Consider the following 56917-nt stretch of genomic DNA (forward strand, 5'->3'; position numbering starts at 1 on the left):
GAACACCGCCAGGAGGGCAGCAAATCGAAAGAGCGCAACCTCTCTCCCGAAGACCAACTGCTGGAAAAAACTGCACAGGAATTCGTTACCGCCCAATCCAAAGGCAAGGAAAAGAAGAGCGCCGCATCGGGGAGCGAGAAAACCGGTTCCGAGCCATACAGTCATGACGAGCATCGCTATCCAACCTACTCTTAGGAGGCAATGTCTATGCTAAGCGGACCCCCGCTGTATGAATGGCTGTCCCACAATGCGTTCGTCATCGCCGCCATCGTCGGCGTCATTGCGGTGACGGGTTATTTCGCCTACAACTCGTCGCGCAGAAAAGGCAGATACCGCCAGTAACATGTGGCGGTATTTTTTCCTTTGCAAAATTACTTGCTTGGCATATAATTGTCAAGTCAACTATTTTGCAAAGAAAGTGGGAAGTCTCTTTGATCGAGCATTGGCACGATGAATCAATCGGTTTTTTGCTGGGGAAAACGTATCGGAAAATCCTTCTGCACGTCACTGCCCATCTGCGCGAGTTTGATTTGACCCCGGAGCAGTTTTCCGTTCTGTTCTGCCTGAGCAAAAAAGAGGGCATCAATCAGAAAGAACTCGCCTTGCGCACGGCGAAAGACCAGCCGACCATTACGCGGATTCTCGATGCCTTGGCAAAAAAAGGTTTTATCGAGAAGAAGGTCAGCGAAACGGACCGGCGCGCCTTTTTGCTCATGCTGTCTCCCAAAGGGCGCGAGTGGGTCGAGCTGGCTACGCCTGTAGAGGCCAGAGCCATCGCAGAGGCTGTAGAGGGGCTTAGCGAGGCGGAGCTGCAGGACTTGCGGCGGATCTTGCTGAAAATCGCCGACAACGTAAACAGACAGACAAAAGAATAGGAGTGACACCATTGGGAGAGTCGAGAGAGAAACTATGGTCAAAAGATTTTGTCCTCATCACGTTGAGCAATTTTATGTTGTTTTTGACGATCCAGATGCAACTGCCGACGTTTCCTGCCTACGCGAAAGAAACTTACTTAGCTAATGATTTTGTGGCAGGATTGACTGCCAGCTTTTTTGCGCTCGGCGCTGTCGTCGCCCGGATCATTACCGGCGAGCTGCTGAAGACGAAAAACAGCAAGCGCATCCTGAGCGCCGGACTGTGCATCGCCGGGATCACGACGGCGGGCTACTACCTGACCGGCTCCGTCGTCCTCCTGCTGCTGATGCGCGCCCTGTTCGGCTTCGGTTTCGGGATCAGCAGCACGACCTTTCCCACCATCGTAACGAACGCCATCCCGTCGAAGCGCATCGGGGAAGGCATGGGCTACTACGGGCTGTCGCAAAGCCTGGCCCAGGCTCTCGGCCCGATGATCGGCCTGTCCGTCCTGGCGACGTTCGGCTTCGGTTCGATGCTCTCCATCGGGGTAGCCTGCATCGTCCTGATCTTCCCGCTCATCTCGATCATCCGCGCGTACAGGCAGCCTGCAGCGGGCGCACATGCCCACGAGAAAGGGCTGAAGCGCTTCTACGACAAAAAAATTCTGCTCCCTGCCTTTCTCAATTTTTGCATGTCCATCACCTACGGGGGGCTGGTGAGCTTTTTGGCTATTTACGGACAAGAAGCCAATCTCGCTCATATCAGCTGGTTTTTCCTCTGCAATGCCGTAGCGATCGTGCTGGCTCGCCCAATCGCGGGCAAGCTGTTTGACAAAAAAGGGCACATCGCCGTCTTTCCGCCCGGCGCAGTACTGATCGGCCTCGGTCTGCTCGGCCTGTCCTACGTGCACAATGACCTCATGGTGATCTCGTCCGCCCTGCTGTACGGACTCGGCTACGGCTGCATCCAGCCCTCCGCCCAGGCGTGGATGGTGAAAGTGGTGGAGCCGGAGCAGCGCGGCATGGCGAACGGCTTTTTCCTGAACTCGATCGACTGCGGGATCGCGGTCGGCTCCATCCTGCTGGGCGTCATCGCGTCCCATTCCAGCTTCGCCGTGATGTACCGCATGTCCGCTTTGCTGATGGTGCTGTTTCTGGTCGTGTACTTCCTCTCGCGGCTGTTTTCCGTCAGGCAGCGCAAAGCGGCAGACGTATCCGTGCCGCTTGGCCAAAACATCGAGGCGTGACGGCTCCTTTTGCCGCATGTGCGCATCGCGGCTGGCTCGATTTTCTCTGCATACTCAAGCGGCCCAGGCATTTGAACGCCTGGGCTGCTTGTTGTTTTGCCTTTATTTTTGCCGGTGCATCGCTTTCGCGGCAATGTCGGTGCGGTATTGGGCACCGTCGAAGGAAATTGCCTGCACGGCCTCGTACGCGGCGTCACGCGCCTGCGACAGATCGGCGCCCGTCGCCGTCACGCCCAGCACGCGTCCTCCGCTCGTTACGATGCCTTCCTCGGTTGCCTTCGTTCCCGCATGGAAAACCGTCACGTTCGCGCCTGCTTGCTCCAAGCCGCGAATCAGTGCTCCCTTCGGATACTCTCCCGGGTATCCCGGCGCTGCCATGACGACGCAGACGGCGCTTTCCTTTTTCCACCTCACGTCGACCGTATCCAGCTCTCCCTTGATGGTCGCCACTACGATGTCGAGCAGGTCAGTCTCCAGCAGCGGCAGGATGACCTGTGTCTCCGGATCGCCGAAGCGCGCGTTGAACTCGACTACCTTTGGCCCTTGCTCGGTGATCATCAGGCCGGTGTAGAGCACGCCTTTGAACGGGATGCCGTCAGCCGCCATTCCTGCTGCCATCGGCTTGACGATCGTCTCGACGATTTGCTGCACCAGCTCCTCCGACATGTGCGGAACCGGTGCGTAGGTGCCCATGCCGCCGGTGTTCGGCCCGCGGTCATCGTTGAAAATGCGCTTGTGGTCCTGCGACGTAATCATCGGCTTGACTGTCGCCCCGTCGACGAACGACAGCAGGGACAGCTCTTCTCCGCGCATACATTCTTCGACGACGACGCGCGCGCCTGCTTCGCCAAAGACGTTTTCCTCCATGATCTGGCGCAGCGCTTCTTCGGCTTCTTCGAGCGTTTCCGCCACGACGACGCCTTTGCCTGCCGCCAGTCCGTCCGCCTTGATGACGATCGGCGCGCCCTGTTCACGCACGTAGGCCAATGCAGATTCGTAATCGATGAACGACTCGTACGCCGAGGTCGGGATGTTGTAGCGCATCATCAGCTTTTTCGCAAACGATTTGCTGCCCTCGATCATCGCAGCCTTGCTGTTCGGACCGAAGATCGGCAGGTTGCGTTCCTCGAAAAAGTCGACAATACCGCCGAGCAGCGGGTCTTCCGGACCGACGACGGTCAGGTCGATGCCTTCATCCTTGACGAACTGGGCCAGCGCGGCGAAGTCGTTTACGCCGATCGGCACGTTTTGCGCGATTTGTGCCGTTCCGCCGTTGCCGGGCGCGCAGTACACTTTCTTTACTTTCGGGCTTTGCAAAAGCTTCCAGGCAATGGTGTGCTCACGGCCGCCACCGCCGATTACCAAAACTTTCATCGTATTTCCTCCTGTGCCTTGAGGTCATCCGCTCGATTAGTGTTTGAAATGACGGGTGCCGGTGAAAATCATGGCGATGCCAAAGCGATTGCAGGCGTCAATCGAATCCTGGTCGCGGACAGAACCGCCCGGTTGAATGATCGCGGTAATGCCCGCTGCTGCCGCCGCTTCTACCGTGTCTGGCATCGGGAAGAAGGCGTCAGAGGCCATCACGGCACCTTTTGCCAGCTCACCTGCTTGCTCGATGGCGATTTTCGCGGAGCCGACGCGGTTCATTTGGCCTGCTCCCACGCCGACAGTCATGTTGTCTTTTGCCAGCAGGATCGCATTGGACTTCACATGCTTGACCACTTTCCAGGCGAACTTCAGTTGCACGAGCTCCTCTGCTGTCGGCGCCCGATCAGTGACGACTTGAATTTCCCCGTCTTCCAGCTGCTTCAGATCGTAATCTTGCACGAGCGCACCGCCCACAACCGGCGCTACGCGGAAGTGGTTTGCTTTTGCAGATGCCTCATTCAAGTTCGGAATGCGCAGCAGACGCAGGTTCTTTTTCTCTGTCAATACAGCCAGTGCTTCTTCCGTAAAGTCGGGAGCAATGATGATTTCCAGGAAGATTTCCTTCATCGCCAGGGCCGTGTCACGATCAATCGGACGGTTTGCCGCAACGATGCCGCCGAAAATGGACACCGGGTCAGCTTCATACGCTTTTTGGTACGCTTCGCGGATCGTCTCGCCGATTCCTACTCCGCACGGATTGGAGTGTTTGATCGCCACGACGGCAGGCTCGGCAAACTCGCGGACGATAGCGAGGGCCGCATCGGCATCGTTAATGTTGTTGTAGGAAAGCTCCTTGCCGTGCAGCTGCTCGGCGGAAGCGATATTGGCGCCGCCTGCCAGCGGCTCGCGGTAGAAAGCTGCGCGTTGGTGCGGGTTTTCCCCGTAGCGCAGGTCCTGTGCTTTTTCATAGGTGACGGTGAAGCTCTCCGGCAACAGCTCGCCCACCTGCTCGCTCAAGTAACGGGAGATGAGGGCATCGTAGGCCGCAGTGTGGCGGAAAACTTTCGCTGCCAGGCGACGGCGGGTTTCCAGCGTCGTGTCCTGGTTGGCCTCAATCTCGGCTGCGACAGCCTCGTAGTCGGCCGAATCGACCACAACGGTCACAAAGGAGTGGTTTTTCGCGGCGGAGCGAAGCATCGTCGGGCCGCCGATATCGATATTTTCAATTGCTTCCTCGAACGTCACGTCCGGCTTGGCAATCGTTTCCTTGAATGGGTACAGGTTTGCGACAACGAGGTCGATCGTTTCGATCTGCAGCTCTTCCAGCTGTTTACGATGCGCTTCGTTGTCGCGCACAGCCAAGAGACCGCTGTGGATGTTCGGATGCAGCGTTTTGACGCGTCCGTCGAGAATTTCCGGAAAACCGGTTACTTCGGAAATGCCAATGACGGGAATTCCTGCTTCCTTCAAGAGAGACGCCGTGCCTCCGGTCGAAATGATCTCTACCCCGGCAGCTGCCAGACGACGGGCAAACGGAATCAAACCTGTCTTGTCAGAAACGCTGATCAACGCTTTTTTCACACTCACGGATAGAACCTCCTGGGCTTTTGATAAGTAATTTTCCATCAAATGCTGGATCAAAGATGACTGACTGCGTGTATCAGAAACAAAACACGAACATTTACTTATTATTAAAACATAAATGTACGTTTTCATCAAGGTCTTCGTCAGGCAAAACAAACGCAGTCGCCCGTGCATGTTCAGCACTCGCGACTGCCTGCCGTCTTCCGGATCGGTTCCCTTACCGCTTTTTCTTTTTTGTGCCCGCCAATGTCTTCACGCGCTCCGCAAGCGTCTTCGGTCTGCCTTTACCGACAGCCGGCTTCGTCTTTTTGCTCTTGCTTCGCTTGCCTTTCACATCCTTGCGCATAAGGCTGCCAATCTCATCCATCGTAATGGATGTGCCGCTGCTCATGCGCTCCTTGACTTTTTCCCTCGTCTCCCGGGGAACGTCCAGCCCCATCTCGGCCAGTTCGTCCATGACGGAGTCGATGTCTTTCGCGCCGTCTTTGGGGAATTTCTCGGCCAGCTTGACGATGTCGGCGAGCGTCCACTGTCGGCCAGTCTTTTTGCTTAGCTTGCCCAGCAAATCGGTGACAAAATCTCCGCTCACATGGGCACCTCCTTGGGTTGCGGCTTTGCTGCTTCTTTTACCATATGTCAAGGGACGCAAAAATGCCTTTCCCGGTTTGTGCGGGAATGCGAAAGCAAAAGAAAAAGCGCCTGTTCGCGGAACAGATGCGCTTTTATGAACTTGCTTATGTCAGCAAAACGCGGCGGCCCTGCAACCGGACCCGGCCATCTGCCAGCCAGCCGATGACTTGCACCAGCAGACCGTGCTCGACCTCGTGGATGCGTGCAGCCAGGCTGCCCGCCGTATCGTCCTCGTGCACCTCTACGGGAATTTGAGCGATGATCGGCCCGGTATCGAGGCCTGCATCGACGAAGTGTACGGTCACTCCCGTGAGCTTCACCCCGTAGGCGAGCGCCTGGCCGATGGCATCCTTGCCGGTAAAGGCAGGAAGGAGCGACGGATGGAGGTTGATAATGCTGCCCTCGTAGGCGGACAGCAAGGTGTCTCCCACGAGGCGCATGTAGCCTGCCAGCACTACCAGCGATACGCCGCGCCGCTGCAGCTCGGCGACAATTTCCGTTTCAAACGCGGCCTTGTCGGGGTACGCCTTTGGCTCAAAGACGAACGCTTCGATGCCCAGACGCGCAGCGCGCTCCAGCACCTTCGCCCCCGGCTTGTCGCAGACGAGAAGGGCCGCTTCCACTCCGCCCAGTCGTCCGCTCTGCACCGCCTGCACGATCGCTTCAAAGTTGGAGCCGCTGCCCGAGGCGAAAATGGCTAGCTTCTTCACCATTCCACCCCGTTGTACACGACTTTGCGCTCGCCTGACTGGATGTTGCCGATCACGTACGGCTGCTCGCCCAGCTGTTGCAGCTGTTCGACCACGGACACGACATCCTCCGGCGACACGACCAGAATCATCCCGATCCCCATGTTGAACGTCTTGTACATGTCAGGATAGGAGATGCCGCCTGCCTCCTGCACGAGAGAAAAGATCGGCAAAACTGGCCAGGAGCCGACGTCAATCACCGCTTGCGTGCCTTCCGGGAGCACACGCGGAATGTTTTCCGTAAACCCGCCGCCCGTGATGTGCGCCAGGGCCTTCACTTCATGCTTCTCCAAAACGGAGAGCACTTGCTTGACGTAAATGCGCGTCGGCGTCAGCAGTTCTTCGCCCAGCTTTTTGCCCAGCACGTCGACGTGATCGTGGAGCGACATGCCCTTGTCGGCCAGCAATACTTTGCGCACGAGCGAAAAGCCGTTGCTGTGCACGCCGCTGGAAGCCAGCCCGATCAGGACGTCGCCTGCTGCGACCTTCGCGCCGGTGATCATTTTGCTTTCATCTACGACACCCACCGTAAAGCCGGCGATGTCGTACTCGCCTTCCGCGTACATGCCCGGCATTTCCGCTGTTTCCCCGCCGATCAAAGAGCAGCCTGCCTGTGAGCAGCCGTCCGCGATGCCTTTGACGATCGCCTCGATCTTCTCCGGAATGACTTTGTCGACCGCCAGATAGTCGAGGAAAAAGAGCGGCTCTGCGCCCTGCACGACTACGTCATTGACGCACATCGCCACTGCATCGATCCCGATTGTGTCGTGCTTGTCCATGGCAAATGCCAGCTTCAGCTTCGTGCCAACGCCGTCCGTACCGGAGACGAGCACCGGTTTCTCATACTTGGTCGTATCCATGCGGAACAGTGCGCCGAAGCCGCCCAAATCGGTCAGGACCTCGGGACGGAATGTCCGCTTGACATGCTTTTTCATGCGTTCGACGGCTTCGTTCCCCGCATCGATGTCGACGCCTGCTTGTTTATATGCTTCACTCATTGTTTCTCCCCCTTGGACGAGGTGCTAGCCTGCCTTAGCATTTGAGCGCCGGCAACGCTTCTTCAAAATCGACTTCAGTCGGGTATTGACCGGTAAAGCAGGCGACGCAATGTCCCCTGTTCGGAGCCGAATCTTCGCGGCCGATCGCCTCGACCATGCCTTCCACGGACATGAACGCGAGCGTGTCGGCGCCGATCGCCTGGCGAATCTCCTCTACGGATTTGGTCGCGGCGATCAGTTCGTCGCGCGTCGACGTGTCGATGCCGTAGAAGCACGGGTTCATGACAGGCGGAGAGCTGATGCGCACATGCACTTCCTTCGCCCCTGCTTCGCGCAGCATGCGGACGATGCGATTGCTCGTCGTTCCGCGTACGATGGAGTCGTCGATCATGACCACGCGTTTGCCCTCGACTACCTTGCGTACGGCAGACAGCTTCATGTAGACGGCCCGCTCGCGCAGCTCCTGGCTCGGCTGAATGAAGGTGCGGCCGACGTAGCGGTTTTTGATCAGGCCGATCTCGTACGGAATCCCCGTCGCTTCAGCAAAGCCGATGGCGGCGGAAATGCTGGAGTCCGGTACGCCGATGATGACGTCCGCGTCGATGGCCGATTCCTTGGCCAGCTGTTTGCCCAGGCGTTTGCGCGCCATGTGCACGTTGATCCCGTCGATGTCGCTGTCCGGGCGTGCGAAGTAAATGTATTCAAAGATGCACATCGAGCGCTGTGTATTCTCGGTGTGGTGCGTTTCCACGATGCCGTTTTCGTCGACGATAATCAGCTCGCCCGGCTGTACGTCGCGCCAGTATTCCGCGCCAATGATGTCAAAGGCACAGGTCTCGGACGCGACACAGATGGCGTCGCCCAATCGTCCCAGCGACAGCGGACGCAGCCCGTTCGGGTCGAGGGCAATCACCAGCTGACGCTCGTTCATGACACAGAGGGCATATGCCCCTTTGATGTGCTGCAACGCATCCTTTACCGCTCCCGGCAGGTCACGGCGCTCGGAGCGTGCGATCAAGTGCGCAATCACTTCAGTGTCACTGGTCGTCTGGAAAATGGAGCCTTTGGCCTCCAGCTCTTTACGCAGGTTCGCCGCGTTGACCAGATTACCGTTGTGAGCGACGGCCATGCTGCCTTGCGCATAGCGGAAGAACAGCGGCTGTGCGTTTTCGATCTTGCTGGAGCCAGCAGTCGTATAACGGGTGTGGCCGATGGCGATGTGGCCTTTGAACTTCTCCAGATCGCCTTTGCCAAACGCCTCCGAGACCAGACCCATGCCGCGGTGCTTATACCATTTCTCGCCGTCGGAGGCGCAGATACCTGCGCTCTCCTGACCGCGATGCTGCAGTGCATGCAGCCCCAAGTATGTCAGCTGGGGAGCTTCCCTATGGTTGTAGATGCCAAAGACGCCGCATTCTTCGTTCAGTTCGTCCCAGATTACCCGATCAAACATGGAATCGCATCCTTCCAGGCTGCTTTCACCTCTTGAATAGAAGCGTTGATTGCTTCTGTACCGTTCACGCTGATGACCAGTTTGTCTCCGCCTGTCGTTCCGATCTGCGCAGCCGCAACACCGTGTTCAGCCGCCAGGGCAAGCAGTGCTTCCGCTTGGTCCTGGGATGTGCTGAGCAAAATCCGGGATTGCGATTCGCTAAACAGGAGCACGTCCGGACGCAGGTCAGATTCCAACGACACCTGAGCGCCGAAGCCTTCGCCGAAGCAGGATTCAGCCAGCGCTACGCCCAGACCGCCTTCGGACAGGTCGTGCGCAGACTTGACGAGACCATTGCGGATGGCCGCCAGCGTCAGCTTTTGCACAGCCGCTTCTTTCGTCAGGTCGATTTGCGGCGGACGACCGGAGATCGTGCCTGTCGCCAGCTTTTGATATTCGGAGCCGCCCAGCTCTGCGAACGTCTCCCCGAGGAGGATGATCGCGTCGCCTTCGGACTTGAAGTTTTGCGTAGTAATATGGTCTACATCGGTGACAAGACCCACCATGCCGACGGTCGGGGTCGGGTAGATGGCGTCGCCGCTGCGTTCATTGTAGAAAGACACGTTTCCGCCGATGACCGGCGATTCAAGCGCGACGCATGCTTCGCTCATGCCTTCGCACGCTTTCTCGAACTGCCAGAACACCTCCGGCTTTTCCGGGCTGCCGAAGTTGAGGCAGTCGGTGATCGCCAGCGGCTCGGCGCCGGAGCAGACGACGTTGCGCGCCGATTCAGCCACAGCGATCGCACCGCCGACTTTCGGATCGAGGTACACGTAACGGCCGTTGCAGTCCGTGCTCATCGCCAAGGCTTTGCGCGTGCCGCGCACCATGACGACAGCCGCGTCGGAGCCAGGCTTCACAGCCGTATTGGCGCGGACGATGTGGTCGTATTGCTCGTAGACCCACGCTTTGCTCGCAACAGTCGGCTGGGACAGCAGGCCCTTCAGCGTCTCGTTCAGGTCGTCTGGCTGCGGGATCGCCGCCAGCACATCCACATTGGCGTTCGCTTCGTAGTAGGCAGGAACAGCGGACGGGCGGTGGTACACAGGCGCTTCGTCAGCCAGGCTGTTTACCGGCACTTCCGCCACAACTTCCCCTTTGTGCAACAGACGCAGCATGTTGTCATCCGTCACTTTGCCCACGACGGCAGATGCCAAGCCCCACTTGTCGAAAATGGCGATCGCTTCGGCTTCTTTGCCTTTTTCTACGACGACGAGCATGCGCTCCTGCGATTCGGACAGCATCATTTCATAGGCAGACATGCCTGCTTCGCGCTGCGGCACCAGATCGAGGTTCATCTCAATCCCGTTGCCCGCTTTGGAAGCCATCTCCGAGCTGGAGCTGGTGAGACCCGCCGCGCCCATGTCCTGAATCCCGACGACGATGCCGGTGTCGATCAGCTCCAGGCACGCTTCAAGCAGCAGCTTTTCCATGAACGGGTCGCCGACCTGCACAGCCGGGCGTTTTTTCTCGGATTCTTCGGTGAGTTCTTCGGACGCGAAGGTCGCGCCGTGGATACCGTCGCGGCCCGTGCTTGCGCCTACGTAAATGACAGGGTTGCCGATACCGGAGGCAACACCTTTTTGGATTTTTTCATGGTCGATGAGACCGACGCACATCGCGTTGACGAGCGGGTTGCCTTCGTAGGTCGGGTCGAAGTTGACTTCGCCGCCCACAGTGGGAATCCCGATGCAGTTGCCGTAGCCTGCAATCCCGGCGACGACGTGTTCAAACAAATATTTGACGCGGGGCGTTTTCAACTCTCCGAAACGAAGCGAGTTGAGAAGCGCAATCGGGCGCGCGCCCATGGAAAACACGTCGCGGATGATCCCGCCGACCCCTGTCGCTGCGCCTTGGTACGGCTCGATCGCGGACGGGTGGTTGTGGCTCTCGATCTTGAAGACAACGGCCTGGTTGTCGCCGATGTCCACGATGCCGGCGCCTTCCCCCGGACCTTGCAGCACGCGCGGGCCTTTCGTCGGGAAGCGGCGCAGCACCGGCTTGGAGTTTTTGTACGAGCAGTGCTCCGACCACATGACGCTGTACAGACCTGTCTCGGTCCAGTTCGGTTTGCGGCCGATGATCTCTACAACGCGCTGGTATTCTTCATCCGTCAGACCGATCTCGCGGTAGAGCTTCTGATCGGCAATTTGCTCGGCTGTCGGTTCTTTATGCGTGAGTTGTGACACTGCTTTTTTCCCTCCACGTCTTCAGGATCGAGGTAAACATGCGGCGTCCGTCATCGGATGTCATCCACTTATGGACGGCACGCTCCGGGTGCGGCATCATGCCGAGCACATTGCCGCGCTCGTTGCAAATGCCTGCGATATCTTCAATGGAACCATTCGGATTTTCCCCGTGATAGCGGAAGACGATCTGGCCGTTGGCTTTGAGCTTCGCCAGCGTCTCGTCATCACAGTAGTAGTTTCCTTCGCCATGGGCGATCGGAATCTGAATGACTTCCCCTGCCGCGTAGTCGCGGGTAAACGGGGTGTCGTTGTTTTCCACGCGCAGCGCAGACAGCTTGCAGCGGAATTTGAGCGAACGGTTGCGCAGCAATGCGCCCGGGAGCAGCCCGACTTCCGTAAGAATCTGGAAGCCGTTGCAAATGCCCATGACCAGCTTGCCTTCTTCTGCTGCTTTCACCACTTGCTCCATGACCGGCGAGAAACGGGCGACAGCGCCGCAGCGCAGGTAGTCGCCGTAGGAGAAGCCGCCCGGGAGAAGAATGGCGTCGTATTGGGAGAGGTCTTGGTCAGAGTGCCAGACGTAATCGACCGGCACACCCATGACATCTTCGACCGCATTGTACAAATCGATGTCGGCATTGGAGCCGGGAAAGACGATAACCGCTACTCGCATCACGTCAGCCCTCCACGATCTCAAAGCGATAGTCTTCAACCACTGTATTGGCCAGCAGCTTTTCGGACATTTCACGGACGCGCTCTTCTGCCTGGGCACGATCGTTCGTCCCCAGCTCAAGCTCCATGTATTTGCCGATGCGTACGTTATTGACTTCATCGAATCCAAGGGAATGCAGGGCGCCTTTTACTGCCTGGCCTTGCGGGTCCAGCACGCTCTCGCGCAAAGTTACATATACGACTGCTTTAAACATGTACGTCTCCTCCCAATCTTTTCAGCATTTCCTGATACGCTTCTTCTACGTTGCCCAAATCGCGGCGGAAGCGGTCTTTGTCCAGTTTTTCGTTTGTTTCCGAGTCCCAGAACCGGCACGTGTCCGGCGATATTTCATCGGCGAGGAGGATCTCCCCGTCGGCAGTTTTGCCAAATTCCAGTTTGAAGTCGACCAGCGTGATGTTGCGCTCGCGAAGGTAGGGACGCAGCACTTCATTGACTTCCAGGCCCATGCTCTCCAGCGTCGCCAGGTCGCTTTCGCTCGCGATCCCGAGCACCTTGATGTGGGAGGTATTCACCAGCGGATCTCCCAGCGCATCGTCTTTGTAGTAAAACTCGACAACAGGCTGCGGAAGCACGGTTCCTTCTTCCATCCCCAGCCGTTTGGCCAGCGAGCCTGCCGCGATGTTGCGGACGACGACTTCGAGCGGGATAATGTCCACTTTGCGAACGACCTGCTCCGTAGCAGACAACAGGCGAATGAAATGGTTGTCGATTCCACGTTCTTTTAACATGGTGAAAAAGATGGCGGTAATCCGGTTGTTCAGCTCGCCTTTACCGGTGATTTGCGCTCTTTTTTCTCCGTTAAATGCCGTCGCGTCGTCTTTATACTCCACCCAGTACAGATCAGGCGTCGATGTCCGATAAATCCGTTTCGCCTTACCTTCGTAGAGTTGTTCCTGTTTTTCCACTGTAGGAGCCACCTTCCCAGCTAAAAAGGTTGAGTTTCTATTAATTCACGAACGATTCATCTACATTAAAACATAAACATACGCATTTTTCAATGGAAAAAGCGTGAATGGAGTTTGACAATAGTTCGGGAATTGACTACTGATTTTTATACATGAAAATTTTATCATTCGTTTTCATCGGTTCCTTCTGCTCTTTTCAGTTCTTTTCCTCATCGCTTTATTACCCTTTCCTTTTTCATGCTGTTCAATAAAGGTTCTTGCGATTCATTCATTGATTCCTCTTGAAAAAGCAAAAAAGCCCGCAGGATCGAGAAAGGACAGTGAACAACATTGATCTCTTTCTCACCTTCGAGCAAATCTGCCGGCATGGCATACTGCCGCGCTTCACACTGAACGTATTCCGCCCCGTGACTGTGATCTATTCATTTTCTGCAATTGTTCCTCAACCTCTTTGATTTGAAACTCTGTATCCCGGAGCCGCCTCCACTGACGCTGTGCACCGGCAAATAACATTTCTGGCGTTGACGTATCCTTTACCAATTCCCCACGTTCTTCCATCAATCTAGCTGGACTGACCAATTTCTTACCGACTAAAGCCAAGGGTATGTTTTGGATGGAAACCAGGATTCGTTTCAACCGGCTTTTTCTCATACTCAACATGTTCACACCCCTTCGTTGCTTACAGAATCTTTAGCAGATGCAACTTGTGATAACTGACCAGTGAAATAGACGGGATCAAAGAGAATGTTTCGGAAGATCTGGGCAATGAGCCCTTTGTTATCTAGTCTTAGAATCTGCTGATTTACGATCAGTAAGCCAACATAATGCTGGACGCCTTCAGGACCTCCATCGAGCGAGATACGCAGCGTATAATACGCCCGATTTTTGTGTTTTTCCTTGTTACCATTGTATACCATGCCATAAACGGTGTCAGTATGTTCTGACGTTCGTTCGCGAAGAATCTGATATTCCGTTATATCTTCACAAGACACAATTCTCGTCATATCGAACAGAATTGCGTAATGAAGGCCAATGATCCGGACGTCCTGTTCAATATATACATCCCAATTACGAAGCACGTTTTTCATTCTAGGATTCTTGGACGAGCGGGAAAGTAAATATTGATATAGCAGGGCATTTAAGTATCTTCCGTAATCTCCCGGAACTTTTCGTGGATTTTTGTGCTTCGTAAAGTGAAGCATGTCAATCGGGACATTGATTTTTCGGTTGCGAAGTTTGGATACATCCAATCCTTTTCCTTTCAGTTCCATGACTTTCCGGAAGTGATATTGAATGTACTCATCTTTCGTTTGTTTGTGAACCTGAAACAATTGAAAGGCCATTATGCCATCTACTGAATTTATGTACGTTTTTGCCCGCTTATGGATTCCCACCAATTTTTGAGCGAGCAGTTCATGCTCATCTTCTAGAAATGAATACTTCCAGCGAAATTTCCAAAATGGCCAAAATAAAAAGAACCCAGTGATGATAATGGCAATGCCACCCATTCCAACCGCAACATATATCTGAGTAAGTATTTGCGATTCAGATATCGCATTAACAATGGCACTTGTAATCATCCCTACTAAAAGCAAAATCAATGCTGCTGCAAAGCTTGATCCGATGCTTTTAGAAAATATGCTTGTGATTCTTTCCCACAGGGACTCCTTCCCCTTGCTCAACAAGCCTTCTCCCTCCTCTATCCGCCAAAACATTACAATAATTCGAGTTCTACCAGTTATTATAATAAATGATAAAAACTATCATAAAAACAAATCCCCCTGAGAAGTCGCTGCAGAAGCTGCTCCTCTCACAAGATCGCACTGCCCACATGTGATACACTGTTTTTTGTGCAACCTATATGGAAAGAAAGAAGGAAGGTATTCAGATGTTTCCCTTTGAGGTATCTTTTCCGACCCGCATTTACTTTGGCGTCGGGGAGTTGAAGCGTTTGGGTCAGGCTGCCCGGACAGTGGGAAAAAAAGCACTGCTCGTCACCGGCGGCCGTGCAGCCAAACGCACCGGACTGTTGGACCGGGTGCAGGAGCTGCTGCGGGAAGCGGAGGTCGACAGCATCCTGTTCGACAAAGTCGAGCCGAACCCGCGGACAGCGACTGTCGACGCAGGGGCGGCACTCGCCCGGCAGCATGGCTGCGACTTCGTGCTCGCCGTAGGCGGCGGTTCGGTCATGGACGCTTCCAAAGCGATTGCAGCAGCCGCGAAGTCCGGACGTCCGATCTACGACTACATGCGCGGCAATCCGAGCGGCACCGGCAAATGGCTCGTGCCCGTGCAGGAGGCCCTGCCGCTCGTGACCGTGCCGACCGTGGCCGCGACCGGCTCCGAGGCGAACAACATCAGTGTACTGACTCATTGGGACACCCACGAAAAATCATCCATCAACGGGCCCGCCCTCTTTCCGCAGATCGCGATCCTCGACCCGTCCGTCACGTACACCGTCCCGGCTCGCGTCACGGCAGAGGCGTGCGCGGACATCTTTTCCCACCTGTTTGAAGGCTACCTGATCAGCGCGGAAGGCACCCATGTGCAGGACGGCATCACCGAGACGCTCATCCGCCTCGTCGTCGAGCATTCCATCACCGCCCTCGAGCAGCCGGACAACGAGGAGGCACGTTCCACCCTGCTGTGGGCGAGCACCCTGGGCATCAGCCCTTTCGCCAATGCGGGACGGGGCGCAGGCATGCCGCTGCACGGCATCGAGCATCCCTTGAGCGGCATTTACGACATGGCACACGGACGCGGTCTCGCCATCCTGTCGCTTCCTTATTTTCGCCAGGTGATTCTCGCCGACCGGCCCGAGCGACTGGCGCGTATGGGACGCGCGTGTTTCGGTGTCACGGAGGAAAACGAGCAAGCCGCAGCGGAGGCTGCGATTGAGGCGGTGCGGAAGTGGTATGAGCGCATGGGCATTACGGAGCGCCTCTCGGATTTCGGAGTGACGCGCGACGCTCTGCGCGGCATGGCTGAAGAAGCGGTGACCATCGGAGGGCGCGGCATCGGCTACTTGCCCAGTTCCCGCAACCTGAACACGGAGGACATCGTAAAAATTTACGAAGCATGCCTATAAAGATTTACATATACACTGGCATGCTTCCCTGATGTTGTGAGATAATAGAGCTAATAAAAATTTTTTTATTATGGAGGTTGCGATACATGGCAGATCCACGGATTAATGAACTTGCCAGCCGTCTCGTCCGCTACTCGCTCAATCTGCAAAAAGGGGAAAAAGTGCTGATCGAAAACACCGGCCTGCAGCCTGAACTGGTGCGCGCTCTCGTCCGCGAGTCGTTCGCGGTGGGTGCCCTGCCGCTGGTCACGCTGAAGGACCAGGAAATCAACCGCGCCCTCTACCAAGGCACCAGCGAAGAGCACATGGCATTGATGGCCAAGTACGAATATGAACGGATGAAGGACATGGATGCCTACATCGCCGTCCGCGCCTACGACAATATCAACGAATACGCCGACGTGCCGGAAGACAAGATGAGCATCTATTCCCGCGTGCTGTACCAGCCTGTACATACAAATGAGCGCGTACCGAACAAACGCTGGGTCGTCCTGCGCTACCCGAACAAGTCGATGGCGCAGCTGTCCAACATGAGCCTCGAAGGCTTTGAGGACTTCTATTTCTCTGTCTGCAATCTGGACTACCAAAAAATGTCCAATGCCATGACCCCGCTGAAAGAGCTGATGGAACGCACCGACCGCGTCCGCATCGTCGGCCCGAAAACCGACCTGCGCTTCTCCATCAAGGGCATCAACGCGATCAAATGCGACGGCAAACGCAACATTCCTGACGGCGAAGTGTACACCGCGCCTGTTCGCGACTCCGTAGAAGGCACGATCTACTACAACGCGGCGACCAACTACCACGGCATTTCCTTCACCGACGTGCAGTTCACTTTCAAGGAAGGAAAAATCGTCGAGGCGACCAGCTCCAATACCAAGGCCCTAAACGACATCCTCGACACGGACGAAGGCGCTCGCTACATCGGCGAATTCGCCATCGGGTTCAACCCGCACATCCTGCATCCGATGCTCGACATCCTGTTCGACGAAAAGATCGCCGGCAGCTTCCACTTCACGCCGGGCAACGCCTATACCGTAGCTGACAACGGCAACCGTTCCTCCATCCACTGGGATCTGGTGCAAATCCAGCGTCCGGAATACGGCGGCGGCGAAATCTGGTTCGACGACGTGCTGATCCGCAAAGACGGCCGTTTCGTCCTGCCGGAGCTGGAAGGCTTGAATCCGGAAAATCTGGTATAACCTCCAACTTCCAAAAAAGAAAAGGGCATTCCCGACCGTCTCACGCAGGCGAAGGGAATGCCTTTTTTCATCATAGCTCCTTGCTCTTTGCCTCTCCGAACATGCCTGCCAGCTTTTGATAGCTCGGCGGAAACTGTGCCTCGTAGCGCAGGAACGACGGGATCGGGTAGCGGACGCCGCCCTTCTGTGTCCCGGCCAGTCCTTCCACCAGCTCGGCCGCGTCGCGGAAATGAAAGCTGAACGCCATCTCGTGATCCTGCGTCTGGGCAAACAGCCTGTCGCCGTAGCAGGGCACGATGACCTGCGGCTGACCGGTCTGCAGCGGCTTGATCGCGATGTCAGCGCAGTCTGCCCGGCTGGAAAACGTGGACGGGATCGAGCCTCCCCGCTTGAACAGCATGCCTGCGACCAGCCGCATCACTTGCGCCGAATTTCCGTAGATGACGACGACATCCGGCTCCACCTCCGCCCGCTCCAACGGAAACGAGACGTAATACCCACTCTCCTCCGCCGTCAGCTTGGGCACATCCTGCTCGGACTTGGCTCCGGCCTCCAGTGAGTCCGTGTACATGCCGCAGGCCAGATTGCCCTCCGTATAGAACGGCAGCTGCTCCTCGTAGCCAAACGCCACCTGTGCGATGGGACAGGAAAGGTCTGCCCCGTTCATGGCGATGCTCCAGCCGTAGCGGCGGGAAAAGCCGACCGCCTGGCAGATGGTGATCGGATAGCCGAGATCGCGCACAGGCCGCTTCGCTTTTTTGGGCAGGTCGTCCTCTGCCTTCACCAGCTTCACGCCGACAGGAAACGTCTCCGTCCTCACGTAGGTCGCAATCGCCTGGTTCAGTTCTTTTGCATTCATGCCCTCTCCCCCTTTGCTTTCCTGCCTGATGCCGTACTCCGAATGTTTCGTCTCTTTCGCCGGAAATTCCTCTCTTTGCTGCAAATCGCTCGTGCACGCCGCCCAAGCTTACCATTTCGTAAGGTACTGGAAAGGAAAATCGATTTCGAGTCGTCGCCATCCTTGCTACGATGGGATGCTTGACCAGACAGGAAGCGGCTCAAATCGCGTCAGCCGCTGTCCGCCAATACTTTCATGTCGATGTGGACACGATCGATCGGGACATTACCCTGGAAGACCCCGCCAAGCTCGTGGAGACTGCCACGGGCGAGCCGATCTTTCGCGGCGTTCCCGTCCAGCGGTAGCGGTTGGCGTCGATACCCAATTGAAGCAGGTGGTCACGTTTACTTATATTTAGCGGCGAATGTAATCGCGCATGATACGGGATCGAAAAAATACTGGCAGGAGGACACTAGTTCCCGCTGTATGTTTGTTCGATTTCCGTCAGCATTTCCCGATACGTCTTGTTGGTCAGGTGAACGAGGTAATCGGTCAGCTCCTCTTTGGCCTGCGTAGCCAGCGCCTCTCTGGCCGTCCGCTGCTGCGTCAGGTAGCGCCTCGCCTCCTCGCCGATTTTCCCCGTCGCGGACAAATAGTCGATGGCAGCCCCGATGTTCAGGCTTTCTCGCCAGTTTTTTTTCGTACCAGTCGCGCTCGTAGGCATCGATCCACTTGCGCCGGTCGATGAGCACGGCGGCTGCTTCGGTCATCGCGTCCCGCTTCCACTGCTCCCATTTCTCGGCGATTTCCCTGGCCCGCTCCAGCTCTTGCCGAAACTGGTCGCGGTTGGTCACGTTGGCGTACAGCCCTTCCGAGGCCCGGGCGATTTCCTTCAATTGCTGCTGCCCTTCGGCGTTGACGTCGAAGCCGATGACATTGAGCAGCGGCATGATGTCCGACTGGTACAGCTTTTCTGCTACCGCCACCGGATCGCCGCCGCACGTCTCGATGCCGTCGCTGACCAGATAGATGACATTGGTGTTGCTCTTGGCCGGAAAGGCTGCGAGATCCTGCTGTGCCTGCTGCAGCGAATAGGCAATCGACGTCCATCCGCTCGGCTCGATCTGTCCCAGTGCGTCGTCCAGCTTCGCGGCATCGTACGTCTGCAGCGGATAGACGATGTCGCTTCTGCTGCAGGAGAGCGCTTTGTCTGCATCCGAGCCGCTCCCGACGTGGCCGTATACGCGAAGCGACACGCTGGCTTCCTTGGGCAGGGACTCGGCAAACTCGCGGATTGCTTCCTTCGCCTGCTCCATTTTGCTCTTCTCGCCCATTTTCTCCCGCATGCTCCCGCTCGCATCCAAAATAATTTCCACGTTGAAATGCTCCCGGAACCGGAATCTCGCATCCTCGATGTCCGGTCCCCCGAACGAAGCCATCCGCCAGCGGTCGACCACCATCCGGGGGCTGAGGTAGTCCTCCGCGAACAGCTGCAGCAGCTTCGCCCAGTAGACCTGCAGCAGCGATTCATCCATCCCGTCCGGCAAAAGAGGAAGGCCGTCCAAAATGTGCGTGATCTTGTCGCGCTGCTCAGCCTGCTTCAGGTAAAAGGGGATGCCGGCGAGCGGTCCGGGGGCAGCTGCGATCAGCTCTTGCGCGGTTTGCGGCGTCTGCGTTTGCAGAGCTGATACCGAAGTGCCAGCCGCCCCTGCCGCGCAGCCTGCGAGCAGCGAAGACAGCAGCATGCCGCCGAGTGCCTGTCGCCATCTGTTTGTTTTTCCCATCTGTATCGCCTCCTTACAGCCGCGCTCGCATTCAGTTGCTCCCCAACGTCACAGAAGGCTGCTGCCCCCAGCTTGTCGCCTTGACGAAGCCGATCGGCCTGCTCTTGCCTGTCTGATAGATCGGCTCGGCATGCTCCGGCATAAACGCCAGGCCGAACCGCTGGCTTTCGTAGCGAACCGACGTCTTCACCTCGATTCGGTCCTCCCCGTCGAACATTTTGATCGACGAGCCTTGCAGGGTGCTCTTGTTGCTTGCCAAAATGCCGGAGACGACGCCCGGGACCTTTTGGGAAGCCCGGTCCAAACCCGCCCAGATGTACACTTCCAGTTGCGGGGTAACCGGCAGGGCGGCGAGCAGGACCTGGTCGATCGCCGCGAACCTCACCTCGCTGGCCGCCCAGTCCGGATGGGCTGCCTGGAGCGACGACATGGCTTCTTCGACGAGCGGCCAAATAAAAACGGGATCGATCAGCCTCTCGATGGAGAGGTCATAGGCATGAATCGCATTCTCCACCTCGTCGTACAGGATGCCTGTCGCGGCCAGGCTGGCTTGCTCGGCGCTGTTCGCCGCCGCCTCCTTGCAGGCGAAAATCGCAGAGATGTTAAACAAGACCGTAAACACAACCAGCACCATGAAGAAAAATATCGTCAGCACGAAAATGGTCAGATTGCCTCGCTCATCGCGCAATAGTGCGACCGCCTGCTTCATCAATGGATCACCCGTCCCCGCAGCTCCCGCGAAAAGGAAATGACGCGATCCTCTTCACTCATGTTTTGCCTGATGAAGTCGGGCAGAAAAATCAGCTCCATCTGCACGCCGACCTTCGCCGTAAAGTAGCTGCCGTCAGAGGAGATGCCCGACTCTCCGCCGTTGTAGGCGATTCCTCCGCCCGCGCTGCCCACGATGTGCCGGGCTGCCTCCAGCGCTTCTCCCGCTTCCCCTGTGACGGCGTACACCTTGGCCGCTTCGTTCGCCGCAGCCTGGGCGATGATGACCGCATAAACACCCGTCAAAAACTGCCACAGGATCAACAGGATCAAAAAGACAAACGGCAAGATGCCGATGAATTCGACTGTCGCGGAGCCGCGCTCGCCGCTTTGCCGGGCACGCATGCGCATTGAATCACCCTTCCAGTCCCAATGAGTCCTCCACTCGGTCCCGCTCCGCACTCCATTTGTGCGTGTACAGCGTAAACAGGATCGCAATGAAGGGAAACAAAATCACTTGCAGCAGCAACTGCGTAAAAAATACCGCCCCGAAGCTGGTCGTAATAAACGTGACGGAATAAAGCCCCACCACGCTGATCGCCCACTCGATGCCGCTCGCCAGCAAAAGCAGCCCCGTGATCTGGACAAAATGCTTTTTCCCCATTTCCATGGCTGTCCGCAGACACTTCCAGGGCGACCTTCCTTTCATCACAGCCAAATACGGGGTGAGATAAAACAGCAGCAGCAGGAGCAGCCCGGGAATCACGAAAAGCAGCATCCCCGTGCACACGGCCAGCACGTAGACGATGCCAAACATAAAAACGGAGAAGCTGCGCTCGGCAAAGGCGCGAAATGCTTTGCGCAGCGGCCTTTCCTCTCCCTCCAGGTCGCTGATTACATACTGGGCAAACGGGATTTGCACTACCAATAGAAACAGCAGCAGCAGAAACAGATTGAAAAAGCCGGACACGACCTTGGCCCCGGTGATGGCCGTCAGGAAGTTTACGTAGTTGAGCGTCATGTTGTGCACGAACAGGAAAGGCAGCACGATGACAGCAGACAACAGCAGCAGTGATTCGATATTGCGCGCGTAAAATTGGACGCTCTCTTTCAGCGGTTTCATGCCATCTCCCTCCCCTGGCCCCTCCCCCGCCTACGGGTTGCGAAACAGGGGCATGATCTTTGTCTGGAAATAATACTCCTTTTTCTTCATAAACGAGTCCAGCAGCTCTTCCCGCGAGCGAAACGGAGCAGGCTGCCCTACCGTGACGGACTCGAAGCTTCTGATCGATTCGTCGTTCGTATTTCGCAGTTTCCGGTCTCGGTAGGAGGCGAGCAGCTCATTCAATTTTTTGCGCTTGGCCGCCAACTCGCCCGGCAGCGGCACCTCTGTTTTTCGCAAAAACGCTGCCAGCCGATCCACGGCTTCCCGAATCGCCGCCTGTTTGCGCAAGCCGACGTAGAGCTTGTAATTCACATCGTGGAACAAGGCGTCCAGATTGTCCTTGTCTTCCGGCTCGACATAGCCTGCCCGCAGCACCCGGTTCAGCTGCTCCACCCCTGATTCGTAGAGCGAGCGCAGCACGGCTTGCGTCTCCGTCATGTAGTTGCACACATCGATGAGGCTGTTTACGTCTTCGCGGATCGCCTCGTCCATGCGCTCCTCGTAATACGGTTGCAGCGCTTGCAAACAGTCCCGCTTGTCTGCGTACATCCAGACCGGCTTGTCTTTGACCTGGGCCAGTTCCTTGTTCAGTTCGTGTGCAGCGACATTGTGCAGCATGAACAGCCGCAGTGCCTGCTCTGCCTCTTTCCGCGGCACGACCTCGCCGTCCGGTCTGAGGATGAGGTACCCGGATGCCTCCTGCTTTCCCCATTTCCAGTACTGCACGTTGTAGTAAAACTGATCGCCGATTTTGGCGGCATGGTGAAACAGCTGCGGCTTTTCCAGGAACCGCTTGTACGCTGCGATTTGCGCCCGAACTGACGCTGTCTCTGTCACTTTCATCATGAAAAACCCCCGTTATGCGTGAAAACTGGTCTGCCTGATGACTCCTGGGAGCATCTGGGTTACGAAAAGATCGACTTCATCCAGCCGACGGCCTTGCCGATTCCGTCGCGGATTCCGTGGCTGATCGCTCCCTTTGAGAGCTTGTCGCCCCACTTGACCAAGCGGCTCGCTCCCCAGAGAATTCCGCCCATCACCACGAGCACACCGGCTACGGCCTGCCCTCCCGGAATGACGGAAGCGATCACTCCCGCATCCATGAGGGTGCTGCCCAAAGCGCCTACACCGTCGACGAACTTTTCGTTTTGCTTATCCTCGCCAAGGCCGCTGTCAAACGCCTGACCGAATTTGCTGATCGTCTCGTACGTATCGAAAGGCAGGCTGATCGCGGCGACTCCGACGTTCAAGCCTGCCACAATGCCGGGAACTCTCGCCTGGCTGGCGGCATTGGCGGCATTGGAAAACGAGCCGAGCGTGTTGATATTCGCGCCCGTATTGAGCGGATTTTGCTGCAGGACGAAGCGATAGCTGTCGTAGGCACCCTTTCCGTCCAGACCGTCAATCGTCAGACTCGTCAGATTGCCCAACGGCGTATCTTTTGCCGCGATGTCCACACCTTTGAGTCCCACCTGCATCAGAAAGAGTCCGTATTTGCCCCCGCCTGTGCGCAGGTCCACCTCTCCCTGGGAAATCAGGTCGGCGGAGTACGCCAACGTCCCTCCCATCACGTCCTTGATGGACAGCTTCATGATGTCGTACTCTTTCGTTTCGCTAAAGGGCTCCGGCGGTTGGGAGTTCGGCGTCAGGTCCCTGGGCTGATGCGGCTCTACGCTCCTGCCGGGTGTTTGCAAGTTTGGTGCCTGCCCGTTCGGAGCTTCCAGTTGCGGTGCCTGCAGCTCGGGGATGTTCCGGTTCGGCCCCTTCAGCTCCGGCACTCCCTGATTCGGCGCTTGCAGGTCAGGGACGCCTTGACTGGGCGCTTGCAGATTCGGCACTCCCTGATCGGGCGGTTGCAATTGGGGGGTCTCCCACTGCGGCGACTCCAACTGCGGTGTATCCCACTCCGGCGGCTGGTAGCTCGGGGCCTGCAAATCCGGTACCGGCAGCGTATTTCCTGCTGCCAGCACGACGACAGGGAAACTATTCAACAACACGATGAGAGTGGCAAAAATCCCGGCCAACACGGGACGGATCAACCTGCTCCTCACAGTACGTACCTCCCCGTCAAGTTTTCAAGGTTTGTTCGTTCTCCCCACGTTTGCCTGAAACTGTTTGTCGATCGCCTCTCTGGCTTCCTTGTATGATTTGTCGTTCAATGAATCGAGGAACTGCTCCAATTCTTCCGCCCGTTGCAAGGCCGTATGCAGCTGCCGGTCTTTGCGCTTTTTCAGTTCATCGGTGACAGAATCAGGAAGGATGTGGAAATAATCCAGCGCGATGATCGCGGAATTGATGTTGTAGCTCTCGTCTCTGGCGATCGCCTTCCAGTCCAGGGCGAATTCCAGAATGTCGAGCGACTGGGAGATATGGGTGGAGTTGGCCTGATAGGACGCGTCGCTCTTCCACGCCTTCCACCTGTTCGCCGCTTCCTTCGCCCGGTTGAATTCTTTCTCCAGCTCGCTCTGGTCCTGAATGTGCACATAGCGGCCCCCTGCGGCATGGGCCACTTCCTTCAGCTGCTTCTGCCCTTCTCCGTCCACGCCAAAGCCCACCACGTTGACGATCGGGGTAATGTCGGAGCTGGCCAATTGCTTCGCCACCTCGACGGGATTCCCCCCGCACGTCTCGATTCCGTCGCTGACCAGATAGATGATGTTCGTGCTGTTCTCGCCTTTGAAGCGGCCAAGGTCGTTTTGCGCCTGCTGCAAGGCCAGGGCGATGGGAGTCCAGCCCGCGGGCTTGAACTTCTCCAGCGCATCCGAAAGCCCCTGCGCCTGGTAATGCTGAAGCTGATAGACCAGCTCGCTGCTTGCGCAAGACAGTGCTTTATCCGAATCCTTGCCGCTGCCTTTATGTCCGTATACCCGCAGGGCGACGTTCGCCTTTTCCGGCAAGGATTCGGCAAATGCGCGAATCGCCTCTTTGGCAGCCTCCATTTTCGTCTTGCCGTTCACTTCTGCCGCCATGCTGCCGCTCGCATCGAGAAGAATCTCGACGTTGTACTGCTCCTTGAAGCGGAAACGCGGGTCATCCATTTCCGGACTGCCGAATGAAGCCAGCTTGATCTGATCAATCAGCTCCTGGGGATCGGGATAATCCTCGGCAAACAACGCCAGCAGCGCCCGATAATACAGGTCGATCGCCTCCTGATCCGGCTGGTCGATAAGCGGAAATTGCCGCAGAACTTGCTCGATTTCTTCCTTGTTGTCCGCGTAGAGCATTCCGGAAAAGCGCCCAGGCGCAAGCGTGTAGAACTCCTCGGTCGACTCCGGAATTTTCGGGACACTGTCCGGCACCAGCGCCTTCAGGGCGGCCAACTGCTCTTCCTTGTCTGGCTCTGCGGCTGCTTGCTCGGGCTGCGCCGGCTCGTTTCCTTTGTCTGTATCCGTCGTTCCCGCAGGCTCTCCTGTCGCAGCAGGCGGAGCCGGCGCTTCGGTCTCCGAAGAACACGCATGCAGAGCAAACAAACTGGTAATCAGGAACGCCAGCCAAACTTGCTTGATACGCTTCAAGCGAATACCCCTCCCTGCTGTTCATTGCCACTTACTGCTGTTATGTACGAGAAATGCCGGCAATCAAGGTCGTGCCCCGACCGCCGGCATCGCCACCCGCATCAGTCCAGCTTGCCGATGATGCTGGACAGCGTGTCGGACACCGCTTTTCCTACTGCGGTATCGCCTTTGAAAACGGTCTGGATGGCGGCAAAGACGGCCAGGATCACTCCTGCCAGCGCGATCCACTCGATGGCTTGGGCACCTCGCTGGTTATTCAACGTCGCGGTTACTTTTGCGTACAGGCTTTGCATGATCGTTGTCATCTAATCCTACTCCCCTCACATCTTTTTTCCATAAAAATCCAACCTGACTTTACCCTTCTTTCCGAGAGGCACCACCTCCTCCACAGCCATCCGATTTATTTGGGAAACAGGTTGGAAAACAGGCTGACGTTCTCCATGATGTCGAGCACCATCAGTCCGCCGATGAGCATGATGGCGGTCGGGGCGACGACGAATGTGGTAATCAGCGTCACTTTTGGCGAAGCCTTCGCCGCCTTCTCCTTGATCAACTCCTTGCGTATGCGCCGCATGTTTTCCGACTGGATTTTGAAAGTAACCGCGATCGGCACCCCCAGCCGCATGCCTTGGATCAGCGCCTTGATCAGCATCTGAAACTCCGGATTGTCGTTGCGCCGCAGCAGCTGCTCGTATGCCTTTTCCCGCGGGACCCCCAGATCCAGCTCCTGGTTGAAACGGGCGAACTCCTCCCGCAGCGGCCCGTGAAAAAAGCGGATGACCTCGCGCAACGCCTGATCGAGGCTGACGCCTGCCTGCAGGGTGACGCTCACCGTGTCCAAAAATTCCGGCAGGTCGTAGCGAAGCTGGTTTTGCCGCTCTCTCGCCTTGCTCCGCAACAGCACGATCGGCAGGAAGTAGCCTGACAGCGGCCACAGGATCAACCCGAATGGAGCAAAGGGAAGCCCGAGGACGAAAAACGCCGTACCTGCGATGAAGCCGAGCAAAGCAAGCACGATTTTGGCTCCCTGGAACCGGGCGACCGTCAAGTCGAGCGGACGTCCCGCCTTGAGTAGCCACTCCTCTACCTCGTGCGACTCGCTGAAAAAATTGATCCGCTGTCCCAATGCGGCGTAGTCGTCACTGTACGCCAGCAGCCGCTTGAGCCACTTTTGCGAGCGCGTCTGTCGCTTTCGCACCTCATAGGTTCGGTTGCCTGTCACCTCGTGCACGTGGGCCATCAGCTTTTCCTTTTCCATCGAGTACCGGTACGCTTCTTTCAGGAAGATGGCGAAAAACAGCAAAAACAGAAACAAGCTGGTGACGATCAGGGCATCCATGTTCTCACACCTTTATGTTGGTCACTTTTTTGACCAGGAAGTAGGACAGCGCTGTCCCGGCCGCGAACAGCCCGAGCAGGATGAGGCCGACTCCCGAAAACAGCGGATCGATGAAGCCTTCGTTCATCGTGTTCATCATCAGCACCAGGGCAATCGGCATGATGGGAACGAGTATGGAAACGTACCGCTGCTCGGCTGTCATCGTCTTGATCTCCTGATTGACGATACGGCGATCCTCCAGCGTCTCCGCCATCTCCTGCAGCACCTCGCTCAGGTTGCCTCCTGCCCGCCGCTGAATGAACAGCGTGGCGGCAAAAATCCGGAAGTCCCGCGTCGGTATGCGCTTTTCCATGTCTGTGAGCGCCCTGTCAAAGCTGACGCCAAGCTGCAGCTCGCGCGCCATGCGGCTGAATTCGTGCCCGGCCGGCTGCGGAATTTCTTTGGCTACCAGCTCAATCCCCTGTGTGAGGGTGAGTCCTGCCCGCAACGAATTGGCCAACAGGCGGCATACATCCGACAGCTGGTCATTCAGACGCTCCTGGTATTTGTTTCGCCGCACGATGAACAGCAGACGTTGCGCGACGTACATGCAGAAAAAGCCTCCCAGCAGATTGTAGGGCGCGTGCAGGCCTACGACATTGCTCAAAAAGAACGCCAGCCCCATCGCGCCGATCAGCATGATGCCGTAATATTCCGATGGTGCGAGCGCAATATTGGCCCGGACCAGCTTCTGCTGTACTTCCTTGGCATGCGGAGTGCGGTCGAAGCGGTCCCCCCAGACGATGATGAAGCTTTTTCGCTTGGACTTGATGTCGTACCATTCCTCCGCGCGCTTTTTCCACTCGTTCTTTTTCGCCCGATAGCCCAGGTATTCATAGATTCCCCAGATGGCAAACAGCACCGAGAGACTAAACAGGATGGAGATGCTCATGGGCTTCTGCCGCTCCTCTCGAAAACATGGATTCATCCATTTCGATGCCGAACATCTTCAACCGCTCCAGGCAGCGGGGGATTTTGCCCGTCGGAGTGAAGTAGCCCAGCACTTCCCCGTTCTTTCCCATGCCGATGCGCTGGAAGCGGAAGATTTCAGCCACCTCTACCTCTTTGCCCGGACCGGCGAACACCTCCGAGATGGAGACCATCTTGCGCGTCCCGTCGGAGAGCCGCGTGACCTGCACGATCACGTCGAGGGCACTGACGATGTATTCGCGGATCACCGCCGAGGGCAGATCCAGCCCGGCCATGACTACCATTCCTTCCAGCCTGGTAAATGCGTCCTGCGGCGAATTGGCGTGGACGGTCGTCAGCGAACCTTCGTGCCCCGTATTCATCGCCTGCAGCATGTCGAAGGCTTCTGCGCCGCGCACCTCTCCCACGATGATCCGGTCGGGGCGCATCCGCAGCGAGTTTTTGACCAGATGGCGGATCGTGATCTCGCCTTTTCCCTCCATGTTGGGCGGCCGCGCCTCCAGCCCGATGCAGTTGGGGCGATCCAGCCGCAGCTCCGCCGAATCCTCGATGGTGATAACCCTCTCGAACGGGGGGATGGAGTGGGAAACCGCATTGAGCAAGGTCGTCTTGCCGCTTCCGGTTCCCCCCGAGATGAGCACGTTCATTTTCGCTTCGACCACAGCCTGCAAAAAACGGCACATCGCCTCATCGAACGAGCCGAACCTCATCAAGTCGTCCATGCTGTACGGCTCCTTGCGAAACTTGCGGATGGAGACGAGGGTCCCGTTCAGGCTGATGGGCGGAATGACCGCATTCACGCGGCTTCCGTCCTTCAGCCGGGCGTCGACCATGGGCGAGCTTTCATCGATCCGTCGCCCGAGCGGAGCCACGATCCGATCCACGATGTGCCGCAAATGCTCCTCGTCGCGAAACTTCAGGTCCGTCAGCTCCAGTCTTCCGCCTTTCTCGACGTACACCTCCGCGTGGCCGTTGATCGAGATTTCTGTAATCTCCGGGTCGGCGAGCAGCGGCTCCAGCGGTCCCAGGCCTACCGACTCGTTGATCAGCCGGGTCAGGAGCAGTTCCTTTTCACTGCGGGGAATGACGACCTTTTCTTCGGACATGTACTGCGAGACCATTCGCTCGATGGCGAGGCGCATCTCTCCCGGTGCCAGAGAGGTCAGCCGCTCCAGATTTGTCTCGCGCAAGAGCCGCGATTTGTAATGTTCCGCCAGCTCGTCGATGTACGGATTGTGGCAGGCGGGGGCTGCCGCCGGGCGCGGTGCTTCCACGGCCGCTCCATGCTTCTCTTCTTTTCGCCTGAACAACGCCATGGCTATCTCCCTCCTACGACAGCTTGGTCAGCACCCACTTGCGAATTTCTTTGGCTGCGGGCGTCAGCTTCTTTTCATTCGCCTCACGCTGCAAGGGCTGACCCTGATTGACCGCAGCCTGGACGCCTTTGTGATCCCGGCTGATTTCCGCTGCGATCGGGACCTGGAGCAAGCCCTTCAAATCGGCTACCGTCAGCTCGTTATCCCGCCCGACCTGATTGACCACCACTTCCAGACGTCCGTCCGTATCAATGCGCAGCCGCCGGAACAGCTCCTCCGCCAGCCGGTAGATCTGGACGGACGGGGTATCCAGGTTCATCACGTAGTAAATGAAGTCCGATTCTTCGAGAGCCGTGTACGTCAACTCGTCCATATGGCTCGGCAAATCGAGGATGACAAAGTCGTAGCTGCGGCGGCTGGCGCGGATCAGCCGGGTGACGAACTCTTCGGAGATGTTCTCCGCCGTCTCGGCGTCGCGCGGGCTCGCCAGCACTTCCAGCTTGGAGTGCGCCTCGCGCAAGGTAACGTTGCGGATATGGTTTTCATTCATCTCGTGCATGACGGGGACCAGGTCAGCCAGCGTGCGGCCCGCGTCCAGCGCAAAAAACGTCTCTACGCCGCCGTACTGCAGATTCAGGTCGATCAGGAGAACGCGTGCCGTCGACTCCAGCTTGAGCGCCTGCGCAAAGCCGGTAGCCAGCTGCGTACGCCCGCTCCCGCCTTTGCCGCTGTAAAAGGAGTACACCTTTCCCCTCCCGCGCACGAAGGCTTTCCCCGACGAAGCCGTGCCTTTTTTGCGTTGCTGCTGTTTCAGCTCGGCGATCTTGTCGAGCCGATCCGTGAGCAGCGCCAGCTCGTCGGGCATCAGGATGTATTCGATCGCTCCCGCCCGGACGATGTCGCGCAGCAGGACGAAATCCTGCTTTTCCGTCAGGAAGATGACCAAACCCTCTGGCAGCTCTCCCTGTATGTACTGCACCAGCTCCACCCCGGACCCGTCCTCCGGCTGGACGACCAGGATGACATCGGGAGCGATCCGGTCGATTTCCTTTTTGACTTCGCGCGAGCTCGTAAACCGCACGTTCCTGTAGTGGCCGAGCGCTTCCTGCAGCATGCTCCGGACAGAATGGGAATCGGCGACGACGAGTATTTTCAATTCGGTGTTCATGGTTTCCCCTCCGGTTTGACGACGGGTGTCGGTTGTGCGGGCGGCGGGTCCTGGAACGGCTGCGGAATGCCCAGCTCTCCCTTCCCTACGTTGGCCTTCAGGATGCGCATGACTTCTGCATAATGCTGCTGGTGGATGAAGGCCGGTACCTGCGCAAACGGAATCTCCAGTGCGACGCCTTTAAACTGGTCACCTGTCCTGGCGACCATGGCGACCGGCAGATCCTTCATGAACACTTCCGTCACGGGCTTTCCGTTCACGTCGTGCGAGACGATCACGTCCACCCGATCGAGCGCCTCCAACTGCTGGTCAAAGACGACATTGGCGGAAGCGTACACCGTCACCAGCCGATTGTTTTGATCCCGGACCGTCGCCGCAGGCTTGATGATGTTTTTCGTGATGATGTCCCCCGCAGACAAGGGAACGACCGTCACCTGATTTTTCAGACTGAGCTTATCCGTCACGAACGAATGGTCCGCATACTTTTTCGGGATCTGCATCGTCTTGATCTGGTCCGGCTGGATGAGCGACCGCGAAGCGATGTCTGTGCTCGCCACGTAGATGTCTACCATCTCGCCCAACTGCGCATTCAAGTCTTTGATCTTTTTCAAAAACAGAAATCCTGCCGTCGCTGCGAGTACCAATGACAGCGCCAAAAAGATGATTGCCCGTCGTTTTGATTCCAGCATCGAGTGATTCCCTCTCCCTGTCCATCATCGAATGTAAGCTGCGGCTATGAGCAAGAGGCTCGTTCCCCCTGCAATAAAAGGAGCCAACGGAATTTCTCGTCCAGACGCCTGTTTTCCCGACCATTTGGCAGCCGCCCAGTGCAAAATGACCACCAGCCCTGCCAGCAAATAGGTGAGACACATTATGTACAAGCCTGCTTCCCAGCCGACCGCTGCACCGACCAGCGCAAACAGCTTGATATCCCCTCCACCCAACTGACCTTTGCTGACAAGGGCCATGAGCAGGGAGATTCCTCCGGTCGCAAGGACTCCGAGCGCATAGGCAGTCCATCGGTCCGGATGGGCTGCCGCGTGATAGAGGAGAAAATAGGCGATTCCCGGCAGGGTGAGCCAATCGTAAATGAGGCGGCGGCGCAGGTCAGTGTAGACCGCGATGATCATGGCGAGAAGCACCGGGACAACGACGAAATGGGACAACACCCCTAGCACTCCTTCCATCTTTTAGGGATTACGCATCATCAACACAGACGGGGTTTTGGGAATTTTTGTTGCATTTGGCACAATTTTTTTGGGAAATTATTCAAGGTGGCACCTTCCTGTTTCGTCTGCTTCTGTCGGACTGGAGAGGAAAAAAGGCGGGGACTGTACGAGCTGCGGTCAGGTGTAGCCGCTTGACTTGTGTGCAAGAATAAATAGACATGGAAGGAGGTGAGAATATGTCGGAGATCAAAGTATTGGACAATGGACCATTGCTGGTGACGGGTGAGTTCACCCTGCTGGACGGGGAAGGAAAACCGATAGAAACGAAAGCGCAAGTCCATCTCTGTCGCTGCGGTCTGTCCTCGAACAAACCTTACTGTAACGGGGCCCATAAAGGGCAGTTCGAGAGTGTGGTAAGAGCATAGCCATGCCCAGCCCAAAAGCCCTCTGACCATGGGAGAGCTTTTGGGCAACGCGTTGAAAAAGACTCCCCGACCAAGAAGCGGTGGCGCGTGGAGTTCCACTTCGCTCCGGCCTCGAATTCATAAGCCTTTTCTGCCCGCACAAAAAACCGTACGGAAGCAAGTTCCGTACGGTTTTTCATGTTGTTGCTGTGCTCTTGTCGTTGTGCTGCTCTTGCTTACCAGGCCGCGATGCAGCTGTCGGTGCGCATGTCGGTGCCGCCAGAGAGCACGCCGTTGTCGTCGCGCCAGATGATCTGACCGCGGCCGAAGTAGTTGCCCAGCTGCGCCCATTTGATCTGGTGGCCTTTGCGTTCGAGGGCCATCGCCAAATGCTCGGGGAAGTGGCGCTCCAGCTCGACCGTCTTGCCCTCCATCCACTGCCAGCGCGGCGCGTCCAGGGCTGCTTGCGGATTGAGGTGGAAGTCGATGGTATTCATGACGACCTGTACATGTCCCTGCGGCTGCATGAAGCCGCCCATGACGCCGAACGGTCCTACTGCCTTGCCGTCCTTGGTCAGGAAGCCCGGGATGATTGTGTGGTACGTTCTTTTGCCTGGCTCCAGACGGTTTTCGTGGGCCGGGTCCAGCGAGAAGTTGTGCCCGCGGTTTTGCATGGCGATGCCGGTGCCCGGAATGACGACGCCGGAGCCGAAGCCCATGTAGTTGCTCTGGATGAACGATACCATGTTGCCTTCGCCGTCTGCCGTCGCCAGATAGACCGTACCGCTGGAGCGAGGGTTGCCCGGCTCCGGCGTCAGCGCCTCGTCTCCGATCAGCGCGCGGCGGGTGCTTGCGTATTCATCGGCCAGCAGTTCTTCCGCTGTGACGCTCATTTGGCCCGATTCGGTGATGTATTTCAATCCGTCTGCAAATGCCAGCTTCATCGCTTCGATCTGCTTGTGGTACGTCTCGGTCGTGTCTTTGGCATCGAACTCAAAGCCTTTGAGGATGTTCAAGGCCATCAGGGCGATCATGCCCTGGCCGTTCGGCGGAATTTCCCAGACGTCGTAGCCGCGGTAGTTGACGCTAAGCGGCTTGACCCACTCCGGCTCGTATGCCGCCAGGTCTTCCTTGCGCAAGAAGCCTCCACATTCGCGGGAGAAAGCGTCGATTTTTTCCGCCAGCTCCCCCCGATAGAAGCTCTCGGCGTTAGTCTCTGCGATTTGGCGCAGGGTAGCAGCATGCCCTGGAGACTTCCAAATATCTCCCGCTTTTGGCAATTTTCCGTCCGGAATGAACGTGGAGAACCAGTGTGCAAATTCAGGACCCGTGCACAGTTTGGAGAACTTGTTGTACGCCAGTCTCCAGTAGTGAGCCAACGTCGGGGAAAGCGGATAGCCGTTTTCCGCGTACTCGATAGCCGGCTTCAGCACCTCGGTCAGCGGGAGGCGGCCAAAGCGCTTGGACAGCGCCGCCCAGGCAGCCGGTGCGCCCGGTACCGTCACTGGCGTCCAGCCGTATGTCGGCATTTCTTCATGCCCGTTTGCCTTTACCGCTTCGATGGAGATGCCTTGTGGGGCCGGGCCGCTGGAATTTAAGCCGTACAACTCATCCTTTACCCATACCAATGCGAACGCGTCACCGCCGATGCCGTTGGACGTCGGTTCTACGACGGTCAGGCAGGCTGCCGTTGCAATAGCAGCGTCGATGGCGTTTCCGCCTTTTTTCAAGATGTCCAGACCCGCCTGCGCTGCCAGCGGCTGCGATGTTGCTACCATCCCGTTGCGGGCAAAGGTGGTCATACGCCGGGAAGCGTACGGGTATTCCATAGCGTCATAATTTACCATGATGATTGCCTCCTTGTGAATAGCCGTTGCTAGCCAATGAAGATGAACCCGTACACCATCGCCGCGACGATGACGAAGGCAGGGTGGACTTTCCACGTCTCCAGAAGCAGGTACGAAGCGACCGACAGGATGATCGTTTGCATCCATCCGATCCCTTCAACAGCTCCCATGATGAATTGGTAGGTCATCGTGCCCAAGAGTACGGTAACGATCGGGCGCACTGATTGGGTCATCGCTTTTACTTGCGGTGCATTGCGGAAAATATTGATGAACTGCAAAAGCAGGATCATGGCGATCGCGGTCGGGGCTACTGTCGCAAACAATGCCACGGTCGCGCCGGGGATACCCGCCACCTGATAGCCGACATAGCCGGCCAGCTTGGTGGCGATCGGGCTTGGCAGCGCATTGCCTACCGCCAACATTTCCCCGAACTCTTTCACCGACATCCATTTGTAATGATTGACGACTTCGTTCTGAATGAGCGGAATGCTGGGAGGGCCGCCGCCATAGCCCAAGATGTTGGAGATGAAAAACGCCCAGAATAATTGAAGGTAGATCATGCTGCGCCCTCCTTGCCGTCCTGCTTTTTACGTTTGCGGACCGACCAGGTGGAGTACGCAAAGGAAATCACCAAAGCGATTCCGACGACAATGCCTGGATGCCAGTCAAGAAAAAGCAGCGCGACCAGCGACAGAGCGAGCGAGATGCTGACTCCCGACTTGCTCCTTGCCCCCTGCCACGACTTCTGCAAAAACTCCCAGGTGAGCACGCCCGTCATCACGGCGATTACGGGGCCGATCGCCTGAATCATGCCGTAGACCCCCGGCGCGTCCTTCCATCTGTAGATGACCTCCAATAGGCAGATCATCAGGACGACGACGGGCAGTACCACGCCGATGTTGGCCACGAGCGCTCCCTTCCACCCTTTCACCCGATAGCCGATAAACGCTGCCAGCTTGGTGCCGATCGGGCCGGGCAGCGCGTTGCCCAGTGCCAGGTTGTCGGCAAAGTCTTCATCCGTTACCCACTTGTACTTTTTCACACATTCAGTGTGGAATAGAGGAACCATCGTAGGACCTCCCCCAAACCCGAATATGCCGATGCGAAAAAACGCGATAAACAGCTGCCAGTAAATCATGTTGTTCCTCCATCCTGCCTCTAGTGGCGAAGTTCACCCGATTGCACCAGATGGCAGGATACCAGCTGCCCGGACCCGATATCGGCCAGGCTCGGCACTGTCGTTTTACATACATCCGCAGCGTAAGGACAGCGCGGATGGAAGGTGCAACCGCTTGGCGGATTTGCCGGACTCGGCAGATCGCCCGTAAGCAAGATCCGCTCCCGTTTTTGGCGGGGTTTCGCCACCGGAACGGCGGACAGCAAGGCCCGTGTGTACGGATGGCTCGGATTGTCGAATAACGTGCGCTTGTCGGCAATTTCCACGACCCGTCCGAGATACATGACCGCGATCCGGTCGCACAAGTGTTTGACTACCGACAAGTCATGGGAAATGAACATCAATGTCAGGTTGAATTCTTTTTTCAAATCCTTCAGCAGATTGAGCACCTGCGACTGGATTGATACGTCCAGCGCCGATACAGGCTCGTCGGCGATGATCAGCTTCGGCTTCACGACCAGAGCGCGGGCGATCCCGATCCGCTGACGCTGACCGCCGGAGAAATCGTGCGGATGGCGGTTCAGATGCTCCTTGCGAAGGCCGACGATCTCGATGATCTCCTCGATCGTCTTCTCGCGCTCGGCAGTTGTACCGATATGATGCACCATGAGCGATTCCATCAAAATTTGCTTGATCGTCATGCGCGGGTTGAGGGAAGCGTACGGGTCCTGGAAGATCATTTGCAGATCCTTGCGCATTTTGCGCATTTCTTCATTTGGCAGCTTCGCCAAATCTTTGCCGTCGAACCAGACTTCGCCCGCGCTCGGCTCCAGGAGGCGCAAAATTGTCCGGCCCGTCGTGGACTTCCCGCACCCGGACTCCCCTACGATCCCCAGCGTTTCTCCCGGAAACACCTGCAGGTCAATCCCGTCGACTGCTTTGACATAGCCTGTCGTCCTTTTCAAAAAGCCGCCCTTGATCGGGAAATGCTGTTTCAGTCCTTTGACTTCCAACAGAGGTGTGGTCATCATTGTTCCCCCCCATCCGCGTACAACCAGCAGCGGCATTTGGTCCTGTCCAGCTGCAACAGCTCAGGCGGCTGTTCGTGGCAGATCTGCATCGCCTTCGCACAGCGCGGAGCAAACCGGCAGCCTTTGGGCATTTGCTGCGGCAGCGGAACCGCACCCGGAATGGTGTCAAGATACTCTCGCTCGTCATCCAGCTCCGGAATCGAATTCATCAGGCCGATCGTGTACGGGTGTTTCGGACTTTCAAACAACGTATCGACATCCGTCTCTTCCACGACCTGACCCGCGTACATGACGATGACGCGGTCGCACATCTCGGCGACGACGCCCAAATCGTGCGTGATCAGCATGATCGAGGTGCCCGTCTTTTCCTTGAGGTCGCGCATCAGATCGAGAATTTGCGCCTGGATCGTCACGTCCAGCGCCGTCGTCGGCTCATCCGCGATAATCAGCTTCGGATCGCAGGACATCGCCATCGCAATCATCACGCGCTGACGCATCCCCCCGGAGAGCTGATGCGGGTACTCGCCGTAAATTTCTTCCGCACGCGGCATCCCGACCGCTTTCAGCATGGCAATCGCCCGCTCTTTTGCCTTCGACTTGCTCACCTTCCTATGCAGCATGACCGCTTCTTCAATCTGTCTGCCTACCGTGTGCAGCGGATTGAGCGAGGTCATCGGCTCCTGAAAAATCATGGCGATTTCGTTGCCGCGAACTCGTTGCATTTCTTTTTCCGACAGCCCCAGGACATCCTTGCCGTTAAAGCGGATCGTTCCTTCCGATATACCGTTCGGCGGAAGCAGCCGCATGATCGAGAGGCTGGTCACGCTTTTTCCGCAGCCTGATTCCCCTACGACACCGAGCGTTTCGCCGGCACGGATCGAGAAGTCGACGCCGTCAACGACACTGACGACACCGCTGTCTGTGCGAAACCGGGTTCTCAGTTGTTCCACTTCCAAGATGGTCGTCATCTGCCCCACTCCCTCTTTATTAGCGTGCAGGGAAGTTATTCGCTTTTACGCAGCGGCGAATAATCTTGCCCGTTTCTTGTTTCCCCTTTGGCATGCTGCCTGCGTTATTTCCGTGACCGCGGATCGAGCACTTGCTGCAAGCCATCCCCCAGCAGGTTGAACCCGAGCACGACCAAAAAGATGGCGATACCAGGGTAAAACGTTGCATAAGGCGCGACAGACATCAGCGTCTGCGCCTGGTTCAGCATGCTTCCCCACGATGGGGTAGGCGGCTGGACGCCCAGTCCGAGATAAGAGAGCGAGGCCTCGGCGATAATCCCGGATGCCATCGCCAGTGTCGCCTGGATCATGATCGGGTTGAGCGCGTTCGGCAGGATGTGCCGGAAAATGATCCGCGCGTCTTTCACGCCGACTGAGCGTGCTGCATGAATGTATTCCATATTGCGAAGAGTCAGAACCTGACCGCGTGTAATGCGGACAAAGGCGGGAGCAAACCCGATGCCGATCGCCAGCATGGCGTTGCCAAAGCCCGAGCCGAGCACGGCGGAAATCGCCAGCGCCAAAATCAGGAACGGAAAGGCCTGCATCGCATCGACGCTGCGCATGACGATCCACTCGTCCCAGAAACCGCGGTAGTAGCCGGACAACAGCCCGATCGGCACGCCGATCAGCATCGCGATCCCGACGGAAATCAATGCTGCTTCCATGGAGATGCGCGCCCCGTAAACGACGCGGGAGAAAATGTCGCGGCCAAGGTCATCAGTCCCGAACAGGTGGGTGCCGTCAGGTGGCAGCAAAATGCTGTTGTAATCTTGTTCGTTCGGGTCGAACGGAGCGATCTGGGGAGCAAAGATTGCCACCACGATCAGCCCGAGAATAATCACCGCCCCGATGACCCCGAGCCCATTCCGGAGAAATTTGCCCATGGTTTTCATCACTCACCCGCTCCTTTCCCGCTCTTGATGCGCGGATCAATGACGGCGTACAAAATGTCGACAGCCAGATTGACGATGACAACCAGCACGGCGGATACGAGAATCGCGCCTTGCACGGTTACGTAATCCCGTTTGAATACCGACTCGACGATCAGACGACCAAAGCCCGGGATCGAAAAGATCGACTCCGTGATGACCAGTCCGCCCAAAAGACCTGCGATCATTAAGCCGGATGTTGTCACAACAGGCACCATCGCATTGCGCAGGGCGTGTCCCAGAATCGTCCGCGCCTCGTTCAAGCCTTTTGCTTTCGCCGTGCGGATAAAGTCCATGTTGACGACATCCAGCAGGGACGAGCGCAGCATGCGCATGAGGACGGCCGATTCGCGCAAGCCGGTCGCCACACAGGGCAGGACCATGGCCAGCAAGTTTTGCGCAGGGTTTTCAAAGAAGGAGACGTATCCCGAAGATGGCAGCCATTGGTGCTCAACGGCAAAGTAAATAATCATCATCATCGCCAGCCAGAAGCTCGGGATGCTCATCCCGCCCAGCGCGGCAAAGGTACTCGTATAATCAATCCAGGTTCCGCGCCGCGTTGCCGCCAGAATCCCCGCAGGAAATGCGATGAGGATCGCCACGAGGAACGTTCCGATGGTCAATTCCACCGTCGCTGGCAGCCTTTGCTGAATCAGCGTGGAGACCGGAATCCGGTCCGTGATAGACATTCCCAGATCACCTGTTACCACTTTTCCCAGCCAGGAAAAATACTGCACCACGATCGGTTTGTCCAGACCCAGTTCCGCTCGCAGTGCCTGGTAGGCTTCCGGTGTCGCCTCCTGTCCTAAAATGACCCGGGCAGGGTCGCCCGGGATCATGTGAATCAAAGAGAAAGTCAGAATCGACACCAGCAGGAGAATCGGGATTGTCAGCAGCAGGCGTCTGACCACAAACATCATGACAATTCCTCCTCGCTCTTGCTGTTATAGTATGGAAAAAACTCGAGGCCCAGCGTTATTGCTTGTCCAGGGTAGCCGTGCGAATCAGACCGTCTGGAACATAGGTGAAGCCCGTTACTTTTTTGTTCATGCCGATCAACACGAATTGGTGGTACAGATAGGAGTAGCCCGCTTCTTCCTGCAGCAGCTTGGTCGCATCCTCGTACAGCGCTTTGCGTTTGTTCTCGTCGACTTCGCTGCGCGCTTTCAGGACCAGATCATCCAGTGCCGGCAGGGAGATGCGGCCGTCGTTGTTCGGCATGCCGGTTACGACAAAGTCATGGAAGTTTTGGTCAGGGTCCTGACGTCCGGACCAGCCCAGTTGCAGTGCGTCGAATTCGCCTTTTTCGCCTGTTTCCAGCAGTTGGCCGTACTCCAGCTTTTCCAGGCTCGCATTGATGCCGTATTGTTTCCACATGTTTTGCAGAACGGCACCCAGCTGCTCGTTTTCCGGCGAAGACGTGATGTACAGTTTGAAGCTAAACCCGTTCGGCTGTCCGCCTTTTGCCAGCAGGTCCTTGATCTTCGCGGCGTCTGGCTTGACCGGAGCGTTCAGCGCTTCGTTGTAGGCCAGGCTGCCTTTGGCAAATGCCGTACGGGCCGGTGCCGCATAGCCGTTAAACAGAACTTTCACCAGTGCTTCACGGTCGATAGCTGCATCTACCGCCTGGCGCAAGTATTTGTTGTCAAATGGCGCGCGGGAGTTGTTCAGGTACAGACCTTGATAGCCCCAGCCGGATTCAGCGGTCAGCGTCAGGTTGGAATCTCCTTTGACAGCCGGAATTTCCTTGACTGGCGTGTCGTCGATGATGTCCAGCATGCCGGAACGCAGGTTTTGCACCTTCGCTGTACCGTTCGTAAATACTTTATAGGTGACTTCATCTACTTTCGGAGCCCCGCCCCAGTAGTTTTCGTTCTTTTTCAGCGTTACGTGGTCGCCTTTGACCTGCTCTACGAATACGAACGGCCCGGTACCCGACGGATGGTTCAGGTATTGCTCGCCATACTGTTTCACCGCTGCCGGGGATACCATCGTACCGGCACGGTCAGCCAGGATGGACAGGAACGGAGCGAACGGCTGCTTCATTTGAACTTTCACGGTGTTTTTGTCGACGACGGTTACGGAATCGACGAACTTCATGTCGCCCTTGCGCTTCGATTTCTCGTCGTTCATGTTGCGCTCGAAGTTGAATTTCACCGCTTCCGCGTCAAAGTCTGTGCCATCGTGGAACTTCACGCCTTGCTTCAATTTGAAGGTGTACGTCTTGCCGTCCGGCGTAATCTCGTAGGACTCGACCAGCATCGGCACGACTTTCCCGCTCGGATCGATATCAAACAGCTTGTCATAGAGGCTGGCGTATACCTGGCGATCGTACAGCGAAGTCGAAATATTCGGGTCCATGGAAGGCGGATCTGCCTTCAGTCCGATGTTGATCACTTTTTTCCCGGTGGATGGCGCAGGTGCTGCTGTATTGCCACCCTCATTGCCCGGAGCTGGACTAGCGCTTCCGCCCCCGCCACAGCCCGTTACCAGAAGCATGGTTCCCAGTACGGCACTCATCAATGTTTTGCCCGCTTTTTTTGAAAACATGAAGACGACCCCTTTTCTTTTTCAGTTTTCGTGCAAGTCCAGTACGCTTTCTCTATGCTGTCACTTCTATGGAAAGATCCTCTCCAACGGCGCTTACTCCGGTGGCATTCCCCCTTCCCATGTCGCGCTATTCAGCGGACGAATTTGTACTTGGATTTCAAAATCTTCAATTCGTTGATGACGTTCACCCTGATGATTCCCGGGATTTTGTTCAGCTTGTTCATCAGAAATTGCGACAATTCTTCGTAGCTGCGAACCAAAACTTGCGTGGTGAGTTGATACTCTCCGGAAGTCAACACGACCAGACGCACTTCTACGGTGTCGTTCAGCACCGCGACCACATCGTCCAGCTTGGTCGCCTCGACAGCAATCTGTACGAATGCCTGTACGTTCAGTCCTGCCTTGACCGGATTGACGATGCCTACCAGACTCAAGACACCCTCGTCCTGCATTTGCTGCACCCGCATCCGGATGGTCTTTTCCGTGACTCCCAGCTCTTTGGCAATTTGCGTAAACGGGGCACGCGCATTTTCCTGCAGCGCACGGACGATGCCGTAGTCAATGTCATCCAATTCGGAATAAAGCGAGCGTCGGAAATTCTCCTCCATACTATCCCTACCTTTTTTCGTCCTTTTATCTAATAATTCGACCTTTTTACAACCTAAAACTTTGAATTACCAGACGAATTGCGTAACAATATCGTTACTATAATACGAATTACGGAAGTTTGCAATATTTTCTCTGAAAATTTGCTTTTGAAAGCATTTTCAAACTTTTATTTCTGTTTATCATATGTTGAATCTGTATAAAAAAATAAAGACAGCCTGCCTTCGCGGTCAGCTGTCTTTCATCTCTTCAGTATTCGATTTTGTTTTGCGACTGCGCCCATGTCTCAAAAGGGCTGCGGTAGCGGTCCGGCTGAATCCGGATAAAGGGGATGGTCCGGTTCTCCAGCGGTACTCCGATCTGCTCGTAGATGAACTGGTCATCAAATCCGATTTCGGCCGCGTCCTGCTTCGTGCAAGCGTAGTACACCGCCTTGGGCCGCGCCCAGTAGATCGCTCCCAGGCACATCGGGCAAGGCTCGCAGCTCGTATACAGTTCGCATTCCGTCAACTGGAACGTGCCCAGCCTGCGGCACGCATCCCGGATCGCCTGCACCTCCGCATGCGCCGTCGGATCGTTCGTCGCCGTCACCTCGTTGCTGCCAGTCCCCACGATCTGCCCATTTTTGACGACAATCGCCCCGAACGGCCCGCCGTGGCTTTTCAGCACGTTTTCCAGTGCGAGCTGCACCGCTTTTGCCATCCAGGATTGCTGCTCCGTCTGCATCTGCATCGTCCTCCTCTCTCCTATTTTATGTATGTTCGCCCTCCTCCATGAAAAGACCTCGTCGGGTCGGCTGCAAAAACGCCTTTCCCGCGAGGTCCAATATCACGGCCGCCATCATCGCGCCATCGTGCGCTTGAGGTGGAACAAATAGCGATTGCGGATGATCCAGAAGTAGATGGCCTGAACGAGCACAAAGCTGAGCAGGACGATGGCCGTCGGTTTGAAGACGGACGCGATGAGCATGATCTTCAGCAGGCTTTGCAGGGAGACGAACGCTACCGAGCTGTGAATGATTGCCACGGTGATCGGCACGAAAAACAGCAGGGCGATCTGGATGGTCACGATTCGGGACAATTCCCTGTCTGACAGTCCAATTTTCGCAATCGCCCCGTACTGTCTGCGGTCGTTTTCCAGGTCGGTGTACAGCCGGAAGTACAGGAAGCTGGCTGCTGCCACGAAAAACAGGACGCCGACGAACAGCCCGATGAACAAAGCCGTATTCGCCGCCTGCTTCATCGAGTGGTAAACAGGCGCGCGGGCCGAGAAATAGTAGTGGCCGCCGTAGTGCTCGATTTTCTCCTGCAGGCTGATGCTGATCGCCTGCGTGTCCTTCCACCTCGGCACGACATAGCCGTAGCGGACCTCTTCATTCAGGCCCTGCAGCCGGTCGTAGACGCGGTCGGGAATGACGGCCAGCCGCTCGAAGGCGAGGCCGGTGAGTAGCGGGTTGATCTTCGTATCCGTCTTGACGGTCAGGCTGTTCTGACCGACGTCCAGCACCTTGCTCTCTACGGAGTCGCCAAACCAGCGGACGACGAGGAACGCCTCATTTTCCTTCAGCTCCAGTTGCCGCGTATTCGCCGCGATGGCAAACTGGTTGTAGTCTGTCAGCTTGACGACCCCGATCTTTTCTCCGTTGACCTCCTGCGGCAATATCCGCATAGTCGCCTGGTGCTTCTCAAAGGAAAATCCGCCCTGCAGCAGGCTGTTTTCGATCAGGGCGAGATGCCTCTGCTCCTCGGGGTTGTCCCTGCTTGTCTGATACTCGAAGGCAAACGGATTCGTCTTTATCACCGTCTCCTGGATGGAGCCAGCCAGCGCCGCCAGCGTCCCGATGGCACAAAAGGCGACAGTGGAGACGATGCAGACGAGGAAAAACATCCGGGCGTTGTCCTTCATCCGGTAGTCCAGATCGGACAGAATAATCAGGTTGGTGCCTCTCCAGTAAATGGACCGCTTTTTCTTCAAATACCCGATGACGAAGACGCTAAGCTGGGTAAAGAGCAAATACGTCCCGGCGATGGTCAGCACCGTGACCGGCAGCAGCAGGATGACGACGGACAGCCCTTCTGCCGTCAACGCGAGCAAGTAGGCAATGCCCAGCAATCCTGCGGCCAGCACCGAGAGAAAGAGCGACGCCGTGGGCTCGCGCCTGGGCCGCTGGCTGCCCTGAAGCAAATCCAGCAGGCTTCGGCTGCGCAGCAGAAGCACCGAAAAGAACGAAATCGCCGCAAACAGGACGAGAAACGCGACGACCGTCAACCCCATCGCCTGCCAGGGAAAGTAAAACGCCAGCGCCTGCACATCGAGCAAAAATGCGGCGAACTGAAAGAACAGCTTGCCGAGGACGAGTCCCAGCCCGATGCCGCACAGAATCGAGACGACGCCGATCAGCATGGTCTCCATGAAGATCAGCAGGTTTCGCTGCCGCGCCGTCATCCCGTGCAAGAACAGGATGCCGAACTCCTTTTCCCGCTTTTTCAGAAAGGCCCCGACGCAGTAGAACAAAAAGAAAAACGCGAACAAAAAAATGATGTACTCCGCCACGATCATCCCCGTGGCGACCGATCCGTGAATCTCCTCGTCGTCGATGCCCGGATGGTAGATGAACATGGCGTACACGAAAAAGATCATGACGGAAAAGACGCTGCTCAAAAAGAAGGCGGCGTACGTCCGTTTGTTGCGCAGGACGTTGTTACACGCGAATTGTCGAAAGGTCATAGTTGTTCCCTCCCAAAAACGACAGGGCGTCAATGATCTTTTGGAAGAACACCTGGCGACTGGCTCCCCGGTACATTTCGTTGTGCAACTGTCCGTCTTTGATAAAAATGACGCGGTGGCAATAGCTCGCAGCCAGAGCGTCGTGCGTGACCATCAGCATGGTCATATTTTCCGACTGGTTGATGGCGGCGAGCGTCTCCATCACGCTGCGCGACGATTTCGAGTCGAGATTTCCCGTCGGCTCGTCCGCGAGCAAAAGCGACGGCGTATGGATGATCGCCCGGGCGATGGCCGTCCGCTGCCGCTGTCCGCCCGACACCTCGAACGTCCGCTTGTCCAAAATGTCCTCGATGCCCAGCTTGGCGGCGATCGCCTGCAGCTTCTCCTCGATAACTGCCACGCTCTCCCCTTCCAGCGTCAACGGCAGCACGATATTTTCCCCGATTGTCAGCGTGTCGAGCAAGTTGAAATCTTGAAAGACGAATCCCAGCTCCCTGCGCCGAAACAGGGCGAGCTTCTCCTTTTTTAACTGATGCGGGTTGGTTTCGTTCAGCAGAACCGCTCCCGAGGTCGGCGTGTCGATCGTGGAAATCATGTTCAGCAGCGTCGTCTTCCCGCTTCCCGAAGGGCCCATGATCCCGACGAACTCCCCTTTACGTACAGTGAAATCTATATCCGTCAATGCGCGGTACGTAACCTTGCCGCCGTAGATTTTGCTCAGACTACTCACCTGCAACATGTCCATCAGCCTAATCCTCCTCCACCCTTTCATCCCCACTATACGGAAGCACGCGAGATACCGCCATCGAATTAACTTTCAGCTTCCTTACGATCTTGTAAGGTAGGGAGCACAGCAGACATGACGATCCGCACCGTCGTCCCGACCCCTGCCTTGGATTCCAGCTCTACGCCGTGATGCAGCCGTCCGCAGATTTCTTTGACCAAATACAGCCCCATCCCCGTTGATTCCGGATATTTGCGGCCGTTCTCCCCGGTGAAATAGGGCTGAAACACGCGCCGGACGTCCTCGGGCGGAATCCCGATCCCGTAGTCTTGCACCTCCAGTGCGACATTCGGTCCCAGCTCGTAGGCGCGAATCGTCACCTTGTTGCTTTTCCCCGCCGAATAGCGGACGGCATTGGTGAGCAGCTGGCCCAGCACGAACGACAGCCATTTGTCATCCGACTCTACCCGCCACCTCTCGTCCACCTTCACCTCCGGATACACCTGGTTGCGGATGAACAGCCGCTTGTTTTCCGCCAGCACATTTTGCACCAAGGCGTGCAGGGTCACCGGCTCCACGAGAAAATCTTGCTCGAACCGGTCCAGACGGGCGATGTACAGAACCGTCTCCAGCCCCCGCTTGATCCGGTCGACCTCCTCCCGCAAGCTCTCTGCCTTCGGGTCGTCTTCGTCCTGCAGCAGCAGGTGAATGACCGAGATCGGGGTCTTCATCTGGTGCACCCATTGCTGGATAAACGTCGTGTAGTCCCGCTGCTTGTTTTCATAGGCATGCAGCTGCTCCTTGTAGAGCCGGTACTGCTCGAGAAAGGTCTCATCCAGCGCGCGGCACAGGGCTGCATTGCCGTGCGACTGCGTCAGCTCCTCCAGCGACTGCACCGGCTGACTAAGCCGCTGGTAGATCCCCCGGTGGGTCAAATAGCGCACGGCCATAAACGCTCCCGCGAAAAAGAGTGACAGAAACACCGCGTAGATCATCAACGATTCGTTCCAGTACCCGTCCAGCACGAAGATGAGCAGCAGCAAGAGCAGCTGAACGAGGAAAAAGATGGCGAAGGCCCATTGATCCCGAAGGAACAGCTTCATTGCCCGTCCTCCCAAACCGCTTTCAGCCGGTAGCCAGAGCCGCGTACGGTCTCGACCGCGCCTTCCAGTCCAATATCTTTCAGCTTGCCGCGCACGCGCGTAATGTACACGTTCAAGGTATTCTCGTCGACAAACTGCTCATCCCACAGCTTTTCCAGCAGCCGCTCCCTGCTGACGACGCGCGGGTACTGGTTCATCAGCGCTTCCAGCAGCAGCGCTTCCTTTTTGCTCAATTCGACCTTATGCTCGTGCATGGTCAGTTCCATCCGCTCCAGAAACAGCTTGAGCCCGGCTACCTCCACTGTCCGCTCGCCTTCCTGCGGAGCGTACAGGCCGTAGGCGCGGCGCAGCTGGCTGCGGATTTTCGCCAGCACGACGTCGTAGTCAAACGGCTTCGTGATATAGTCGTCCGCCCCGTTTTCCAGAGCCATGACCTGATCCATCTTGCTGTCCCGGGCAGAGATGAACAGGATCGGACAATTCGATTGCTGGCGCATCTGGCGGCACCAGTAAAAGCCGTCGAACTTGGGCAAATTCACATCGAGCAGAACCAGATCCGGCCGCGCCCGCACGAACACGTCCATGACGCGGTCAAACTGCTCGACATTCACCGTATGATAACCGTATTTTTCCAACTGACTTTGCAGTAATTGATTGATTTTGGGATCGTCCTCAACGATCATAATGGTCGACATGGTTTGTACTCCCCTCGCTATCAGACTGGCGTCCATTCTCTACTATATCAAAAAAGGATGGACCTGTTGTCCATCCTACGCCTGGGCTTTCATCATCTGCTGCAGCTTCTTGATCCCGCGGAAGTGCAGGATTTTGACCGACGCCTCGGTCTTGCCCAGAATCTGTGCGATCTCATTCATTTTCAGGTCAGCCAGGTAACGCAGCATAATTACATTGCGCTGGTCGACCGTCAAGGTATGTACCTTTTCCCACAACCCTTCCGTTGACTCCTGCGTCAAGAGGCAATCCTCCGGCAGTTCATCATCTGCCGTCAGCGAGGAAAAGGTCTCCTGATCGACCGGGCATTCCCGCTTCTTGCGCATGTAGTCGATCAAGGCGTTGTGCGCGATGCGGAAAATCCAAGCGCCGAACGGATGGCGTCCGTCGTACTGCTCCAGCTTGGAGTACACTTTGATAAACACCGTCGTGGTCAAATCCTCCACGTCCCAGATGTTTTTGACGCGATAGCGAAAGTAGCGATGTATTTTGGCCGAATATTCTTCGTAAATTTGCTGATGAGTCAATTGTGGATAAACGAGCGCGGTATTCATTATCGATCTCCCATTTCATGATCCGTATGAGTTGCTTTCATTGTAAAGGGGATCGGAAGCGGGAACTATCGAGTTAACTTTCAGGAACCTTACACTTTTGTAAGTTTTTCGCGATGCTGGCGTAATCCCTTTTCGCTGCTCCCACTCCGGACAAGTATATAGTAGCAGGCAGTTTTGGCAGGAGAGCGTGAGGATTGTGGAAAAAGTGAGGAATGCTCGAAAAAAAATAAAGAGAGCCACTTTTCGCCGGCTCTCATGCTCTATTGTTTTCTCGATTCTTCAATGGCTTTCAGAATGCTGGCATGGTTTGCTTTAAACTGCTGCCAGTTTTGCTTGACAAAATCATCGATTCTTCTCTTGGGAGTCGCAAACAACAACGCATCTTTTTCAATAAATCCCGTGGCCGCTTCCACCTTGCCATTCTTCAGCACGTAAACGTTGCTCATGACTGCAGCCCCCTTAACACTGATTCAACAAAGCGTAAAATTAAAGCATTTCCGTGTACGCTCATTATACCATCATAAATAACGGCCTCATAACTTTTGATTTGATGGACATTCCATGTTCGCCCGTCTGCTTCTACGCATATCATGCTGCTCTGATCACATTTGAACAGTACAGCTGCCGAGCAATCCCGAAATTCCCCTTGGGGAATGGAGGTGTATGTTCCCAGTTGCCACTTACACACTCCCCTCTGCCCACGCTTCCATTTTACCAAAAGTTAGCAGTGAATTAGCAGAAAAACCCCCCAGCAGATCTCTCCGCCGGAGGGCACTTGTCGTCCAGAATATCAGGTTGCTATACACGCTCGCCTACAGCAATCCCAACCGCTTGAAAATGGTATCGACATGCTTGAGGTGGTAGCGGTAGTCGAAGCATTCGTCCAGCTCTTCCTTGGTCAGCGCAGCGCTGATCGTCGGGTCTTCTTCCACGATTTCGCGGAAGGAGCGCTGCTCTGCCCATGCCTGCATCGCGCGCGGCTGCACGGTGTCGTACGCCTGCTCGCGGCTCATGCCTTTTTCGATCAGGCTGAGCATGACGTGCTGCGAGTAGATCAGGCCAAAAGTGCGGTCCATGTTGCGCTTCATGTTTTCGGGGAAGACCGTCAAGTTTTTCACGATGTTGCTGAAACGGCGCAGCATGTAGTTCAGCGCTTGCGTCGCATCCGGCAGAATGATGCGCTCTGCCGAGGAGTGGGAGATGTCGCGCTCGTGCCAGAGCGACACGTTTTCGTAGGAAGTCAGCATGTAGCCGCGGATGACGCGGGCCATGCCCGTGATGTTCTCGCTGCCGATCGGGTTGCGTTTGTGCGGCATGGCAGAAGAGCCTTTTTGTCCTTTGGCAAACGCTTCCTCCACTTCGCGCATCTCGCTCTTTTGCAGGCCGCGAATTTCGGTCGCGAATTTCTCCAGCGAGGTAGCGATCAAAGCCAGTGTCGACATGTAATGCGCGTGACGGTCGCGCTGCAGCGTTTGGGTAGAGATCGGCGCCGGAGTGAGGCCCAGCTTTTCGCACACGTACGCTTCCACGAACGGATCGATGTTCGCGTACGTGCCGACTGCGCCGGAGATTTTGCCGTACGCCACTTCTTTTTTCGCGATGCGGAAGCGCTCGAGGTTGCGCTTCATTTCCTCATGCCAGAGAGCCAGCTTCAGGCCAAAGGTCGTCGGCTCCGCGTGAACGCCGTGGGTGCGGCCCATGCAAACGGTGTCCTTGTGCTCGCGGGCTTTGTCGGCCAGGATCGCGATGAAGTCTTCGATGTCTTTTTCCAGGATTTCATTGGCCTGACGCAGCAAATAAGACAGCGCCGTGTCCACCACGTCCGTGGAAGTCAGCCCGTAGTGCACCCATTTTTTCTCCTCGCCCAGCGTTTCCGATACCGCGCGGGTAAAGGCTACGACGTCATGGCGAGTCTCTTCCTCGATTTCGTAGATGCGTTTGATATCAAAGGTAGCTTTGTCCCACAGCTTTTTGACATCTTCCTCTGGAATGACGCCCAGCTTGGACCATGCTTCACACGCGAGGATTTCCACTTCCAGCCATGCCTGAAATTTGTTCTGCTCGGTCCAGATGGCGCGCATCTCCGGGCGGGAATAACGTTCGATCATGATTGTACCTCCGTTTTATTCGTCCATATTTGCAGCTGTTCAATGGCAGCCAGCGCTTCTTCCACTGTCGGGGCCAGCACGTTGATATGGCCCATTTTCCGCTTCGCTTTGCTTTCTGCTTTGCCGTACAAATGCAGCTTGGCCGAGGCAGGCAGACGGTCGACCGCGTCGAGGACCGGCTGCAGATGCTCTCCCAAGATATTCACCATGACGACCGGCGAGAGCAACTGTGTCGATCCCAACGGCAGGTTGCACACCGCCCGCACATGCTGCTCGAACTGCGAGGTAACGCAGGCGTCCATCGTGTAATGGCCCGAGTTGTGCGGGCGCGGAGCCAGCTCGTTCACGTACAGCTGTCCGTCTGCGGTCAAAAACATCTCGACGGCGATCAGGCCGATCACGTCGAGCTTTTCCACGATCGTCCGCGCGATTTCTTCCGCACGGGCACGGACGTCGTCGCTGACGCGGGCAGGGACGATGCTCAGGTGCAAAATATTGTCCTGGTGCACGTTTTCCGCCGCCGGAAAGACAGCCAGCTCGCCGGATGGATTGCGCGCGGCGATGACCGACAGCTCCAGCAAAAACGGCACGAATTGCTCCACGATCAGCTCCGTGCCTGCCTTGGCGAGCGTCTCATACGCTTCTACCAGCTCCGACTCGCTGCGCAGCACCCATTGTCCTTTGCCGTCGTAGCCGCCCGTCGCCGTTTTCATGACCGCAGGCAAGCCCAGCTCGCGCACAGCCGCCTGCAATTCTTCCAGGCTCGCCACGACGCGGAAGGGAGCGACCGGAATGCCGATGTCGCGGATCGCGGTCTTTTCCCGGATACGGTTTTGCGTGATGCGCAGCAAACGGCTGCCCTGCGGCACGTACGCCCGGCTCTCCAGCACTTCCGCAACTTTTGCGTCCACATTTTCAAATTCGTAGGAAATGACGTCACTGAGCGCTGCCAGCTCCATGGCCGCTTCCACATCGTCGTAATGGGCCACGATCTGACGGTCCGCCGCCTGTCCGCACGGCGCATCCTCCGTCGGGTCCATGGTCACGAAGCGATAGCCCATGGCTCGTCCAGCGAGGGCGATCATCCGTCCCAGCTGACCGCCGCCCAGTATGCCGATGGTCGACCCCGGTTTGATCTGCTTGTCCGTTGTGTTTGTCATTGCAGTTCACTTGCCTCCAGCACTTTGTTGCGGACTGCATCCCGCCTTGCGACGAAGCGCTCCTGAATGTCCGGATATTTGATCCCCAGAATCTGCGCAGCCAGCAGCCCGGCGTTGATCGCGCCTGCCTTGCCGATCGCCACCGTCGCCACCGGCACACCGCCTGGCATTTGCACGATGGACAGCAAGGAATCCAGTCCGTTCAGGTTGGACGACTTCACCGGCACGCCGATGACAGGCAGCTCGGTTTTGGCAGCCACCATTCCCGGCAGGTGAGCAGCCCCGCCCGCTCCGGCAATGATGACTTCCAGGCCGCGGCTTTTCGCGCTCTCTGCGTACTCGAACATCAAATCGGGTGTGCGGTGTGCAGACACCACTTTCTTTTCATACGGCACTTGCAGCTCGTCCAGGATCGCGCACGCTTCCTTCATCGTTTCCCAATCAGACGTGCTGCCCATTATGACGCCTGCCAACGGTTTGGACATGGCACCTTCGCCCCCTACGTCAGTATCATCAGAAAGCCCAACCGACTAACGGCATGCACGGCCGTACTCATCGCCTGGGCTATTTGCACTCATTTCTTTCAACTACTCCAGTGTAGCAGGGAGAAAGTTTGCCTGTCAACCTCGCATCCGAACATTTTGAAAAGAGATTAATGCCATTATTCGTGTTTACCTTTCTTCACCCACGCTTCAGCCGCCTCTGCCTGATCCAGCCTGAGCTTCAGCCAATAGTCGAGAAAAGGAGTGGCATCCGCCCTTGCCGCCTGGGAAAGCAGCGCGAGGACGTCCTGTCCGTTCGCCTGGCTGTACTGGTTTTCCTGCACGTACTTGCGCAGCAGGTCATGCAGCCGCTCGCTTCCCCACGCCTCCCGGAGCGTCCACCACATGGCGGCGCCGCGTCCGTAGACAAGTTCTGCATAGCTTTTCCAGTTCGGAAATTGATCCAGGGACTGCCAAACCGCAAGTCCGCGCCCCGCGTACACCTGCGCCGCCTCTGCCTGCCCAAGGCGCAGATTGATATAGCTTTTGGCACGCTCTGGATCGACGCTGTGCAAATAGGCCATGGCCGCGTAGTCGGTCAAGCTCTCGTCCAGCCACGCCTCGCGCACCTCGTCGTTGCCCACCAGCCCGTAAAACCACTGGTGAGCCGTCTCGTGGGCGACGATCGCCTCTGCCACCGCATCGCTTCTGCTGAAGCATTCGTCCTGGATAAAGACGATGCTCGGGTACTCCATCCCTCCGAAAAAGCCGCCAGTCTTGACCACGTCGTACTCCTTATACGGATACCGCCCAAATTGCCTGCCATAATACTGGAGCGACTGCATCGCCGCCTGATGCAAACGGCTTGCGGCTGCCGGATCGTCGCCCTCCTGCGACCAGGTGCGGACCACGACATCCCCGACTGTCCCCGTCTGCTGGCGATACGAGTCGTCCATGATGACGAGAGCAAAATCCCGAACATTCCAGGCGTCGATCTCATAGATGGTCTGCCGCTTCGGACGGGTCTGGGTCACCGCGGCGACGCTCTCGATTCCGCTCGACGCGAGCTGGTAGCCGTCCTCCAGTTGGACGCGCAGATGATAGTTCGCCATCTCGCTGTAAAAAGGATCGCCGACCGCGGTGTACGGGTCCAGCCTCCAGCCGTCTTTGTCCTTGACTGCCAGGATCGGGAGCCAGTTGCCCAGCCACATGGCGTGATCGTTGTAAGACAGCCTGCCATTGTTATAGGGAACCTGCAGGGCAAAACGCATTTGCACTTCCGCAAGTTGCCCCGCCATCTTGCCGGTCAGCGGCACCTGCAAGAGCGTATCTTCGCTCCCCATAAGCCGCACCGGCACGCTTTGCCCGTCGACGCGCACCTCCGAAATATGCACGCCCCCCGGCTCCCGCTGCTTCCCAAGGATGTGCTCCCAGTTTGCTCCGCGCAAATCGGATTTGGCCTGAAAAACGTTCGGGTATACATGAAAATACGCCTTGTCATCCTGGGAAACAAAACGGACGGCTAACACGCCCGTCACTGTGTGGGCCTTCATATCCACCCGCACATCCGCGCGATACGAAGCGGCGACAGGGATTTGACCAGGCAGCAGCGTCTCTGCCTCGTCCGTCCCCATCTGCCTCGCCCATGCTTTTGCCCACAGAACAACGATCAACACCCCTGCAATCAACAGGCTGCAGGTCCACCCTCTTCGCCGCATTGGCGATCCCCTGCCTTCAGGTTACTTCTCTGCCATTTCTTCCGTCCTTTGTCCGCTGCGGCTCCGCCAGAAACGCTGCCGCTCCAGCCATGCCGCCGCCTCTTCCTTCTTCGTCACATCCAGATTGATCCAGTAATCGAGAAACGCTCCCGCATCCTCCCCGGCCGTATCCGCCAGGAGCGCTTTCCAGGCAGAACCGCTGGCGATGCCATAGCGATTGGTGCTTACATACTGCCGCAGCGCATCGTGCAGGCGCTCCTCGCCCCACGCTTCCCGCAGCGCCCACAGCATCGCCGAAGTCCGCGAGTAGACGAGATCGCTGTAGCTCTGATTGTCCGGAAACGCGTGCAGCGCCTGCCACGGCCGCAAGTGCTCCTGGACGTACTCCTGCGTGTCCATACCGCGCTTTTGGCGAAGCAGGACGCGACTTTCTGCCAGATCAGGGTAGCTCTCCGCCAAAAAGGCGAGCGTCGCGTATTCCGCAAAGCCTTCATCCAGCCAGGCGTCATCGACCTGATTGTTGCCGACCAGCGAATAGAACCACTGATGCGCCGTCTCGTGTACGGTCGTAACGACTCCGTAGCTTCCACCCCCTGGCTGGAAGTGGCGGCCGTCCAGAAACACGATGGACGGGTATTCCATGCCGTTGATGCTCCCTCCAGTGCGGACGACATCGTATTCCGTGTACGGATACGTCCCGAACTGGCTGCCGAAATAGCGGAGGGACTGGACAGCGGCGAGGTGATTGCCCTTCGCCTGATCCAGAGAGTCCTTTTCCCGGTACCACGTCCTGACTACGGTATTGCCTGCCTTTGTCTCCAGCACATGATAGGTGGCGTCCATCACGACCAGGGCAAAGTCACGGACATTTCCGGCCTGCAGGCGATACGTCTTTTGCCCGTGCACCGTACTGTCGACGATGGCTGCATGGTCGGTCGCCGTACTGGCCAGCTGATACGAATCTGGCAGCGTGACGTTCACCTCGTAGTTTGCCGTTTCACTGAAAAAAGGGTCCCCGATCGGCTCATACGGATCGAGATGCCACCCCTGCTGGTCCCGCACCGCGAGAATCGGCAGCCAGTTGCCCAGCCACATGGCGTGGTCATCGTAAGACATTCTGCCGTCATTGCGGGGGAGGGTCATCGAAAAATCCAGCTGCAGGCGTACCGGCTCCGTCTCGCCTGCTGGCATCCCTTCCGTCTGGGCGAGCGGCACTTCGATCACGTCGCCGATCCGTTTTGCCGCTGCCTGCTTCCCCTCGACCGCGATTCTGGTATTATCATACGTTCCCGGTTCCACATCTTTGCCTAAAAGTTCGTCCCACAGAACGCTTTTGTGCTCCTCCGTGAACGCGAGCGGATACAGATGCACATACGCTCTCTCTGCATCCTTGGGCCAGAAGCGAATCTCCACACTGCCCGCAACCTGCCGCTTCTGCGGATCGATGCGCACATCGGCTTTGTACAGCGTCTCCCGAGACAGCGGCTGCTTTTGCTCATCGGCAGCCGCCGGAATCGCGAGGGACCAGGCCAAAAAGGCAATACCCAGCACGGCCAGCCAGTTTTTCATGCCGACTCCCCCTTTTCTCCTATCGTACCGGAACAGGAAATAAAAGACTACCTGTTGAAGGAATGCGCGATGCTCGCCACGCCTGTCCGAGCAATCAAAAACGGCTTCCCTCATACAGAAGGAAGCCGTCATTTTACTCATTTCTACTCGCGCAGCCAGATGAAGTAAGCCAGGAAGACGAAGAACAACACGTACATAGCCGGATGCACCTCGCGCGCTTTCCCTTTCATCACTTTCACGATCGGGTACACGATAAAGCCGGAAGCAAGACCCGTTGCGATGCTGTACGTCAGCGGCATCATCAGGATCGTCAGGAATGCCGGGAACGCTTCGTCCAGCTCATTCCATGCCACCTGCGTGATATGGGACGCCATCAGCACCCCTACGATAATCAAAGCCGGAGCGGTAACAGCCGGTGTCACGATCGCCAGAATCGGCGAGAAGAACAGCGCCAGGATGAACAGAACACCCGTGACCAGCGCCGAAAAGCCGGAGCGTCCGCCTGCCGCAACACCTGCTGTCGACTCGATGTAAGCAGTCGTGGTGGACGTACCGAGAATGGCACCCGCCATCCCTGCGATCGCATCGGACGAGAACGCGCTGCCCGGACGAGGGAGCTTGCCGTCTTTCAGCAGTCCTGCCTGGCTGGCAACACCCAGCAGTGTACCTGTCGCATCGAAGAAGTCTACGAACAGGAAGGTCAGTACCACAATCAGCATCTTCACGCTAAAGAGAGCGGAAAAGTCACCAAGGTATTGGAACGCGGCGCCGAATGTCGGAGCCAGGCTCGGCGGAGCGGAGACGACTTTGTCTGGCAGACTGACCAGTCCGAAAATCATCCCGACCACTGCCGTTACGACCATCCCGATGAAAATCGCCGCGTTTACTTTGCGGACCATCAGGACAACAGTCACAATCAGACCAAATACAGCGAGCAGTGCATTTTTTGCAGCCAAAATTTCTTCTGGCTTCATGCCTTCATGATAAAAAGTAAAATGACCCAGTGCTACAAAAGTCGCGTCGTTCGCTACGACAATCCCTGCGTTCTTCAGCCCGATAAAGGCGATAAACAGGCCGATACCTGCGGATACCGCGAATTTCAAACCCTTCGGAATCGCATTGATAATCGCCTCACGTACACCTGTCAGGGACAGGATGAGGAAAATCGTACACGAGAGAAAAACACCTGCCAGTGCTTGCTGCCAAGGAATTTGCATGGTCAGCACAACCGTATAGGTAAAAAACGCGTTCAAGCCCATTCCCGGCGCCTGAGCAATCGGCAAACGACCGATGAAGGCCATCAGCAAAGTTCCGATCGCTGCAGCCAGCCCGGTCGCGGTAAATACCGCACCGAATTCAGGATAGTTTGCTTTCAGATCCGGCGGCAGATCAGCACCGCTGAGCATGAACGGATTCACAGCCAAAATGTACGCCATTGCCAAAAATGTGGTAATCCCCGCGATGATTTCGCGTCGGTAGTTGGTGCCTAGTTTGTCAAACTCGAAATACTTGCGCACCGATATTTCCCCCCAAAATGTCGTTATGGCAACAAAAAAGGCCGAGGCGTACCTCTACACGCCTGGCCTTTACAAAACATTCCGGGAACAATTTCGATAATAATAACATTAACGCATCCCGTTGACATTTTGTTCGTAGCCAGGTCGTTCACGGTGACCTCGTAGAAACTCTTGAGCCATATTCTCAAGAATATACGAACCTTCTTACATTACCTGTTCACATTCAGAAGTGTATCAGGTGACATATGGAATGTCAACGAAAATACGAACATTAATTTTTAACTACAGTATAACATCCGGAATTTAATGATTTGTTCTATTTGCGCACGCAATTTTCGTTTTTTGCCGCTCTGTTCCCGCGCGAACCTGCCCTATTCCCACTCGATCGTTGCCGGCGGCTTGGAAGTCACGTCGTAAACGATGCGGTTGACGTTTTCGACTTCGTTTACGATCCGGGTGGAAATTTTCTCGAGCACGTCCCAAGGAATGCGCGCCCAGTCTGCCGTCATCCCGTCAATCGAGGTTACGGCGCGAATCCCTACGGTGTAGGAATAGGTGCGCACGTCCCCCATGACCCCGACAGTCGTCATGTTCGGCAGTGCAGTGAAGTATTGCCAGATGTCGCGGTCAAGACCGGCTTTGGCGATTTCCTCACGCAAGATCGCATCCGATTCCCGAACGATGTGCAGCTTTTCTTCGGTAACCTCGCCCAAAACGCGAATGCCCAATCCAGGACCTGGGAAAGGCTGGCGCCATACGATTTCATCCGGCAGGCCCAGCTCAGTGCCCAGCTTGCGCACTTCGTCTTTGAACAATGCTTTCAGCGGCTCGATCAGCTGGAACTTCATGTCTTTCGGCAGTCCGCCCACATTGTGGTGAGATTTGATCGTATGAGCTGTCGCCGTACCGCTCTCCACAATATCCGTATACAACGTCCCTTGTGCCAGGAAGTCCATGTCCGTCAGCTTGGCTGCTTCCTCGTCAAACACGTAGATGAACTCGTTGCCGATGATTTTCCGTTTTTGCTCCGGATCGGACACGCCTTTGAGCTTGCTCAGGAAACGCTCGCGTGCATCGATCTTGATCACTTTCATCTGGAACTTGTTGCCGAACGTCTCCATGACGCTCTCTGCCTCGCCCTTGCGCAGCAGGCCGTGGTCGACGAACATGCACGTGAGCTGATCCCCGATTGCTTTGTGGATCAAGGCTGCCACGACGGAGGAATCCACCCCGCCGCTCAGCGCGCACAGCACTTGTTTGTTCCCTACCGTTTCCCGAATCCGGACCACTTCGTCTTCGATGAAAGACGTCATGCTCCAGGTCGCTTCGCAGCCGCAAATGTTGAACAGGAAGTTGGCGATAAACTCGGTCCCTTTAACGGTGTGGCGCACTTCCGGATGGAATTGAACCCCGTACAGCTTGCGTTCCGGATTGCTGATCGCCGCTACCGGACAGCTGTCAGACACAGCATCGACACGGAATCCGGCCGGCAGCTCCACGACTTTATCCGAGTGGCTCATCCAGACGATTTCGTTTGCATCCCATTTCTCGTACAGGCTGTGCGCTTGCTGCAGGCGCAGCTCTGCTTTTCCGTACTCGCGCTTGCCTGCGCGCTCCACTTTCCCTTCGAGCATATGGCTCATCAGCTGCATGCCGTAGCAGATCCCCAACACCGGCACACCCAGATCAAAGACAGCCGGATCTACTTTCGGTGCCCCTTCTTCGTACACGCTGGCAGGCCCGCCCGAGAAAATAATCCCCTTCGGATTCAGCGCCTTGATTTTTTCCACAGGCGTATTGTAGGGCAGCAGTTCGCTGTAAACCCCCAGATCACGAACACGACGCGCGATCAGTTGATTGTACTGGCCTCCGAAATCCAGTACGACGACCATTTCCAATGACTTGTCCATCTTATCCCCCTTCTCCTGAAAGCACAGGACTTGCAAGCTCCAGCCGATGTCGCTGCCGGGCTCTCGTTTCCATCAAGTTCCGCTTCTCTCGGATACGCCACACGCA

At 56.6% G+C, this 56917-nt stretch carries 57 protein-coding genes and 1 riboswitch (1 of these 58 running past the window's edge); of the genes, 8 read left to right on the plus strand and 49 right to left on the minus strand.

The window, feature by feature from the left end; genetic code table 11:
* From ACFSO0_RS00855 to ACFSO0_RS00870, 4 genes are all read left to right on the plus strand, one after another.
* A protein-coding gene (locus ACFSO0_RS00855) for a YgaP family membrane protein (RefSeq protein ID WP_376874937.1) crosses the window boundary here: on the plus strand, positions 1-195 show its final stretch. Its footprint begins 354 nt before the window's first position; 195 of the gene's 549 nt are visible here — the last part of the coding sequence; its start codon lies beyond the left edge, outside the window; it ends in the stop codon at positions 193-195.
* Between the two features lie 12 nt (positions 196-207).
* Positions 208-342, plus strand: coding sequence for an EYxxD motif small membrane protein (locus tag ACFSO0_RS00860; protein ID WP_376874940.1), 135 nt, complete (start codon positions 208-210; stop codon positions 340-342).
* An 89-nt stretch (positions 343-431) separates the two neighbouring features.
* On the plus strand, positions 432-875 hold the full coding sequence (locus ACFSO0_RS00865; RefSeq protein WP_376874943.1) for a MarR family winged helix-turn-helix transcriptional regulator: 444 nt from the start codon (positions 432-434) through the stop codon (positions 873-875).
* 11 nt (positions 876-886) lie between these two features.
* Positions 887-2101 carry an MFS transporter gene (locus tag ACFSO0_RS00870; protein WP_376874946.1) on the plus strand — a complete coding sequence of 405 codons (1215 nt, stop codon included), beginning with the start codon at positions 887-889 and terminating at the stop codon, positions 2099-2101.
* A 102-nt stretch (positions 2102-2203) separates the two neighbouring features.
* On the opposite strand, the gene purD is transcribed toward ACFSO0_RS00870, so the two are convergent.
* The 11 genes from purD to ACFSO0_RS00925 form a co-directional block, all read right to left on the minus strand.
* Positions 2204-3475, minus strand: a complete 1272-nt coding sequence (purD, locus tag ACFSO0_RS00875) for a phosphoribosylamine--glycine ligase (protein WP_376874949.1) — start codon at positions 3473-3475, stop codon at positions 2204-2206.
* A 36-nt stretch (positions 3476-3511) separates the two neighbouring features.
* Entirely contained in the window at positions 3512-5059 is a 1548-nt protein-coding gene (gene purH, locus ACFSO0_RS00880) for a bifunctional phosphoribosylaminoimidazolecarboxamide formyltransferase/IMP cyclohydrolase (protein ID WP_376874952.1), read from the minus strand.
* Between the two features lie 214 nt (positions 5060-5273).
* Positions 5274-5645 (minus strand): hypothetical protein, encoded by a 372-nt coding sequence (locus tag ACFSO0_RS00885; protein ID WP_376874955.1) that lies wholly within the window; start codon positions 5643-5645, stop codon positions 5274-5276.
* 145 nt (positions 5646-5790) lie between these two features.
* Positions 5791-6399 (minus strand): phosphoribosylglycinamide formyltransferase, encoded by a 609-nt coding sequence (gene purN, locus ACFSO0_RS00890; RefSeq protein WP_376874958.1) that lies wholly within the window; start codon positions 6397-6399, stop codon positions 5791-5793.
* The gene (purM, locus tag ACFSO0_RS00895) at positions 6393-7433 is read right to left on the minus strand and encodes a phosphoribosylformylglycinamidine cyclo-ligase (RefSeq protein WP_376874961.1); all 1041 of its coding nucleotides are present in this window, start codon (positions 7431-7433) and stop codon (positions 6393-6395) included. Before purM ends, purN begins: the two co-directional genes overlap by 7 nt.
* A gap of 34 nt (positions 7434-7467) precedes the next feature.
* A complete protein-coding gene (purF, locus tag ACFSO0_RS00900; protein WP_376874964.1) occupies positions 7468-8886 on the minus strand; it encodes an amidophosphoribosyltransferase in 1419 nt (472 codons plus the stop codon).
* Positions 8871-11114 carry a phosphoribosylformylglycinamidine synthase subunit PurL gene (gene purL, locus ACFSO0_RS00905; protein WP_376874967.1) on the minus strand — a complete coding sequence of 748 codons (2244 nt, stop codon included), beginning with the start codon at positions 11112-11114 and terminating at the stop codon, positions 8871-8873. The genes purF and purL overlap by 16 nt, the downstream gene beginning before the upstream one ends.
* A complete protein-coding gene (purQ, locus tag ACFSO0_RS00910; protein ID WP_376874970.1) occupies positions 11095-11787 on the minus strand; it encodes a phosphoribosylformylglycinamidine synthase subunit PurQ in 693 nt (230 codons plus the stop codon). Before purQ ends, purL begins: the two co-directional genes overlap by 20 nt.
* Before the next feature lie 4 nt (positions 11788-11791).
* Complete coding sequence (gene purS, locus ACFSO0_RS00915; protein ID WP_376874973.1) at positions 11792-12040, minus strand: phosphoribosylformylglycinamidine synthase subunit PurS; 249 nt, start codon at positions 12038-12040, stop codon at positions 11792-11794.
* The gene (gene purC / locus ACFSO0_RS00920; protein ID WP_376874976.1) at positions 12033-12752 is read right to left on the minus strand and encodes a phosphoribosylaminoimidazolesuccinocarboxamide synthase; all 720 of its coding nucleotides are present in this window, start codon (positions 12750-12752) and stop codon (positions 12033-12035) included. Before purC ends, purS begins: the two co-directional genes overlap by 8 nt.
* A gap of 662 nt (positions 12753-13414) precedes the next feature.
* Positions 13415-14437, minus strand: coding sequence for a hypothetical protein (locus tag ACFSO0_RS00925; RefSeq protein WP_376874979.1), 1023 nt, complete (start codon positions 14435-14437; stop codon positions 13415-13417).
* Between the two features lie 203 nt (positions 14438-14640).
* Between ACFSO0_RS00925 and ACFSO0_RS00930 the strand changes: the two genes are divergently transcribed.
* Both ACFSO0_RS00930 and ACFSO0_RS00935 read left to right on the plus strand, forming a co-directional pair.
* The gene (locus ACFSO0_RS00930; protein WP_376874982.1) at positions 14641-15840 is read left to right on the plus strand and encodes an iron-containing alcohol dehydrogenase; all 1200 of its coding nucleotides are present in this window, start codon (positions 14641-14643) and stop codon (positions 15838-15840) included.
* 86 nt (positions 15841-15926) lie between these two features.
* On the plus strand, positions 15927-17042 hold the full coding sequence (locus tag ACFSO0_RS00935; protein WP_376874985.1) for an aminopeptidase: 1116 nt from the start codon (positions 15927-15929) through the stop codon (positions 17040-17042).
* Positions 17043-17112: 70 nt separating this feature from the next.
* On the opposite strand, the gene ACFSO0_RS00940 is transcribed toward ACFSO0_RS00935, so the two are convergent.
* Positions 17113-17901, minus strand: a complete 789-nt coding sequence (locus ACFSO0_RS00940; protein ID WP_376874988.1) for a DUF169 domain-containing protein — start codon at positions 17899-17901, stop codon at positions 17113-17115.
* Between the two features lie 179 nt (positions 17902-18080).
* Here ACFSO0_RS00940 and ACFSO0_RS00945 point away from each other — a divergent pair, with 179 nt between their 5' ends.
* Entirely contained in the window at positions 18081-18245 is a 165-nt protein-coding gene (locus ACFSO0_RS00945; protein ID WP_376874991.1) for a hypothetical protein, read from the plus strand.
* A 39-nt stretch (positions 18246-18284) separates the two neighbouring features.
* On the opposite strand, the gene ACFSO0_RS00950 is transcribed toward ACFSO0_RS00945, so the two are convergent.
* The 14 genes from ACFSO0_RS00950 to ACFSO0_RS01015 all read right to left on the minus strand — a co-directional run bounded on the left by ACFSO0_RS00950 (position 18285) and on the right by ACFSO0_RS01015 (position 31013).
* Positions 18285-19664 carry a vWA domain-containing protein gene (locus tag ACFSO0_RS00950; RefSeq protein WP_376874994.1) on the minus strand — a complete coding sequence of 460 codons (1380 nt, stop codon included), beginning with the start codon at positions 19662-19664 and terminating at the stop codon, positions 18285-18287.
* A gap of 31 nt (positions 19665-19695) precedes the next feature.
* Complete coding sequence (locus ACFSO0_RS00955; protein ID WP_376874997.1) at positions 19696-20373, minus strand: pilus assembly protein TadG-related protein; 678 nt, start codon at positions 20371-20373, stop codon at positions 19696-19698.
* The gene (locus ACFSO0_RS00960; RefSeq protein ID WP_376875000.1) at positions 20373-20783 is read right to left on the minus strand and encodes a TadE/TadG family type IV pilus assembly protein; all 411 of its coding nucleotides are present in this window, start codon (positions 20781-20783) and stop codon (positions 20373-20375) included. Before ACFSO0_RS00960 ends, ACFSO0_RS00955 begins: the two co-directional genes overlap by 1 nt.
* Positions 20784-20787: 4 nt before the next feature.
* Positions 20788-21495, minus strand: coding sequence for a hypothetical protein (locus tag ACFSO0_RS00965; protein ID WP_376875003.1), 708 nt, complete (start codon positions 21493-21495; stop codon positions 20788-20790).
* Between the two features lie 30 nt (positions 21496-21525).
* Positions 21526-22383: a hypothetical protein gene (locus ACFSO0_RS00970; RefSeq protein ID WP_376875006.1), complete on the minus strand. Its 858-nt coding sequence runs from the start codon at positions 22381-22383 to the stop codon at positions 21526-21528.
* A gap of 59 nt (positions 22384-22442) precedes the next feature.
* Positions 22443-23588: a hypothetical protein gene (locus ACFSO0_RS00975; RefSeq protein WP_376875009.1), complete on the minus strand. Its 1146-nt coding sequence runs from the start codon at positions 23586-23588 to the stop codon at positions 22443-22445.
* Positions 23589-23612: 24 nt separating this feature from the next.
* Positions 23613-25052 carry a vWA domain-containing protein gene (locus tag ACFSO0_RS00980; RefSeq protein ID WP_376875012.1) on the minus strand — a complete coding sequence of 480 codons (1440 nt, stop codon included), beginning with the start codon at positions 25050-25052 and terminating at the stop codon, positions 23613-23615.
* A gap of 101 nt (positions 25053-25153) precedes the next feature.
* The gene (locus ACFSO0_RS00985; RefSeq protein ID WP_376875015.1) at positions 25154-25357 is read right to left on the minus strand and encodes a hypothetical protein; all 204 of its coding nucleotides are present in this window, start codon (positions 25355-25357) and stop codon (positions 25154-25156) included.
* A gap of 95 nt (positions 25358-25452) precedes the next feature.
* A complete protein-coding gene (locus ACFSO0_RS00990; RefSeq protein WP_376875018.1) occupies positions 25453-26391 on the minus strand; it encodes a type II secretion system F family protein in 939 nt (312 codons plus the stop codon).
* A gap of 4 nt (positions 26392-26395) precedes the next feature.
* Positions 26396-27322: a type II secretion system F family protein gene (locus ACFSO0_RS00995; protein ID WP_376875021.1), complete on the minus strand. Its 927-nt coding sequence runs from the start codon at positions 27320-27322 to the stop codon at positions 26396-26398.
* Positions 27300-28676 carry a TadA family conjugal transfer-associated ATPase gene (locus tag ACFSO0_RS01000; RefSeq protein ID WP_376875024.1) on the minus strand — a complete coding sequence of 459 codons (1377 nt, stop codon included), beginning with the start codon at positions 28674-28676 and terminating at the stop codon, positions 27300-27302. The genes ACFSO0_RS00995 and ACFSO0_RS01000 overlap by 23 nt, the downstream gene beginning before the upstream one ends.
* Before the next feature lie 13 nt (positions 28677-28689).
* A complete protein-coding gene (locus ACFSO0_RS01005) occupies positions 28690-29844 on the minus strand; it encodes a CpaE/TadZ family protein (RefSeq protein ID WP_376875027.1) in 1155 nt (384 codons plus the stop codon).
* The gene (locus ACFSO0_RS01010) at positions 29841-30533 is read right to left on the minus strand and encodes a CpaB family protein (protein WP_376875031.1); all 693 of its coding nucleotides are present in this window, start codon (positions 30531-30533) and stop codon (positions 29841-29843) included. Before ACFSO0_RS01010 ends, ACFSO0_RS01005 begins: the two co-directional genes overlap by 4 nt.
* Positions 30534-30557: 24 nt before the next feature.
* Positions 30558-31013, minus strand: a complete 456-nt coding sequence (locus ACFSO0_RS01015) for a prepilin peptidase (RefSeq protein WP_376875034.1) — start codon at positions 31011-31013, stop codon at positions 30558-30560.
* Between the two features lie 236 nt (positions 31014-31249).
* Here ACFSO0_RS01015 and ACFSO0_RS01020 point away from each other — a divergent pair, with 236 nt between their 5' ends.
* On the plus strand, positions 31250-31438 hold the full coding sequence (locus ACFSO0_RS01020; RefSeq protein ID WP_376875037.1) for a CDGSH iron-sulfur domain-containing protein: 189 nt from the start codon (positions 31250-31252) through the stop codon (positions 31436-31438).
* Between the two features lie 215 nt (positions 31439-31653).
* On the opposite strand, the gene ggt is transcribed toward ACFSO0_RS01020, so the two are convergent.
* The 23 genes from ggt to guaA form a co-directional block, all read right to left on the minus strand.
* Positions 31654-33264 carry a gamma-glutamyltransferase gene (gene ggt, locus ACFSO0_RS01025; protein WP_376875040.1) on the minus strand — a complete coding sequence of 537 codons (1611 nt, stop codon included), beginning with the start codon at positions 33262-33264 and terminating at the stop codon, positions 31654-31656.
* A 29-nt stretch (positions 33265-33293) separates the two neighbouring features.
* Entirely contained in the window at positions 33294-33824 is a 531-nt protein-coding gene (locus ACFSO0_RS01030; protein ID WP_376875043.1) for a chromate transporter, read from the minus strand.
* Entirely contained in the window at positions 33821-34402 is a 582-nt protein-coding gene (locus ACFSO0_RS01035) for a chromate transporter (RefSeq protein ID WP_376875046.1), read from the minus strand. Before ACFSO0_RS01035 ends, ACFSO0_RS01030 begins: the two co-directional genes overlap by 4 nt.
* A gap of 20 nt (positions 34403-34422) precedes the next feature.
* Positions 34423-35409: an ABC transporter ATP-binding protein gene (locus ACFSO0_RS01040; protein ID WP_376875049.1), complete on the minus strand. Its 987-nt coding sequence runs from the start codon at positions 35407-35409 to the stop codon at positions 34423-34425.
* Positions 35409-36380 carry an ABC transporter ATP-binding protein gene (locus ACFSO0_RS01045; protein ID WP_376875052.1) on the minus strand — a complete coding sequence of 324 codons (972 nt, stop codon included), beginning with the start codon at positions 36378-36380 and terminating at the stop codon, positions 35409-35411. Before ACFSO0_RS01045 ends, ACFSO0_RS01040 begins: the two co-directional genes overlap by 1 nt.
* A 104-nt stretch (positions 36381-36484) precedes the next feature.
* On the minus strand, positions 36485-37315 hold the full coding sequence (locus tag ACFSO0_RS01050) for an ABC transporter permease (protein ID WP_376875128.1): 831 nt from the start codon (positions 37313-37315) through the stop codon (positions 36485-36487).
* A complete protein-coding gene (locus tag ACFSO0_RS01055; RefSeq protein ID WP_376875055.1) occupies positions 37315-38271 on the minus strand; it encodes an ABC transporter permease in 957 nt (318 codons plus the stop codon). The genes ACFSO0_RS01050 and ACFSO0_RS01055 overlap by 1 nt, the downstream gene beginning before the upstream one ends.
* A 55-nt stretch (positions 38272-38326) precedes the next feature.
* Positions 38327-39901, minus strand: coding sequence for an ABC transporter substrate-binding protein (locus ACFSO0_RS01060; protein ID WP_376875058.1), 1575 nt, complete (start codon positions 39899-39901; stop codon positions 38327-38329).
* A 131-nt stretch (positions 39902-40032) separates the two neighbouring features.
* Positions 40033-40509 (minus strand): Lrp/AsnC family transcriptional regulator, encoded by a 477-nt coding sequence (locus tag ACFSO0_RS01065; RefSeq protein WP_376875061.1) that lies wholly within the window; start codon positions 40507-40509, stop codon positions 40033-40035.
* A gap of 247 nt (positions 40510-40756) precedes the next feature.
* On the minus strand, positions 40757-41239 hold the full coding sequence (locus ACFSO0_RS01070) for a nucleoside deaminase (RefSeq protein WP_376875064.1): 483 nt from the start codon (positions 41237-41239) through the stop codon (positions 40757-40759).
* Between the two features lie 108 nt (positions 41240-41347).
* On the minus strand, positions 41348-43234 hold the full coding sequence (locus tag ACFSO0_RS01075; protein ID WP_376875067.1) for an FtsX-like permease family protein: 1887 nt from the start codon (positions 43232-43234) through the stop codon (positions 41348-41350).
* Positions 43209-43979 carry an ABC transporter ATP-binding protein gene (locus ACFSO0_RS01080; protein ID WP_376875070.1) on the minus strand — a complete coding sequence of 257 codons (771 nt, stop codon included), beginning with the start codon at positions 43977-43979 and terminating at the stop codon, positions 43209-43211. The genes ACFSO0_RS01075 and ACFSO0_RS01080 overlap by 26 nt, the downstream gene beginning before the upstream one ends.
* 65 nt (positions 43980-44044) lie before the next feature.
* Positions 44045-45061, minus strand: coding sequence for a sensor histidine kinase (locus ACFSO0_RS01085; protein WP_376875073.1), 1017 nt, complete (start codon positions 45059-45061; stop codon positions 44045-44047).
* Complete coding sequence (locus ACFSO0_RS01090) at positions 45058-45756, minus strand: response regulator transcription factor (RefSeq protein WP_376875076.1); 699 nt, start codon at positions 45754-45756, stop codon at positions 45058-45060. Before ACFSO0_RS01090 ends, ACFSO0_RS01085 begins: the two co-directional genes overlap by 4 nt.
* A gap of 75 nt (positions 45757-45831) precedes the next feature.
* Positions 45832-46347: an RNA polymerase sigma factor gene (locus tag ACFSO0_RS01095; RefSeq protein ID WP_376875079.1), complete on the minus strand. Its 516-nt coding sequence runs from the start codon at positions 46345-46347 to the stop codon at positions 45832-45834.
* Between the two features lie 260 nt (positions 46348-46607).
* A complete protein-coding gene (locus ACFSO0_RS01100) occupies positions 46608-46793 on the minus strand; it encodes a hypothetical protein (protein WP_376875082.1) in 186 nt (61 codons plus the stop codon).
* Positions 46794-47159: 366 nt separating this feature from the next.
* Complete coding sequence (gene purB / locus ACFSO0_RS01105; RefSeq protein WP_376875085.1) at positions 47160-48455, minus strand: adenylosuccinate lyase; 1296 nt, start codon at positions 48453-48455, stop codon at positions 47160-47162.
* Complete coding sequence (purK, locus tag ACFSO0_RS01110) at positions 48452-49615, minus strand: 5-(carboxyamino)imidazole ribonucleotide synthase (RefSeq protein ID WP_376875088.1); 1164 nt, start codon at positions 49613-49615, stop codon at positions 48452-48454. The genes purB and purK overlap by 4 nt, the downstream gene beginning before the upstream one ends.
* A complete protein-coding gene (gene purE, locus ACFSO0_RS01115; protein ID WP_376875091.1) occupies positions 49612-50100 on the minus strand; it encodes a 5-(carboxyamino)imidazole ribonucleotide mutase in 489 nt (162 codons plus the stop codon). Before purE ends, purK begins: the two co-directional genes overlap by 4 nt.
* Positions 50101-50276: 176 nt before the next feature.
* On the minus strand, positions 50277-51815 hold the full coding sequence (locus tag ACFSO0_RS01120) for a M1 family metallopeptidase (protein WP_376875094.1): 1539 nt from the start codon (positions 51813-51815) through the stop codon (positions 50277-50279).
* A 21-nt stretch (positions 51816-51836) separates the two neighbouring features.
* Positions 51837-53384: a M1 family metallopeptidase gene (locus ACFSO0_RS01125; RefSeq protein ID WP_376875097.1), complete on the minus strand. Its 1548-nt coding sequence runs from the start codon at positions 53382-53384 to the stop codon at positions 51837-51839.
* Between the two features lie 143 nt (positions 53385-53527).
* The gene (locus ACFSO0_RS01130) at positions 53528-54901 is read right to left on the minus strand and encodes an NCS2 family permease (RefSeq protein WP_376875100.1); all 1374 of its coding nucleotides are present in this window, start codon (positions 54899-54901) and stop codon (positions 53528-53530) included.
* Between the two features lie 116 nt (positions 54902-55017).
* Positions 55018-55119: riboswitch (purine riboswitch) on the minus strand.
* A gap of 153 nt (positions 55120-55272) precedes the next feature.
* Positions 55273-56811, minus strand: a complete 1539-nt coding sequence (guaA, locus tag ACFSO0_RS01135; protein WP_376875103.1) for a glutamine-hydrolyzing GMP synthase — start codon at positions 56809-56811, stop codon at positions 55273-55275.
* Positions 56812-56917 lie beyond the last annotated feature (106 nt).

The sequence above is a fragment of the Brevibacillus sp. GCM10020057 genome (assembly GCF_042683565.1).
Taxonomy (GTDB): Bacteria; Bacillota; Bacilli; order Brevibacillales; family Brevibacillaceae; genus Brevibacillus.

Excerpts from the sequence above, each read along its gene's own strand:
- ACFSO0_RS00860 (WP_376874940.1), top strand. The coding sequence starts at position 208 with ATGCTAAGCGGACCCCCGCTGTATGAATGGCTGTCCCACAATGCGTTC.
- purD (WP_376874949.1), bottom strand. The coding sequence starts at position 3,475 with ATGAAAGTTTTGGTAATCGGCGGTGGCGGCCGTGAGCACACCATTGCC.
- purN (WP_376874958.1), bottom strand. The coding sequence starts at position 6,399 with ATGGTGAAGAAGCTAGCCATTTTCGCCTCGGGCAGCGGCTCCAACTTT.
- purM (WP_376874961.1), bottom strand. The coding sequence starts at position 7,433 with ATGAGTGAAGCATATAAACAAGCAGGCGTCGACATCGATGCGGGGAAC.
- purF (WP_376874964.1), bottom strand. The coding sequence starts at position 8,886 with ATGTTTGATCGGGTAATCTGGGACGAACTGAACGAAGAATGCGGCGTC.
- purQ (WP_376874970.1), bottom strand. The coding sequence starts at position 11,787 with ATGCGAGTAGCGGTTATCGTCTTTCCCGGCTCCAATGCCGACATCGAT.
- purS (WP_376874973.1), bottom strand. The coding sequence starts at position 12,040 with ATGTTTAAAGCAGTCGTATATGTAACTTTGCGCGAGAGCGTGCTGGAC.
- ACFSO0_RS00930 (WP_376874982.1), top strand. The coding sequence starts at position 14,641 with ATGTTTCCCTTTGAGGTATCTTTTCCGACCCGCATTTACTTTGGCGTC.
- ACFSO0_RS00935 (WP_376874985.1), top strand. The coding sequence starts at position 15,927 with ATGGCAGATCCACGGATTAATGAACTTGCCAGCCGTCTCGTCCGCTAC.
- ACFSO0_RS00940 (WP_376874988.1), bottom strand. The coding sequence starts at position 17,901 with ATGAATGCAAAAGAACTGAACCAGGCGATTGCGACCTACGTGAGGACG.
- ACFSO0_RS00950 (WP_376874994.1), bottom strand. The coding sequence starts at position 19,664 with ATGGGAAAAACAAACAGATGGCGACAGGCACTCGGCGGCATGCTGCTG.
- ACFSO0_RS00955 (WP_376874997.1), bottom strand. The coding sequence starts at position 20,373 with ATGAAGCAGGCGGTCGCACTATTGCGCGATGAGCGAGGCAATCTGACC.
- ACFSO0_RS00960 (WP_376875000.1), bottom strand. The coding sequence starts at position 20,783 with ATGCGCATGCGTGCCCGGCAAAGCGGCGAGCGCGGCTCCGCGACAGTC.
- ACFSO0_RS00965 (WP_376875003.1), bottom strand. The coding sequence starts at position 21,495 with ATGAAACCGCTGAAAGAGAGCGTCCAATTTTACGCGCGCAATATCGAA.
- ACFSO0_RS00970 (WP_376875006.1), bottom strand. The coding sequence starts at position 22,383 with ATGATGAAAGTGACAGAGACAGCGTCAGTTCGGGCGCAAATCGCAGCG.
- ACFSO0_RS00985 (WP_376875015.1), bottom strand. The coding sequence starts at position 25,357 with ATGACAACGATCATGCAAAGCCTGTACGCAAAAGTAACCGCGACGTTG.
- ACFSO0_RS00990 (WP_376875018.1), bottom strand. The coding sequence starts at position 26,391 with ATGGATGCCCTGATCGTCACCAGCTTGTTTCTGTTTTTGCTGTTTTTC.
- ACFSO0_RS00995 (WP_376875021.1), bottom strand. The coding sequence starts at position 27,322 with ATGAGCATCTCCATCCTGTTTAGTCTCTCGGTGCTGTTTGCCATCTGG.
- ACFSO0_RS01000 (WP_376875024.1), bottom strand. The coding sequence starts at position 28,676 with ATGGCGTTGTTCAGGCGAAAAGAAGAGAAGCATGGAGCGGCCGTGGAA.
- ACFSO0_RS01005 (WP_376875027.1), bottom strand. The coding sequence starts at position 29,844 with ATGAACACCGAATTGAAAATACTCGTCGTCGCCGATTCCCATTCTGTC.
- ACFSO0_RS01010 (WP_376875031.1), bottom strand. The coding sequence starts at position 30,533 with ATGCTGGAATCAAAACGACGGGCAATCATCTTTTTGGCGCTGTCATTG.
- ACFSO0_RS01020 (WP_376875037.1), top strand. The coding sequence starts at position 31,250 with ATGTCGGAGATCAAAGTATTGGACAATGGACCATTGCTGGTGACGGGT.
- ggt (WP_376875040.1), bottom strand. The coding sequence starts at position 33,264 with ATGGTAAATTATGACGCTATGGAATACCCGTACGCTTCCCGGCGTATG.
- ACFSO0_RS01030 (WP_376875043.1), bottom strand. The coding sequence starts at position 33,824 with ATGATCTACCTTCAATTATTCTGGGCGTTTTTCATCTCCAACATCTTG.
- ACFSO0_RS01035 (WP_376875046.1), bottom strand. The coding sequence starts at position 34,402 with ATGATTTACTGGCAGCTGTTTATCGCGTTTTTTCGCATCGGCATATTC.
- ACFSO0_RS01040 (WP_376875049.1), bottom strand. The coding sequence starts at position 35,409 with ATGACCACACCTCTGTTGGAAGTCAAAGGACTGAAACAGCATTTCCCG.
- ACFSO0_RS01045 (WP_376875052.1), bottom strand. The coding sequence starts at position 36,380 with ATGACGACCATCTTGGAAGTGGAACAACTGAGAACCCGGTTTCGCACA.
- ACFSO0_RS01050 (WP_376875128.1), bottom strand. The coding sequence starts at position 37,315 with ATGAAAACCATGGGCAAATTTCTCCGGAATGGGCTCGGGGTCATCGGG.
- ACFSO0_RS01055 (WP_376875055.1), bottom strand. The coding sequence starts at position 38,271 with ATGATGTTTGTGGTCAGACGCCTGCTGCTGACAATCCCGATTCTCCTG.
- ACFSO0_RS01060 (WP_376875058.1), bottom strand. The coding sequence starts at position 39,901 with ATGTTTTCAAAAAAAGCGGGCAAAACATTGATGAGTGCCGTACTGGGA.
- ACFSO0_RS01065 (WP_376875061.1), bottom strand. The coding sequence starts at position 40,509 with ATGGAGGAGAATTTCCGACGCTCGCTTTATTCCGAATTGGATGACATT.
- ACFSO0_RS01070 (WP_376875064.1), bottom strand. The coding sequence starts at position 41,239 with ATGCAGATGCAGACGGAGCAGCAATCCTGGATGGCAAAAGCGGTGCAG.
- ACFSO0_RS01075 (WP_376875067.1), bottom strand. The coding sequence starts at position 43,234 with ATGACCTTTCGACAATTCGCGTGTAACAACGTCCTGCGCAACAAACGG.
- ACFSO0_RS01080 (WP_376875070.1), bottom strand. The coding sequence starts at position 43,979 with ATGGACATGTTGCAGGTGAGTAGTCTGAGCAAAATCTACGGCGGCAAG.
- ACFSO0_RS01085 (WP_376875073.1), bottom strand. The coding sequence starts at position 45,061 with ATGAAGCTGTTCCTTCGGGATCAATGGGCCTTCGCCATCTTTTTCCTC.
- ACFSO0_RS01090 (WP_376875076.1), bottom strand. The coding sequence starts at position 45,756 with ATGTCGACCATTATGATCGTTGAGGACGATCCCAAAATCAATCAATTA.
- ACFSO0_RS01095 (WP_376875079.1), bottom strand. The coding sequence starts at position 46,347 with ATGAATACCGCGCTCGTTTATCCACAATTGACTCATCAGCAAATTTAC.
- ACFSO0_RS01100 (WP_376875082.1), bottom strand. The coding sequence starts at position 46,793 with ATGAGCAACGTTTACGTGCTGAAGAATGGCAAGGTGGAAGCGGCCACG.
- purB (WP_376875085.1), bottom strand. The coding sequence starts at position 48,455 with ATGATCGAACGTTATTCCCGCCCGGAGATGCGCGCCATCTGGACCGAG.
- purK (WP_376875088.1), bottom strand. The coding sequence starts at position 49,615 with ATGACAAACACAACGGACAAGCAGATCAAACCGGGGTCGACCATCGGC.
- purE (WP_376875091.1), bottom strand. The coding sequence starts at position 50,100 with ATGTCCAAACCGTTGGCAGGCGTCATAATGGGCAGCACGTCTGATTGG.
- ACFSO0_RS01120 (WP_376875094.1), bottom strand. The coding sequence starts at position 51,815 with ATGCGGCGAAGAGGGTGGACCTGCAGCCTGTTGATTGCAGGGGTGTTG.
- ACFSO0_RS01125 (WP_376875097.1), bottom strand. The coding sequence starts at position 53,384 with ATGAAAAACTGGCTGGCCGTGCTGGGTATTGCCTTTTTGGCCTGGTCC.
- guaA (WP_376875103.1), bottom strand. The coding sequence starts at position 56,811 with ATGGACAAGTCATTGGAAATGGTCGTCGTACTGGATTTCGGAGGCCAG.